The organism is Gordonia sp. JH63 (assembly GCF_009856645.1).
Lineage (GTDB): Bacteria > Actinomycetota > Actinomycetes > Mycobacteriales > Mycobacteriaceae > Gordonia > Gordonia hongkongensis.
In genome coordinates, this window is record NZ_CP047235.1 from 2,239,544 (window position 1) to 2,296,352 (window position 56,809).

Annotated in this window: 56 protein-coding genes (2 of these 56 cut by a window edge); 44 read left to right on the plus strand and 12 right to left on the minus strand. The window is 69.2% G+C overall.

Features of this window, described 5'->3' with window-relative positions; genetic code table 11:
* Positions 1-655, plus strand: the 3' portion of a protein-coding gene (locus tag GR168_RS10115) for a cobyrinate a,c-diamide synthase (protein ID WP_159370649.1). 827 nt of this gene lie to the left of the window's left edge; only the last 655 of its 1,482 coding nucleotides appear in the window; its start codon lies beyond the left edge, outside the window; the stop codon is at positions 653-655.
* Positions 655-2,313: a GAF domain-containing sensor histidine kinase gene (locus tag GR168_RS10120; RefSeq protein WP_065628960.1), complete on the plus strand. Its 1,659-nt coding sequence runs from the start codon at positions 655-657 to the stop codon at positions 2,311-2,313. The genes GR168_RS10115 and GR168_RS10120 overlap by 1 nt, the downstream gene beginning before the upstream one ends.
* Before the next feature lies 1 nt (position 2,314).
* On the opposite strand, the gene GR168_RS10125 is transcribed toward GR168_RS10120, so the two are convergent.
* The gene (locus GR168_RS10125; protein WP_065628959.1) at positions 2,315-3,010 is read right to left on the minus strand and encodes a response regulator transcription factor; all 696 of its coding nucleotides are present in this window, start codon (positions 3,008-3,010) and stop codon (positions 2,315-2,317) included.
* A gap of 139 nt (positions 3,011-3,149) precedes the next feature.
* On the opposite strand from GR168_RS10125, the gene GR168_RS10130 reads away from it, so the two are divergent.
* The 5 genes from GR168_RS10130 (at position 3,150) to GR168_RS10150 (ending at position 7,984) form a co-directional block, all read left to right on the plus strand.
* Positions 3,150-4,157: an acyl-ACP desaturase gene (locus tag GR168_RS10130; protein ID WP_159370650.1), complete on the plus strand. Its 1,008-nt coding sequence runs from the start codon at positions 3,150-3,152 to the stop codon at positions 4,155-4,157.
* An 11-nt stretch (positions 4,158-4,168) separates the two neighbouring features.
* On the plus strand, positions 4,169-4,435 hold the full coding sequence (locus tag GR168_RS10135) for a hypothetical protein (protein WP_139104503.1): 267 nt from the start codon (positions 4,169-4,171) through the stop codon (positions 4,433-4,435).
* A gap of 28 nt (positions 4,436-4,463) precedes the next feature.
* Complete coding sequence (cobA, locus tag GR168_RS10140; RefSeq protein ID WP_238995064.1) at positions 4,464-5,768, plus strand: uroporphyrinogen-III C-methyltransferase; 1,305 nt, start codon at positions 4,464-4,466, stop codon at positions 5,766-5,768.
* Between the two features lie 189 nt (positions 5,769-5,957).
* A complete protein-coding gene (locus GR168_RS10145; protein ID WP_065629077.1) occupies positions 5,958-7,415 on the plus strand; it encodes a DHA2 family efflux MFS transporter permease subunit in 1,458 nt (485 codons plus the stop codon).
* Between the two features lie 98 nt (positions 7,416-7,513).
* Positions 7,514-7,984, plus strand: a complete 471-nt coding sequence (locus tag GR168_RS10150) for a pyridoxamine 5'-phosphate oxidase family protein (protein ID WP_238995065.1) — start codon at positions 7,514-7,516, stop codon at positions 7,982-7,984.
* 22 nt (positions 7,985-8,006) lie between these two features.
* On the opposite strand, the gene yaaA is transcribed toward GR168_RS10150, so the two are convergent.
* Positions 8,007-8,789 (minus strand): peroxide stress protein YaaA, encoded by a 783-nt coding sequence (yaaA, locus tag GR168_RS10155; RefSeq protein WP_203235918.1) that lies wholly within the window; start codon positions 8,787-8,789, stop codon positions 8,007-8,009.
* Between yaaA and GR168_RS10160 the strand changes: the two genes are divergently transcribed.
* A complete protein-coding gene (locus GR168_RS10160) occupies positions 8,788-10,518 on the plus strand; it encodes a proline--tRNA ligase (RefSeq protein WP_159371891.1) in 1,731 nt (576 codons plus the stop codon). The two genes, yaaA and GR168_RS10160, sit on opposite strands and share 2 nt — an antisense overlap.
* Positions 10,519-10,524: 6 nt before the next feature.
* Here the strand turns inward: GR168_RS10160 and GR168_RS10165 are convergent, their stop codons facing one another.
* The gene (locus GR168_RS10165; protein WP_159370651.1) at positions 10,525-11,010 is read right to left on the minus strand and encodes a ferritin-like domain-containing protein; all 486 of its coding nucleotides are present in this window, start codon (positions 11,008-11,010) and stop codon (positions 10,525-10,527) included.
* Complete coding sequence (locus GR168_RS10170) at positions 11,007-11,570, minus strand: hypothetical protein (protein WP_058250128.1); 564 nt, start codon at positions 11,568-11,570, stop codon at positions 11,007-11,009. The genes GR168_RS10165 and GR168_RS10170 overlap by 4 nt, the downstream gene beginning before the upstream one ends.
* 96 nt (positions 11,571-11,666) lie before the next feature.
* Between GR168_RS10170 and rimP the strand changes: the two genes are divergently transcribed.
* From rimP to truB, 10 genes are all read left to right on the plus strand, one after another.
* Positions 11,667-12,263: a ribosome maturation factor RimP gene (gene rimP / locus GR168_RS10175; RefSeq protein WP_159370652.1), complete on the plus strand. Its 597-nt coding sequence runs from the start codon at positions 11,667-11,669 to the stop codon at positions 12,261-12,263.
* A gap of 13 nt (positions 12,264-12,276) precedes the next feature.
* The gene (gene nusA / locus GR168_RS10180; protein WP_159370653.1) at positions 12,277-13,287 is read left to right on the plus strand and encodes a transcription termination factor NusA; all 1,011 of its coding nucleotides are present in this window, start codon (positions 12,277-12,279) and stop codon (positions 13,285-13,287) included.
* Between the two features lie 101 nt (positions 13,288-13,388).
* The gene (locus tag GR168_RS10185) at positions 13,389-13,673 is read left to right on the plus strand and encodes a YlxR family protein (protein WP_058250131.1); all 285 of its coding nucleotides are present in this window, start codon (positions 13,389-13,391) and stop codon (positions 13,671-13,673) included.
* 99 nt (positions 13,674-13,772) lie between these two features.
* On the plus strand, positions 13,773-16,628 hold the full coding sequence (infB, locus tag GR168_RS24155; RefSeq protein WP_159370654.1) for a translation initiation factor IF-2: 2,856 nt from the start codon (positions 13,773-13,775) through the stop codon (positions 16,626-16,628).
* Between the two features lie 100 nt (positions 16,629-16,728).
* Positions 16,729-17,184, plus strand: a complete 456-nt coding sequence (rbfA, locus tag GR168_RS10195; RefSeq protein WP_065628950.1) for a 30S ribosome-binding factor RbfA — start codon at positions 16,729-16,731, stop codon at positions 17,182-17,184.
* Positions 17,181-18,137 carry a bifunctional oligoribonuclease/PAP phosphatase NrnA gene (locus GR168_RS10200; protein WP_058250134.1) on the plus strand — a complete coding sequence of 319 codons (957 nt, stop codon included), beginning with the start codon at positions 17,181-17,183 and terminating at the stop codon, positions 18,135-18,137. The genes rbfA and GR168_RS10200 overlap by 4 nt, the downstream gene beginning before the upstream one ends.
* A gap of 38 nt (positions 18,138-18,175) precedes the next feature.
* Complete coding sequence (locus GR168_RS10205) at positions 18,176-19,528, plus strand: MATE family efflux transporter (RefSeq protein ID WP_238995066.1); 1,353 nt, start codon at positions 18,176-18,178, stop codon at positions 19,526-19,528.
* A 28-nt stretch (positions 19,529-19,556) separates the two neighbouring features.
* Positions 19,557-20,558: a metallophosphoesterase gene (locus GR168_RS10210; RefSeq protein WP_175404254.1), complete on the plus strand. Its 1,002-nt coding sequence runs from the start codon at positions 19,557-19,559 to the stop codon at positions 20,556-20,558.
* A complete protein-coding gene (locus tag GR168_RS10215) occupies positions 20,555-21,211 on the plus strand; it encodes a 4'-phosphopantetheinyl transferase (protein ID WP_058250136.1) in 657 nt (218 codons plus the stop codon). Before GR168_RS10210 ends, GR168_RS10215 begins: the two co-directional genes overlap by 4 nt.
* Before the next feature lies 1 nt (position 21,212).
* Positions 21,213-22,112: a tRNA pseudouridine(55) synthase TruB gene (gene truB, locus GR168_RS10220; protein WP_159370655.1), complete on the plus strand. Its 900-nt coding sequence runs from the start codon at positions 21,213-21,215 to the stop codon at positions 22,110-22,112.
* A gap of 22 nt (positions 22,113-22,134) precedes the next feature.
* Here the strand turns inward: truB and GR168_RS10225 are convergent, their stop codons facing one another.
* The gene (locus GR168_RS10225) at positions 22,135-22,803 is read right to left on the minus strand and encodes a metal-dependent transcriptional regulator (protein WP_082652845.1); all 669 of its coding nucleotides are present in this window, start codon (positions 22,801-22,803) and stop codon (positions 22,135-22,137) included.
* A 100-nt stretch (positions 22,804-22,903) separates the two neighbouring features.
* Here GR168_RS10225 and GR168_RS10230 point away from each other — a divergent pair, with 100 nt between their 5' ends.
* The 3 genes from GR168_RS10230 (at position 22,904) to GR168_RS10240 (ending at position 27,035) form a co-directional block, all read left to right on the plus strand.
* A complete protein-coding gene (locus GR168_RS10230; RefSeq protein ID WP_159370656.1) occupies positions 22,904-23,872 on the plus strand; it encodes a bifunctional riboflavin kinase/FAD synthetase in 969 nt (322 codons plus the stop codon).
* Between the two features lie 118 nt (positions 23,873-23,990).
* The gene (gene rpsO, locus GR168_RS10235; protein WP_004021887.1) at positions 23,991-24,260 is read left to right on the plus strand and encodes a 30S ribosomal protein S15; all 270 of its coding nucleotides are present in this window, start codon (positions 23,991-23,993) and stop codon (positions 24,258-24,260) included.
* A 471-nt stretch (positions 24,261-24,731) separates the two neighbouring features.
* Complete coding sequence (locus GR168_RS10240) at positions 24,732-27,035, plus strand: polyribonucleotide nucleotidyltransferase (protein ID WP_058250140.1); 2,304 nt, start codon at positions 24,732-24,734, stop codon at positions 27,033-27,035.
* Positions 27,036-27,106: 71 nt separating this feature from the next.
* Here GR168_RS10240 and GR168_RS10245 read toward each other — a convergent pair whose 3' ends face one another.
* Positions 27,107-27,847 carry a hypothetical protein gene (locus tag GR168_RS10245; RefSeq protein WP_058250141.1) on the minus strand — a complete coding sequence of 247 codons (741 nt, stop codon included), beginning with the start codon at positions 27,845-27,847 and terminating at the stop codon, positions 27,107-27,109.
* Positions 27,848-27,983: 136 nt separating this feature from the next.
* Between GR168_RS10245 and GR168_RS10250 the strand changes: the two genes are divergently transcribed.
* Both GR168_RS10250 and GR168_RS10255 read left to right on the plus strand, forming a co-directional pair.
* Positions 27,984-29,465 (plus strand): putative nucleotidyltransferase substrate binding domain-containing protein, encoded by a 1,482-nt coding sequence (locus GR168_RS10250; RefSeq protein WP_159370657.1) that lies wholly within the window; start codon positions 27,984-27,986, stop codon positions 29,463-29,465.
* Between the two features lie 6 nt (positions 29,466-29,471).
* On the plus strand, positions 29,472-30,248 hold the full coding sequence (locus GR168_RS10255; protein WP_159370658.1) for an NRDE family protein: 777 nt from the start codon (positions 29,472-29,474) through the stop codon (positions 30,246-30,248).
* Here GR168_RS10255 and ald read toward each other — a convergent pair whose 3' ends face one another.
* Positions 30,249-31,364: an alanine dehydrogenase gene (ald, locus tag GR168_RS10260; protein WP_065628942.1), complete on the minus strand. Its 1,116-nt coding sequence runs from the start codon at positions 31,362-31,364 to the stop codon at positions 30,249-30,251.
* Between the two features lie 146 nt (positions 31,365-31,510).
* Between ald and GR168_RS10265 the strand changes: the two genes are divergently transcribed.
* From GR168_RS10265 to nhaA, 6 genes are all read left to right on the plus strand, one after another.
* Positions 31,511-31,993 carry an Lrp/AsnC family transcriptional regulator gene (locus tag GR168_RS10265; protein ID WP_058250145.1) on the plus strand — a complete coding sequence of 161 codons (483 nt, stop codon included), beginning with the start codon at positions 31,511-31,513 and terminating at the stop codon, positions 31,991-31,993.
* A gap of 66 nt (positions 31,994-32,059) precedes the next feature.
* Positions 32,060-32,809 carry a 4-hydroxy-tetrahydrodipicolinate reductase gene (gene dapB, locus GR168_RS10270; protein ID WP_068969802.1) on the plus strand — a complete coding sequence of 250 codons (750 nt, stop codon included), beginning with the start codon at positions 32,060-32,062 and terminating at the stop codon, positions 32,807-32,809.
* A gap of 2 nt (positions 32,810-32,811) precedes the next feature.
* Positions 32,812-33,351, plus strand: a complete 540-nt coding sequence (locus GR168_RS10275; protein WP_065628941.1) for a hypothetical protein — start codon at positions 32,812-32,814, stop codon at positions 33,349-33,351.
* A gap of 4 nt (positions 33,352-33,355) precedes the next feature.
* Positions 33,356-33,811 carry a flavodoxin family protein gene (locus GR168_RS10280; protein ID WP_159370659.1) on the plus strand — a complete coding sequence of 152 codons (456 nt, stop codon included), beginning with the start codon at positions 33,356-33,358 and terminating at the stop codon, positions 33,809-33,811.
* A 148-nt stretch (positions 33,812-33,959) separates the two neighbouring features.
* Positions 33,960-35,354 (plus strand): HNH endonuclease signature motif containing protein, encoded by a 1,395-nt coding sequence (locus GR168_RS10285; RefSeq protein WP_159370660.1) that lies wholly within the window; start codon positions 33,960-33,962, stop codon positions 35,352-35,354.
* Between the two features lie 130 nt (positions 35,355-35,484).
* Positions 35,485-36,807, plus strand: coding sequence for a Na+/H+ antiporter NhaA (gene nhaA / locus GR168_RS10290; protein ID WP_159370661.1), 1,323 nt, complete (start codon positions 35,485-35,487; stop codon positions 36,805-36,807).
* On the opposite strand, the gene GR168_RS10295 is transcribed toward nhaA, so the two are convergent.
* Positions 36,792-37,715, minus strand: coding sequence for an NAD(P)H-binding protein (locus GR168_RS10295; protein ID WP_159370662.1), 924 nt, complete (start codon positions 37,713-37,715; stop codon positions 36,792-36,794). The genes nhaA and GR168_RS10295 overlap by 16 nt on opposite strands.
* 121 nt (positions 37,716-37,836) lie before the next feature.
* On the opposite strand from GR168_RS10295, the gene GR168_RS10300 reads away from it, so the two are divergent.
* Positions 37,837-38,841 carry an AraC family transcriptional regulator gene (locus GR168_RS10300; protein WP_159370663.1) on the plus strand — a complete coding sequence of 335 codons (1,005 nt, stop codon included), beginning with the start codon at positions 37,837-37,839 and terminating at the stop codon, positions 38,839-38,841.
* Here the strand turns inward: GR168_RS10300 and GR168_RS10305 are convergent, their stop codons facing one another.
* Entirely contained in the window at positions 38,842-39,216 is a 375-nt protein-coding gene (locus GR168_RS10305) for an HNH endonuclease signature motif containing protein (protein ID WP_058250166.1), read from the minus strand.
* A 108-nt stretch (positions 39,217-39,324) separates the two neighbouring features.
* Here GR168_RS10305 and GR168_RS10310 point away from each other — a divergent pair, with 108 nt between their 5' ends.
* The 4 genes from GR168_RS10310 to GR168_RS10325 all read left to right on the plus strand — a co-directional run bounded on the left by GR168_RS10310 (position 39,325) and on the right by GR168_RS10325 (position 42,753).
* Positions 39,325-40,158 carry a thymidylate synthase gene (locus tag GR168_RS10310; RefSeq protein ID WP_078112288.1) on the plus strand — a complete coding sequence of 278 codons (834 nt, stop codon included), beginning with the start codon at positions 39,325-39,327 and terminating at the stop codon, positions 40,156-40,158.
* Positions 40,155-40,682, plus strand: a complete 528-nt coding sequence (locus GR168_RS10315) for a dihydrofolate reductase (RefSeq protein WP_159370664.1) — start codon at positions 40,155-40,157, stop codon at positions 40,680-40,682. Before GR168_RS10310 ends, GR168_RS10315 begins: the two co-directional genes overlap by 4 nt.
* Entirely contained in the window at positions 40,682-41,911 is a 1,230-nt protein-coding gene (locus GR168_RS10320) for a crosslink repair DNA glycosylase YcaQ family protein (RefSeq protein ID WP_159370665.1), read from the plus strand. The genes GR168_RS10315 and GR168_RS10320 overlap by 1 nt, the downstream gene beginning before the upstream one ends.
* Before the next feature lie 62 nt (positions 41,912-41,973).
* Positions 41,974-42,753, plus strand: a complete 780-nt coding sequence (locus GR168_RS10325; protein ID WP_058250306.1) for an HAD-IIB family hydrolase — start codon at positions 41,974-41,976, stop codon at positions 42,751-42,753.
* Here the strand turns inward: GR168_RS10325 and GR168_RS10330 are convergent.
* A complete protein-coding gene (locus tag GR168_RS10330) occupies positions 42,750-44,408 on the minus strand; it encodes an alkaline phosphatase D family protein (protein ID WP_159370666.1) in 1,659 nt (552 codons plus the stop codon). The two genes, GR168_RS10325 and GR168_RS10330, sit on opposite strands and share 4 nt — an antisense overlap.
* 144 nt (positions 44,409-44,552) lie before the next feature.
* Between GR168_RS10330 and thyX the strand changes: the two genes are divergently transcribed.
* The 6 genes from thyX to GR168_RS10360 all read left to right on the plus strand — a co-directional run bounded on the left by thyX (position 44,553) and on the right by GR168_RS10360 (position 53,282).
* Positions 44,553-45,305: an FAD-dependent thymidylate synthase gene (gene thyX / locus GR168_RS10335; protein WP_065628932.1), complete on the plus strand. Its 753-nt coding sequence runs from the start codon at positions 44,553-44,555 to the stop codon at positions 45,303-45,305.
* A 38-nt stretch (positions 45,306-45,343) separates the two neighbouring features.
* Positions 45,344-46,249 (plus strand): 4-hydroxy-tetrahydrodipicolinate synthase, encoded by a 906-nt coding sequence (gene dapA, locus GR168_RS10340; RefSeq protein WP_159370667.1) that lies wholly within the window; start codon positions 45,344-45,346, stop codon positions 46,247-46,249.
* Positions 46,249-48,282, plus strand: coding sequence for a ribonuclease J (locus tag GR168_RS10345; RefSeq protein WP_065628930.1), 2,034 nt, complete (start codon positions 46,249-46,251; stop codon positions 48,280-48,282). The genes dapA and GR168_RS10345 overlap by 1 nt, the downstream gene beginning before the upstream one ends.
* Positions 48,283-48,328: 46 nt before the next feature.
* Positions 48,329-48,961, plus strand: a complete 633-nt coding sequence (locus tag GR168_RS10350) for a TIGR03085 family metal-binding protein (protein ID WP_058250173.1) — start codon at positions 48,329-48,331, stop codon at positions 48,959-48,961.
* Positions 48,962-49,040: 79 nt separating this feature from the next.
* Entirely contained in the window at positions 49,041-52,022 is a 2,982-nt protein-coding gene (locus GR168_RS10355) for a DNA translocase FtsK (protein WP_238995067.1), read from the plus strand.
* A 219-nt stretch (positions 52,023-52,241) separates the two neighbouring features.
* A complete protein-coding gene (locus GR168_RS10360) occupies positions 52,242-53,282 on the plus strand; it encodes a TerC family protein (RefSeq protein WP_159370669.1) in 1,041 nt (346 codons plus the stop codon).
* 40 nt (positions 53,283-53,322) lie between these two features.
* Here GR168_RS10360 and GR168_RS10365 read toward each other — a convergent pair whose 3' ends face one another.
* Both GR168_RS10365 and GR168_RS10370 read right to left on the minus strand, forming a co-directional pair.
* Positions 53,323-53,607, minus strand: a complete 285-nt coding sequence (locus GR168_RS10365) for a YciI family protein (protein WP_068969879.1) — start codon at positions 53,605-53,607, stop codon at positions 53,323-53,325.
* 2 nt (positions 53,608-53,609) lie between these two features.
* A complete protein-coding gene (locus GR168_RS10370) occupies positions 53,610-54,125 on the minus strand; it encodes an amino-acid N-acetyltransferase (RefSeq protein ID WP_159370670.1) in 516 nt (171 codons plus the stop codon).
* Between the two features lie 131 nt (positions 54,126-54,256).
* On the opposite strand from GR168_RS10370, the gene pgsA reads away from it, so the two are divergent.
* The 4 genes from pgsA to GR168_RS10390 all read left to right on the plus strand — a co-directional run.
* Positions 54,257-54,958: a CDP-diacylglycerol--glycerol-3-phosphate 3-phosphatidyltransferase gene (gene pgsA, locus GR168_RS10375; protein ID WP_065628926.1), complete on the plus strand. Its 702-nt coding sequence runs from the start codon at positions 54,257-54,259 to the stop codon at positions 54,956-54,958.
* Positions 54,959-55,132: 174 nt separating this feature from the next.
* Entirely contained in the window at positions 55,133-55,504 is a 372-nt protein-coding gene (locus tag GR168_RS10380; RefSeq protein ID WP_058250179.1) for a helix-turn-helix transcriptional regulator, read from the plus strand.
* Between the two features lie 95 nt (positions 55,505-55,599).
* The gene (gene pspA / locus GR168_RS10385) at positions 55,600-56,415 is read left to right on the plus strand and encodes a phage shock protein PspA (RefSeq protein WP_058250180.1); all 816 of its coding nucleotides are present in this window, start codon (positions 55,600-55,602) and stop codon (positions 56,413-56,415) included.
* Positions 56,416-56,444: 29 nt separating this feature from the next.
* Positions 56,445-56,809 carry the beginning of a glycosyl transferase gene (locus tag GR168_RS10390; protein WP_159371894.1) on the plus strand. The gene runs 838 nt beyond the window's last position, so the window shows 365 of its 1,203 coding nt (coding positions 1-365); its start codon is at positions 56,445-56,447; its stop codon lies beyond the right edge, outside the window.

Below are 56,809 nucleotides of genomic sequence, written 5' to 3' on the forward strand. Positions count from 1 at the left end.
CGGTTCGCCGGTGATCGCGGTCGCCGGGGGCGCGGCGTTCACCTTCGGTTACGCCGAGCACGCCGAGGTGCTGACCGCCGCCGGCGCGCGCGTCGTCGTCTTCGACCCGCTCGTGGACCGGTTGCCCGCGGACGCGGCCGGCGTGGTGATCGGTGGCGGATTCCCGGAAGAACACGCCGAGGCGCTGGCCGCCAACGATCTCCTGCGCGCCGACCTCCGGGCGCACGCCGCGGCGGGTCGGCCGATCCACGCCGAGTGCGCGGGCCTGCTGTACCTGTGCACCGAACTCGACGGGCACCCGATGAGCGGCGTCCTCGACATCCCCGGCCACTTCGGCCCGACCCTGACGCTGGGATACCGCGATGCCGTGGCCGTGGGCGACTCGGCCCTGTTCCGGACCGGCGAACGCGTCACCGGTCACGAGTTCCACCGCAGCGGGGTCGGCGACGGCGCGCTCGCCCCGGCCTGGGCCTGGCGGGATTCGGCGGGCCGCGCGTCGATGCACGGGGTCGCGACGGCCGCAGTGCACGCCTCGTACCTGCATCTGCATCCGGCCGCGATCCCGGAAGCGTTGTGCCGCTTCGTGTCCCGATCCGCCGAGAGTGGGCGGGTGCCGACGCCCCAGTCCGTCGGCGACGCCCCCGGGGCGTCCTGATGCTGGCGCACCGGCTCCGCGAGACGCTCGACGCGCTCGCCGATCACGGTGCCGACGATCCCGCCCTGCTCCGGGAACTGCTGGAGGCGGTGCTGGTGGTCGGGCAGGGGGTCGAACTCGACCGCGCGCTGCAGCGCATCGTCGAGGTCGCGGCGGGACTCGTGGACGCCCAGTACGGTGCCCTCGGCGTGCGCGGGCCGGACGGCGGGCTGAGTGAATTCGTGCACATCGGCATCACCGATGCGCAACGCGCCACCATGGGACATCTGCCGGTCGGCCGCGGGGTCCTCGGCCTGCTCATCGACGATCCCCGCCTGCACCGCATCCACGACCTCGGCGCCCATCCGACGTCGGTCGGGTTCCCGCCCAACCACCCCCCGATGCACACCTTCCTCGGTGCTCCGATCATGGTGCGCGGCGAGGTGTTCGGCAGTCTGTACCTGACCGAGAAGCGGTCCGCGGAGGACTTCTCCGAGGTCGACGAGACCGTCGTCGCGGTGCTGGCGGTGGCCGCCGGGATCGCCGTCGACAACGCGGGTCTCTTCGAACGGGCCCGCACCCGCCACCGCTGGATGCAGGTCCTGGCCCGGCGTGGGTCGGAGCCGCTGGCCGGAATCGCGCTGTCGGACACCATGTCCCGGATGTGCGCCGATGTCGCCGGTCTCGTCGGCGCGGTCGATGTCTACCTGCTCACCGAGATGGCGGGGGAGGTGGAACTACGCGGGCACACCGGCGATCCGGTGGAGATCGAGAACTTCATCCCGCCGGACGCCACGGCGCTGCGGGTGCAGCGTTCCGGCCAGATCGCCGAGTCGCTGATACGGGGCGGCGCCCGCTGGACCTCGGTGCAACCCCTCCAGCGCGCATCGGGGGCGTTCGGCTGGATGCTCATCACCCACCGTAACCGCCCCTACTGGGACGACGAGGAGATCGCCGGGCTCGCCGGTGTCGCCGAGGTCGCCTCGCTGGCGGTCGTCTACGCCGAGCAGCAACAGATCGCCCGCGATCTCGAGGTCCTCGAAGACCGGCACCGCATCGCCCGCGACCTGCACGATCATGTGATCCAGCGACTCTTCGCGGTCGGGATGTCGGTACAGACGTTGCTGGCCGGGACCACCGATCCGGCCGCCGCGGCCGCGCGCCTGGAGCAGATCATGACCGACCTCGACCGCACGATCGCGCAGATCCGCACCTCGATCTTCGACCTGCAGACGCCCTACGGAACCGACATCGGCCCGACGCTGCGGCGGCGGGTGCTCGACATTGTCTCCGAACTGTCCGGGCACGCGTCGATCTCGCCGAGCGTGGAGTTCGACGGCCCCGTCGACACGGTGGTCCCGGACTCCCTCGGACCACACATCGACGCCGTCCTGCGAGAGGGCTTGAGCAACGCGCTCCGGCACGCGCGGGCCGACCACATCGCGGTGTCGGTGACCGCCGACGACGTCCTGACCGTCGAGATCAGCGACGACGGGGTCGGCATCGGCGCCGACGTCACCTATCGGGGTCTCGAGAACCTGACGCGCCGCGCCGAGGACTGCGACGGGACGTTCAGCATCGTCACCCGCCCGCGGGGGACGAGTGGGGGCGGGACGAGCGAGGGCCGGACCAGCGGCGGCGGGACGACGCTCACCTGGTCGGTGCCGCTGGTGGGTTGACTCACTCCTTGCCGTCGCGGAGTCTGGTCGCCATCACGGCGACCTGGGTGCGTCGCTGCATGTCCAATTTGCCCAGGATGCGGGACACGTAGTTCTTGATCGTCTTCTCCGCCAGGAACATCCGGCCGGCGATCTGCCGATTGGTCAGGCCCTCGCCGATGAGGGCGAACACCTCGCGCTCCTGATGGGTGAGCTCGGCGAGCGGATCCTTCTCGGTCTGCTTCTCGTTGCGCAGCTTGGCGAGCAGGGCCGCCGTGGACCGATCGTCGAGCAGTGAACCGCCCCGACCGACGGTCCGGACCGCGGCGACCAGGTTGTGCCCCAGGATCTGTTTGAGCACGAAACCCGAGGCGCCGGCGAGGACCGCGGCGAGCAGTGCATCGTCGTCGGCGTAGCTCGTGAGCATCAGGCACTTGATCCCCGGTTCGGCCGCGCGGACGTCCCGGCACAGCTCGACCCCGTTGCCGTCGGGCAACCGGACGTCGAGCACGGCGACATCGGGCTTGGTCGCCAGGATGCCGACGAGGGCTTCGCCGACCGAGGCCGCCTCGCCCACCACCTCGATGTCGCCGGCGGTCCCGAGTAGGTCGCGCAGACCGCGCCGGACGAGTTCGTGGTCGTCGACGAGGTAGGCGCGGACCGGATTCGGGGACGGGGTCGGATCGGCGGTGGCCGAATCGGTCGTGGCAGGGGACATGGGTCTGAAAGTACCGGATGTGCGGCGCCGGGAAGTCGCGACGTCGGACCCCATACAGGCGGGACCTTCGCCTCACGAGCACCACCCGTCCCGCCGCGCAGAGTGGATGGTACGACCCCCGCTGTGATCAGGAGAGCACGTGACCACCCTCATCGGACCCCCCGACGCCGAACCCGCCGACCGCGGCATGACCGGTTCGGATCTACTGCGTGAACTGCTGCCCGTGTGCGAGACCGAGGTCGAGCGGCACATGAAGATGACGCGCGACTGGCACCCGCACGACTACGTGCCCTGGGACGACGGACGCAACTTCGCGGCTCTCGGCGGACTCGACTGGGATCCGGCACAGTCCCGGCTCTCCGACGTCGCCAAGGCCGCGATGATCACCAACCTGCTCACCGAGGACAACCTGCCGTCGTACCACCGGGTGATCGCCGACAACTTCACCCTCGACGATGCCTGGGGCTGGTGGGTGGGGCGCTGGACGGCCGAGGAGAACCGCCACTCGATCGTGATGCGCGACTACCTGGTGGTGACCCGCGGTGTCGACCCGGTCGAACTCGAAGAGATCCGCATGGCGCACATGACGTCGGGGTTCAACCCCCTGCCCGACGACGACGGGCAGCGCGACCACAGCTTCGACATGCTGTTCGCGGTCGCGTACGTCAGTTTCCAGGAACTGGCCACCCGGGTCTCGCACCGCAACACCGGGAAGGCATGCGGGGACCCGATCGCCGACCGCATGCTGCAGCGTGTCGCGGCCGACGAGAACCTGCACATGCTCTTCTACCGCAACATCGTCGCCGGCGCGCTCGACCTCGTTCCCGACGAGACCATGGCCGCCATCCACGCGATCGTGACCAACTTCCAGATGCCCGGCGCGACCATGCCGAACTTCCGGCGCAACGCCGTGTTGATCGCCAAGGGCGGCATCTACGATCTGCCGCAACACATGTCGGACGTCGTCATGCCCGTGCTGCGGAAGTGGCGCATCTTCGAGCGCGACGACTTCGGGCCGGTCGGCGAGCACTACCGCGAACGCCTCGCGGCGTTCCTGGAGGAGATGGACGTCAAGGTGCGCAAGTTCGAGGAGTCGCGGGAGCGGGCGCTGCAGCGCCAGCACGCACGAGAACTGCGGGCCCGGTGACCGACGTGACCGTGACCGAAGTGAGGGGGACCGGCGCTGGGAAGTCCGCCTCCGCCCCTGCCGGCTTCGCCACCGCGATCGCCATGGCCGAGGCCGCCGTGGATCGGAACCCGCTGTGGTGGAACCAGATCCGGATCAACGCCGACGACTCGCTGGATGCCGCGTTCTGCACGTCGAGCCTGCTCGGGGCGCTCCTGCAGTCCGCGGCCCACCGGCTCGGTGTCCCGGCTGCCGATGTGTGGGCCCACGTCCGCCGGACGGGTGAGTTGCCGCTCTAGATCAGCTGTCCCGGTAAGGTCAGCTCCCATGTCCGAGCCTGCCTCCGCCGTGTCTAATGTCCCGGGGTCGAATGTATCGGGGTCGAATGTCCCAGGACCCCCGCACGTCCCCGGGCCCGATGCTTTCCCCTCCGGCGAGGGGCACTACCTGGTCGGCCTCGACCTCCGCGGACGCAAGGTCGTCGTGGTGGGCGGCGGGTCGGTGGCGCAGCGGCGGCTGCCCAATCTGGTCGCTGCGGGTGCCCACGTGCACGTCATCGCGCTCGATCCCACCCCGGCCGTCGAATCCTTCACCGGCATCACCGTCACCCAGCGCCGCTACGCCGACGGTGATCTGGAGGGCGCCTGGTACGCGATGGCCTGCACCGACGATCCCGCCGTCAACGAGGCGGTGGTGGCCGAGGCCGAGCGCAGGCACACGTTCTGTGTCCGGGCCGACGACGCCCGCCACGGCACCGCCGTCACCCCGGCATCCGGCCGTCACCGCGACGTCCAGTTCGGCGTCCTCGCCGGCGGCGACCACAAACTGTCGGCCGCACTCCGCGCCGCGATGAGCCGTGCCCTCGCCGAGGGGTCGCTGAGTGTCGACGACGCCGCCCCGCACGCCGCCGGCGTGGCCCTCGTCGGTGGCGGTCCCGGCGACCCCGACCTGATCACCGTCCGCGGCCAACGGCTCCTCGCCGAGGCCGACGTGGTGGTGGCCGATCGGCTCGCGCCCCCCGAACTGCTCGCCGAACTCGGCCCGCAGGTCGAGGTGATCGACGCCGCCAAAGTGCCCTACGGCCGCGCGATGAAGCAGGAAGCCATCAACGACGTCCTCGTGGAGAAGGCCAAGGAGGGCAAGTTCGTGGTCCGCCTCAAGGGCGGCGACCCCTATGTCTACGGGCGGGGTTTCGAGGAACTGCAGGCTTGTGTGGCCGCCGGGGTCCCGGTCACCGTGGTGCCGGGGATCAGCAGCTCGATCGCCGCACCGGCATCGGCGGGCATCCCGGTGACGCACCGCGGCGTCACCCACGAGGTCGTGATCGCCTCGGGCCACGTGCCGCCCGGCCACCCCGACTCGCTGATCGACTGGTCGGCCATGGGCAAGCTGCGCGGCACCCTGGTCCTGATGATGGCGGTCGAACGCGTCGAGGTCTTCGCCGACGCCTTGCTCGAGGGCGGCCGGCGGCCCGACACCCCGGTCGCGATGATCGAGAACGGATCCCTGCCGACCCAGCGTCTGCTGCGTACCGATCTCGCCCACGCCGGCGAGGTCGCGGAGGCCGAGGGGCTGCGTCCGCCCGCGATCGTCGTCATCGGCGACGTGGCCGCGTTCACCGAGGGCGCCTGACCGGATCAACCCAAACCGGATCAACGCAGATTGGCATGTCCCGGCGGTCGGCCGGTACGGTCGTTCTCTATGTCGACTCCCGGAGCTGCGAACACCGGAACCGTGAACACTGGAACGGTGAACACAGGAGCGGGGAACAGCGAGCAGTTCCGTCCGGTCTTCGGACTGCCGATCCTGGTGCTGTCCGGGATGCAGTTGCTCGTCGTGCTCGACGGCACCGTGGCCGCGCTGGCGCTCCCGAGCATCCGCGACGCGCTCACGCTCTCGGAGTCCAGCGCCAATTGGGTCATCAGCAGCTACGTGCTGGCGTTCGGCGGTCTCATGCTCCTCGGCGGCCGACTCGGTGACACGTTCGGGCGCAAACGGATGTTCATCGTCGGCGTGGTCGCCTTCACCCTCACCTCGCTGCTGTGCGGACTGGCCTGGAACGAGGCGAGCCTCCTCGCCGGCCGGGCCCTGCAGGGCGCGTCGGCGGCGATCGCGGCGCCCACCGCCATGGCGCTGGTCGCCACCACCTTCGCGCCCGGCAAACCGCGCAGTCAGGCCTTCGCGGTCTACGCGGCCATGACCGGCGTGGGATCGGTGGCCGGGCTCATCCTCGGCGGGGTGCTGACCGAGCTGTCGTGGCGCCTGGTCTTCCTCATCAACGTGCCGATCGGTCTGATCGTCGTCGTCGGGGCGATCGTTGCGCTGCGGGAATCCCAGGGTGAGCGGCTGCCCCTCGACGTGCCCGGCGCGGTCCTCGGCACCCTCGGTTGCACCCTGCTGGTGCTCGCGGTGAACGAGGGGCCCAACGGTTGGACGGCGCCGGTCGTGGTCGGCTCGTTCATCCTCGGCGCCCTCGCCCTGGCCGCGTTCATCGTGGTCGAACGGCGCGCCCGGAACCCACTGCTGCCGTTCTCCCTCTTCGACAACAGCTCACGCGTCGCAGCCCTGCTCGCCATCCTGCTCGCCAGCATGATCATGATGTGCATGGCGGTGTTCATCTCGCTGTACCTGCAGGGCATCCTGCAGTACTCGCCGATCCAGAGCGGGCTCGCGGTCGTGCCGTTCGCGTTCGGGCTGGGCATCGCCGCGGCGATCGCGTCGAAGCTGGCGCTGATGATCCAGCCGCGCTGGCTCGTCCTGGTCGGCGGCGCGGTGATCCTCGTCGGCTGCCTCTACGCATCGTCGATCGCGACCGACTCACCGGACTACTTCCCGAGCATCTTCGTCCCCGTCGTCGTGATCGGCTTCGGCGTCGGTCTGGCAGTCATCCCGCTGACCTTGTCCGTGGTGGCCGGGGTGGGCACCACCGAGATCGGCCCCCTGACCGCGCTCGCGCAGGTCGCGCAGAACCTCGGCGGGGCCGTCGGCCTGGTTGCCGTCGGTGCGATGGTCACCTCGCGCGCGCTGTCGAAGGGCGGCACCACCGCGCCGGTCGAGACGATGAATCCCACCCAGCTCGCCGCGCAGGCCGAGGGTTACGGGCTGGCCTTCGCCGCCTGCGCGGGCATCGCCGTCCTCGCCGCGATCGTCGTGCTGTTCATGCGGTTCACGCCCGAGCAGGTCGCCGAGGGACAGGCCGCCCAGGAAGCCGCCGACGCCGGGCTCGACGCCGGGCTCGACGCCGAGCCGAACACCCCGGGGTCCGACACCCGGCGATGAATTCCGGGCGGACGCACGGTCGGTCCCGGTATGGACGCCAAGAATCTCGCTGAGCTCTACGACATCGGCACACTCGACTGGCAGCCCGTCGCGGCCCGATGACCGCCGGGGTGTCCCAGGCGCCGGGGACCGGTGGTCCCGACCGGCACACGTGGTGGATCGCCACGATCAACGCCGACGGCAGCCCGCACGTCACCGGAATCGGGGCGCTGTGGCATCGGGACGCGATCTGGCTGGAGACCGGTCCGTCGACCCGGAAGGCGCGCAACCTCGCCCGCGACCCGCGCTGCACCCTGTCGGTGGCACTCGACGAGGCCGACCTGGTGGTCGAGGGCGACGCGAACCTGGTCACCGAGCCCGCCGTCGTCGCCGAGATGGCGGAGCTGTGGGCGGGCGACGGGTGGCCGTGCCGCGTCGACGAGTCGGGTGCCGCGCTGACCGCCGACTTCAGTGCGCCGTCGGCCGGCCCGCCGCCCTGGTATGTCTACCGGGTGACGCCGCGACGGGCGACCGTCCTGCAGACCGTGGAGCCCGGTGGCGCAACCCTCTTCGACTTCGACGCGCAGTAGCGTCGCGGACCTCGGTGCCGGGTCAGTCGGTCAGTACGACGATGCGGTCCGGCGCTTCGATCTCGACCCGCTGCCCGGCGTCGGCGAGGACCGCGGCCACACCGTTCACGTCGCGTACGGAACGCCGCGTGCGGACCAGCTCGCGGGCCATCAGACCTTTGTAGTGCTTGTTGAAATGGCTGACCACCTTGCGTGAGCCGTCCGGTTGTTCGGTCATCACGGTCGCCGTCATCGCGCCGCGCACAGGACCGAGCTGGTGGTAGACGCCCGAGCGCAGGTCCACGACGAAGTCGTCGACCGCGTCCAGCGCGGGGGACAGGTCCGGTTTCCACAGCGCCGCCAGGGTCGGCATCCCGGGCAGTTTGGACCCGCCCGAGAGTCGATACGCGGGAATCGGATCCGGTGCCCGCACGACACCGAACAGCGCCGACCCGATCGCCAGCCGGTCGGCGGCCTTGGTCTTGCCTGCCCGAGTCAGCGACCGGTGATCGAGGGCGTCGTAGAGGACGCCGGTGTAGCGCTCGAGAGCCGGCCGGGTGGGGGACAGCCACAGGTCGGCGTTGCGGTCGACCTCGTCGAGCTGGGTGGCGCCGAGCCCGAGCGCGGTACGACTGGCCTCGAGGTCGGCGGCCAGGGCGACGAGCGCGTCGGCGACCTGCTTGCGGACCGGGTTCAGCTCGGGGAAGGACAGCGTGTCGAGATCCAGGGGAGCGCCGCGCCCGCCGTCGGATTTTGTTTCGGAGGGAGGCAGGATGACGAGCACCGCAACACCATAACTAAGCTGGTTGGTCGTGATCACACGCATGTCGACCCTGTTCCTGCGGACCCTGCGCGACGACCCCGCCGACGCGGAGGTCCCCAGCCACAAGCTGCTGGTCAGAGCCGGCTACATCCGCCGAGTCGCGCCCGGTGTGTACTCGTGGCTGCCGCTCGGTCTACGCGTGCTGAAGGCGATCGAGAACGTCGTCCGCGAGGAGATGAACGCCATCGGCGGCCAGGAGATCCTGCTGCCCGCCCTGCTGCCCCGCGAGCCCTACGACACCACCAACCGCTGGACCGAATACGGCGACTCGCTCTTCCGCCTCAAGGACCGCAAGGGTGCCGACATGCTCCTCGGCCCGACCCATGAGGAACTGTTCGCGACGCTGGTCAAGGGCGAGTACTCGTCGTACAAGGACATGCCGGTCATCCTCTACCAGATCCAGACCAAATACCGCGACGAGGAACGGCCGCGCGCGGGCATCCTCCGCGGACGTGAGTTCGTGATGAAGGACGCCTACTCCTTCGACCTCGACGACGACGGACTCAAGACCGCCTACAACGCGCACCGTGAGGCGTATCAGAAGATCTTCGAGCGGTTGCGGATCGAGTACGTCATCGTCGCCGCGACCTCCGGCGCGATGGGTGGCAGCGCCTCCGAGGAGTTCCTGGCCGAGTCGGCGGTCGGCGAGGACACGTTCGTGCGCTGCGTCGAATCCGGCTACGCCGCCAACGTCGAAGCGGTCATCACCCGTGCGCCCGACCCGCTGCCCTACGACGACCTGCCCGCGGCGGTCGTCCACGACACGCCCGGTACCCCGACGATCGACAGCCTGGTCGACTGGGCGAACGCGACGCTCGACGGGCAGTACACCGGCGCCGACACCCTCAAGAACGTGCTCGTGAAACTCCGTGTGCCGGGCGGTGACTGGGAGATCACCGGCATCGGTGTTCCGGGCGATCGCGAGGTCGACGTCAAGCGTCTCGAGGCGTCCGTCGAACCCGCCGAGGTCGAATTGCTCACCGACGCCGACTTCGCCGCCAACCCGTTCCTGGTCAAGGGATACATCGGACCGAAGGCGCTGGCCGAGAACGGCATCCGCTACCTCGTCGATCCGCGGGTGGTCGAGGGGACGTCCTGGATCACCGGCGCCGATGAGCCGGGCCGGCACTACGTCGGTCTGGTCGCCGGCCGCGATTTCACGCCCGACGGGACGGTCGAGGCCGCCGAGATCCGCGACGGCGATCCGTCGCCGGACGGCGCCGGACCGCTGGTGAGTGCCAAGGGCATCGAGATCGGGCACATCTTCCAGCTCGGCCAGAAGTACACCGACGCCTTCGAGGTGGACGTTCTCGGCGAGAACGGCAAGCCGGTCCGCCTGACCCAGGGTTCTTACGGTGTCGGGGTGTCGCGTCTCGTCGCGGTCATCGCCGAGCAGTCCCACGACGACAAGGGTCTGCGCTGGCCGAAGTCGGTGGCGCCGTTCGCGGTTCACCTCGTCATCGCCAACAAGGACGAGGCCGCCGTCGCCGGCGCCGAGCAGCTCGCCGCCGACCTCGACGCGGCCGGTCTCGAGGTGCTCCTGGACGACCGGAAGGCGTCGCCCGGAGTGAAGTTCAAGGACGCCGAACTCCTGGGGATGCCGACCGTGGTGGTCGTCGGGCGCGGATATGCCAACGGCACCATCGAGATCCGCGACCGCTTCACCGGTGAGGCCACCGAGGTCGCGGTCGACACCGCGGTCGACGCGGTGGTGGCGGCCGCCCGCGGCTGAGGCGGCTCAGCCGTCCGCGGGGGAGCCGGGGAACGCCACCGTGACCGGGCTCTCCTGCAGAGCCACCCGCCAGCGCGCGGCGCGCACCGCGCTGTCCGACAGCCCGTCGGCGCCGATCCGGCGTCCGGTCTCGTCGTCGGCCTGCTCCAGCAACGCACGATAGGCGCTCGCACAGTCGTTCTCGGCGCCGAGCGCGGCGCGGGCCGCCGTGGTCGGGTCGGTGACCTCGATCGGCAGCGTGTAGCCGGCGGCCGCCAGCGGCGGCGTGTTCCCCGCCGCCTCGATCGTCCGGTCGATCTCGTCGCGTCGGGCGCGATGGGCGTCGGCGTACTCGGCGACGGTGCGTCGACGGGAGGCGGCGACGAAGGCGGTGATGACGCCGTAGGTGAAGATCGCGGCGTTCTCGGTCTCGGCGGCGACGACCAGCGGGTCGTCGGGATCTGCTTGCGCGGCCGGTGAGTTCGACGCCGGTGTGTTCACGGGGGACGTCATGCCAGTTGCACCTCTCGCATCGAAGTGACGGCCGCGGCGACCGACCCGGTCAGCCCGGCTGCGTACCCGGCGGCGCCGAGCGCGACCCGGCGGGCCTGCCCGGCCGCGGCGTCGAGATCGACGCGCAGTCGAGCGAGGGACGGCGCCGCCGGTGGGGCACCCGCCGGGGATGTCGAGGCGGTCGCCGAGGTGGCGGGACGGTCGAGTGTCGCCGCCACCTCCTGGTCGAGCCGGATGATCTCCTCGCGCAGTGCGCGAGCGTGCTGGGCGCGCTGATCGGCCACGACACCGAGTGCGGTGGCGTAGGCGGGCTCGACGGCGACCAGGGCGCGCGCGGTGCTCTCGTCCGCGGACGCCGAGCGCACCAGGGGCACCAGGCTCTCGGCCAGCAGGGTCTCCGCGGAGGGCGACGAATCGCAACCGGTCAGTCCGACGCCGGCCGCCCCGGCACCGACGACGACGGCGCCCGCGAGGAGTCCGCCGCGCAAGGCGGTGCGCCGGTCGATCGGGTGCCGCAGGGTCCGTCGCTCGATCGGGGGCATGCTCACCCGGGACATCATGCCAGCAGTTCTCCGCGCGATCGATCCACTAGGATGTTCGGAGCAACGTCGTGCGAGACCCGGCACGGCCCGACAACTGAAGACGAGGGGAGTGGCATGCCGATCAGCCCGACGCAGGTGCGCGAACTCGTCGAAAAGCTCGTCGCCGAGCGGGGATTCGACCTCGAGGACATCACGGTGCGCAGCCGGGACGGCCAGGACGAACTGTCGATCGTGGTCGACCGCGACGGTGGCAGCGACCTCGACGTCCTCGCCGGACTGAGCACCGAGATCTCCGACCTCCTCGACGCCACACCAGACTTCGCCGACCTCGCCTATGTGCTCGAGGTCACCTCGCGCGGCGTCGACAGCCCGCTGACCCTGCCCCGGCACTGGCGTCGCAACACCGGTCGGCGCGTCGTCGTGGAGGTCGACGGCGGACCCGGATCGCAGCCGCGCACCGTCGCCGGACGCATCGGCAGGCTGCTCGACGACCCGGCGCCGGCGGTCGAGGTGGTCGCGAACCACAAGGGGCGGATCGCGATGGAGACCGTCGACCTCGCCTCGGTGACCCAAGCCGTGGTGCAGGTGGATTTCTCTCAGCCGAGCGTCCGCGAGCTCGAACTGTGCGGCCTCGAACCCGACGAGATCGAAGCGCGCCGCGCCCCCGCCGCCGCGCGACAACTGAACACGACAAATGAACACGACAAGTGAATAGGAGACCGACATGAACATCGACATCGCCGCCCTGCGCATGATCGAGGCCGACAAGGGCATCTCGATCGAGACCGTCATCACCGCCATCGAGACCGCTCTGCTGACGGCCTACCGCCACACCGACGGTTTTGCACCGCACGCCCGTGTCGACGTCAACCGCAAGTCCGGCGCCGTCCGCGTGATGGCGCAGGAGGTCGACCAGGACGGCAACGTCGTCCACGAATGGGACGACACCCCCGAGGGTTTCGGCCGCATCGCGGCGACGACCGCACGGCAGGTCATCCTCCAGCGCCTGCGCGACGCCGAGAACGAGAAGAACTTCGGCGACCTCGTCGCCCACGAGGGTGAGATCGTCGGCGGCGTCGTGCAGCAGGACTCGCGCGCCAATGCGCGCGGGATGGTCGTCGTCCAGATCGGCAGCGACGCCAACTCGACCGAGGGCATCATCCCGCTTGCCGAGCAGGTGCCCGGCGAGGTCTACACCCACGGCGACCGGATCAAGTGCTATGTCGTCGGCGTGAGCCGCGGACCGCGCGGTCCGCAGATCACCCTGTCCCGGACCCACCCGAACCTGGTGCGCAAACTGTTTTCCCTCGAAGTGCCCGAGATCGAGGACGGCAGCGTCGAGATCGTCGCCGTGGCGCGCGAGGCCGGCCACCGGTCGAAGATCGCGGTGCACACCGGCGTGGCCGGCCTCAACGCGAAGGGCGCGTGCATCGGTCCGATGGGCCAGCGCGTACGGAACGTGATGAGCGAACTCGCCGGCGAGAAGATCGACATCATCGACTTCGACACCGACCCGGCGGTCTTCGTCGGGAATGCGTTGTCGCCCGCGAAGGTTGTCTCGGTGACGGTCGTCGACGCCGCCGCCAAGGCCGCGCGGGTCATCGTGCCGGACTATCAGCTGTCGCTGGCCATCGGCAAAGAGGGCCAGAACGCCCGGCTCGCGGCCCGGCTCACGGGGTGGCGGATCGACATCCGGTCCGACGCCGCGCCGGCGGCCGAGGGCGGGCCGGAGTGACGCGCAGCGGCCGATTGTCCCCGCCGGGCCCGCTCGCGCTAGACTGATCGATGGTTCAGCGATCCGCCCCCCGTTCGCGAGCCGGCGGCACACCCATCCGGATGTGCATCGGTTGCCGGCAGCGGGCAGAGGCCGGCGAGTTGGTCCGTGTCGTCGCACAGCTGTGCGGTGACACCCCGACAGTCGTGGTCGATCCCGCGAAGACCATGCCGGGACGAGGCGCGTGGCTGCACGCGCGGTCGGAGTGCATCTCCACCGCGACGCGACGCCGGGCCTTCGCCGCGGCACTCCGGACCCCCGGTCTGACCGTGGACCCGGACGATCTCACCGAACAGCTCGGCGCGATCACCCACCAGAGGATGGCTCCCCGGAGCCGGAACAGGTAGCAGAAGACATGAGCACACCGTGAAGTCACGATGAGCATGTACCGGACTTAAATCGAGGCCGTAGCGGGTGAGCCGCTTGGCCTCCAAGTGAGGAGAGCAGTGGCAGGCAAAGCCCGCGTGCACGAACTGGCCAAAGAGCTCGGCGTCACGAGCAAGCAGGTGCTCGAGCGTCTGAAGGAGCAAGGCGAGTTCGTCAAATCGGCGTCGTCGACGGTAGAGGCCCCCGTGGCCCGTCGACTGCGTGAATCGTTCCCCGGCAAGGACGGGGGAGCCAAGGACTCCAAGTCGTCCCCGGCCCCCGGCCCGCGCCAGAGCGCCAAGCCCGGACCCAAGCCGTCCGGCAACACGAACGCACCGAAGCCCGGTGCACCCGCAACCCCGTCGGCGCCGGTCGCCGACCGTCCGAGCCCCGGCCCGCGCACCAACGCGCCGAAGCCGGGCGCACCCAAGCCCGCACCCGCACCTGCGGAGACCCCGGCCCCGGCGCCCGCCCCCGCGGCGGAGCGTCCCAGCCCGCGTCCCGCTCCCGCGGCACCGGCGCCGCAGGCCCCGGCCGCGTCGGCAGCACCGTCTGCCCCCACGTCGAGCCCGGGTCCGCGTCCCGGCCCGAAGCCGGGTCCGCGTACGCCGCGGGTGGGCAACAACCCGTATTCGTCGGCACCGGCGCCCGCGCCGCGTCCGGCTGCCCGTCCCGGACCGGGTCAGGGCGGTCCGCGTCCCGGCGGTGGCCGTCCCGGCGCCGCCGGCCAGGGTGGTCCGCGTCCCGGTGGCGGTCGTCCCGCTCCCGGCCAGGGCGGTCCCCGTCCCAATCCCGGCAACATGCCCCCGCGTCCGAGTCCCGGCGCCATGCCGTCGCGTGCGGCCCGTCCTGACGCCCGTCCGGGTGGTCGCGGCGGTGCCGGAGGAGGCCGTGGTGGCCCCGGCGGCGGCGGTGGTTACCGCGGCGGCGGCGGAGCCGGTGCACCGGGAGGACCTCCCGGTGGCGGTTTCCGCGGACGTCCCGGCGGCGGTGGCGGTGGCGGCCGTGGACGCGGCGGTGCAGCAGGCGCCTTCGGTCGTCCCGGTGGTGCACCGCGCCGTGGTCGCAAGTCGAAGCGGGCGAAACGCGCCGAGTACGAGAACATGCAGGCACCGGCCGTCGGTGGCGTCCGGCTGCCGCGCGGCAACGGCGAGATCATCCGTCTCGCCCGCGGTGCGTCGCTGTCCGACTTCGCCGACAAGATCGACGCCAACCCGGCTTCGCTGGTCCAGGCGCTGTTCAACCTCGGCGAGATGGTGACGGCGACCGAGTCGGTCAACGACGAGACGCTCGAGCTGCTCGGCTCGGAGATGAACTACCGCGTCCAGGTGGTCAGCCCCGAGGACGAGGACCGCGAGCTGCTCGACAGCTTCGACCTCACCTACGGCGAGGACGAGGGCGGCGAGGAAGACCTCGAACAGCGTCCGCCGGTGGTCACCGTCATGGGCCACGTCGATCACGGTAAGACCCGACTGCTCGACACGATCCGTAAGGCCAACGTCCGGGAGGGCGAGGCCGGCGGCATCACGCAGCACATCGGTGCCTACCAGGTGAACACCCACCTCAACGGCGAGGATCGCCTGATCACCTTCATCGACACCCCGGGTCACGAGGCGTTCACCGCCATGCGTGCCCGCGGCGCCAAGGCGACCGACATCGCGATCCTCGTGGTCGCGGCCGACGACGGCGTCATGCCGCAGACGGTCGAGGCGGTCAACCACGCCCAGGCGGCCGACGTGCCGATCGTGGTCGCGGTGAACAAGATCGACAAGGAAGGCGCCGACCCGCAGAAGATCCGCGGGCAGCTGACCGAATACGGTCTGGTCCCCGAGGAGTACGGCGGCGACGCCATGTTCGTCGACATCTCGGCCAAGCAGGGCGAGAACATCGACGCACTGCTCGAGGCCGTCCTGCTCACCGCGGACGCGTCGCTGGACCTGCGTGCCAACCCGGACATGGACGCCCAGGGTGTCGCCATCGAGGCGCACCTCGACCGCGGCCGCGGCCCGGTGGCGACCGTGCTGGTCCAGCGCGGCACGCTGAAGGTCGGCGACTCGATCGTCGCCGGCGACGCCTACGGACGTGTCCGACGCATGGTCGACGAACACGGCGACGACGTCCCCGAGGCGCTGCCGTCGCGTCCGGTCCAGGTCATCGGCTTCACCTCGGTCCCCGGCGCAGGCGACAACCTGCTCGTCGTCGAGGAGGACCGCATCGCCCGGCAGATCGCCGACCGGCGCAATGCGCGCAAGCGCAACGCGCTGGCCGCACGCAGCCGCAAGCGGATCAGCCTGGAAGACCTGGATTCGGCTCTCAAGGAGACCAGCCAGCTCAACCTCATCCTCAAGGGTGACAACTCGGGTACGGTCGAGGCCCTCGAAGAGGCCCTGCTGAACATCGAGATGGGCGACGAGGTCTCGCTGCGGATCATCGACCGCGGTGTCGGTGGCGTCACCGAGACCAACGTCAACCTGGCCGCGGCCTCGGATGCGATCATCATCGGCTTCAACGTCCGGGCGGAGGGCAAGGCCACCGAGCTGGCCAACCGCGAGGGCGTCGACATCCGGTACTACTCGGTGATCTACCAGGCCATCGACGAGATCGAGAGCGCGCTCAAGGGCATGCTCAAGCCGATCTACGAAGAGGTGGAGCTCGGCCGCGCCGAGATCCGCGCGATCTTCAAGTCGTCGAAGGTCGGCAACATCGCCGGTTGCCTCGTGCAGTCGGGCATCATGCGGCGTAACGCCAAGGCCCGCCTGCTGCGCGACAACGTGGTGGTCGCCGAGAACCTCACCGTGTCGTCGCTCAAGCGTGAGAAGGACGATGCCACCGAGGTTCGCGAAGGCTACGAATGTGGTCTCACGCTGACCTACTCGGACATCAAGGTGGACGACGTGATCGAGACCTACGAGCTGCGGGAGAAGCCGCGCGACTGATCGCGGCGACGACCACCCTCGTACGACATCTCGACAGCTGTGGTGCGCGCCGACCGGTCTCCGGTCGGCGCGCACGCAGCGCTATGGAAGGAGTCCTGGAATGGCAGATCCGGCACGGGCTCAGCGCCTGGCCAAGCGGATCTCGTCGATCGTCGCGTCGGCGATCGCGCACGAGATCAAGGATCCGCGACTGGCGTATGTGACGGTCACCGATGCCCGGGTGACCAACGATCTCCACGATGCGACGATCTACTACACCGTGATGGGTGAATCCATCGACGCCGAACCCGACTTCGAGGCCGCGGCCGCGGGTCTGGCGAAGGCGACCGGCGTGCTGCGGTCGAAGGTCGGTGCGGGTACCGGGGTGCGCTTCACCCCGACCCTGCGCTTCGTACTCGACACGGTTCCCGATGCCGCGCGTCAGATGGAGGAGCTCGTCGCCCGCGCCCGCGCGAACGACGAACTCGTCGCCCGACGCGCTGCCGAGGCGAAGCCGGCGGGGGAGTCCGACCCGTACCGCTCGGCGGACGACGACACCACCGGTACCCGCGAGTGAGCAGTTCGTCGAGTGCGGCGATCGCCGCGACGCTGGCCTCCGCGACCGCGGTGACCATCTGCTGTCATGTCCGCCCCGATGCGGACACGATCGGCAGCGGTCTGGCGCTGGGGCTGGCACTCGACCGCCGGGGCGTCGACGTCGAGGTCTCCTACCCGGGGACCGAACAGCTCCCGGCGTCGCTCGCCGGGCTGCCCGGTGGCAAGTTGCTGTGCGCTCCCGCGCAGGTCGTCGGACACCCACTGGTGGTCGCGGTCGACGCCGCCAACCTCGAGCGGCTGGACTCGCTCGGTGAGACGTTCACCGCGGCGCAGACCTCGATCGTCATCGACCACCACGCGTCGAACCCCGGTTTCGGCGATCTCGACCTGGTGGACCCGGCCGCCGACTGCACCGCCGTGCTGGTGCTCGACGTCCTCGACGACCTGGGCGTCGAACTCGACGCCGACATCGCCACCTGCGTCTACGCCGGCCTCAGCACCGACACCGGCTCGTTCCGGTGGGCCCGTCCGGCGTCGTTCCGGGTCGCGGCCCGGCTTCTGGAGACCGGCGTCGACACGCGGAAGTGGAGCCGGATCCTGTTCGACTCCCATCCGTTCGCCTGGTTCTCGATGATGTCGGGTGTCCTGGCGTCGGCGCAGCTCGTACCGACCGCCTGCGACGGTGAGGGTCTGGTGTACGCCGTGGTCGACCAGCAGGCGCTGGCCGGGATGAGCTGGGAGGAGTCCGAGAGCGTCGTGGACACCATCCGGACCGCCCGTGAGGCCGAGGTGGCAGCGGTGTTCAAGGAGGGCGAGCCGGGTGTCTGGACGGTCTCGCTGCGGTCCAAGGACATCGTCGATCTCGTACCGATCGCCCGGGCGCACGGCGGCGGCGGGCATCGTCAGGCCTCCGGGTACAGCGACACCGGTACCGCCGACGAGGTGGTCGCCAGGTTGCTGGAGTCGCTCTGAGCCTCGCGTCGGAGCCGGACGCCGGGGACGCCCCGGGCGTGGCACGCATCGCCACCCTCACCGTCTCGGCTCTCGCCGTCCTCATCGCGCCGCCGCTGTACCTCCTGCTGGACCTGGCGGTCGTCGGACGCCTCGGCGGCGAACAACTGGCCGCTCTCGGCGTCGGCACCCTGGTGCTCTCGATCGTCAGCACGCAGCTGACCTTCCTGTCCTACGGCACCACCGCCCGCTCCGCGCGTCGCTTCGGCTCCGGTGACCGGCCCGGCGCCGTCGTCGAAGGCGTACAGGCGAGCTGGATCGCGGTGGCGGTCGGCGTCCTGATCGTCGCCGTCGCCTACCCGTGCGCCCCGGTCGTGATGCGTCTGCTGGTCGGGACGTCCTCGCCGGAGTCCGCCGCGGTGGCCGAGGACGCGGCGGGCTGGCTGCGGATCGCGATGTTCGGCGTCCCGCTGATCCTGCTGTCGATGGCCGGGAACGGGTGGATGCGCGGCGTCCAGGACACTCGTCGTCCCGTCGTCTACGTCGTGGTCGGGTTGTCCCTCGCCGCGGTCCTCGTCGTCGGACTGGTCCACGGCGTCGGCCCGTTCCCGCGTCTCGGTCTCGACGGCAGCGCGGTGGCCAACGTGATCGGACAGGGTGTGACGGGCGTGCTGTTCGCCGTGCGGGTGGTCCGCGAGGCACGGCGGGTCGCCGTGGGTGCCGGCCACGGGCCCGGCTCGCGCGCCTTCGCACCCGACTGGTCGATCATCCGCGCGCAACTGGTCATGGCGCGGGATCTCATCGTGCGCAGTCTGTCGTTCCAGATCTGCTTCGTCTCGGCGGCCGCGGTCGCGGCGCGATTCGGGGTCGCCCCGGTGGCGGCGCACCAGCTCGTGCTGCAGCTGTGGGAGTTCATGGCTCTGTTCCTCGACTCGGTGGCCATCGCCGCCCAGGCGCTGGTGGGCGCGGCGCTGGGAGCGGGACGACTCGGCGCAGCCGACTCCGTCGCCCGGCGCGTCACCGCGGTGTCCGTGGTCGCCGCCACCGCGATGGCTGCCCTCTTCGCGGCCGGTGCGACGCTGATCCCGCGTATCTTCACCTCCGACGCCGCCGTCCTCGACGCCGTCGGGGTGCCCTGGTGGTTCTTCGTCGGCATGTTGCCGATCGCCGGCGTGGTCTTCGCGCTCGACGGCGTGCTCCTCGGCAGCGGCGACGCCGCCTTCCTGCGCACCGCGACCCTCGCCGGCGCCCTCATCGGGTTCCTGCCGCTGATCTGGCTGTCGCTCGTGTTCGACTGGGGACTCGCGGGTGTGTGGTCCGGCCTGGTGGTGTTCATGCTCGTGCGTCTGGCCACCGTGGTGTGGCGGATCCGCTCGGGGCGATGGCGCCGGGCAGGTGCGGTCCGCGCCTGATCGCGATCCTCTGGCACGATGGATCCTCGTGGCTACTCTGTGGGCGATCAGCGATCTGCACATCGCGCATCGGGGCAACGAGCACATCATCGACAGCATCCGGCCGACCTCGCCGGACGACTGGCTCATCGTCGCCGGTGACGTCGCCGAACGCACCGACGACATCGTCGACACCCTGCGTCGTCTGCGGGCTCGGTTCGCCACCGTCGTGTGGGTCCCGGGCAACCACGAGCTGTATACGACGGCGAAGGATCCGCTGCAGGTGTTCGGGGTCGCGCGGTACGACTACCTCGTCCAGGCCTGCCGCGACATCGGCGTGGTGACCCCGGAGGACATTTACCCGCTGTTCGATCCGGGCGATGGCTCCGATCCCGTCCGCGTGGTCCCGATGTTCCTGCTGTACGACTACACCTTCCGCCCGGAGGGCACGGCCAACAAACTGACCGCGCTCGCGCTCGCCCGGGAACGCAATGTGGTGGCCACCGACGAGTTCCTGCTGTCGTCCGAGCCGTTCCCGACCCGGGACGCCTGGGGTCGGGCGCGGATCGAGATCACCCGGCGTCGGCTGCAGGCCATCGACCCCGCCGAGAAGACGGTCCTCATCAACCACTGGCCGCTGCGCCGCGAACCGTGTGACGCGCTCATCTATCCGGAGTTCGCGCTGTGGTGCGGCAGCGAGCTGACCGCGGACTGGCACACCGAGTTCAACGCGGCGTGCTGCGTGTACGGGCACCTGCACATCCCCCGGACCACCTGGTACGACGGCATCCGGTTCGAGGAGGTGTCGGTCGGCTACCCGCGGGAGTGGAAGCGCCGCGGACTCCCGAACCCATTGATGCGCAACATCGTTCCCGGAGACGGGCTCGGTGCGTCCGATCTGCCCGAGCACGGAGTCCGGTTCGACCTGCCGCCCGACTACGCCGAACGGGCCGCCGAGTTCCGGCAGCGGGTCGAGCAGCGGCAGGCGGAACGACGAACACGACAGGCCGAGAGGCAAGCGGAACGGCAAGCGCGAGAGGACAACCGATGATCGAACAGCTCCTGCCGGCCGGCGTCGCCTCGGCGGAGGCGTTCGCCGATCCGCCGGATCTCGTCCTGCTGCCGGCCGAGCAGAGCCTGATCTCGCGCGCGGTGGAGAAGCGTCGTCGCGAGTTCACCACCGTTCGGCATTGCGCCCGGCAGGCGCTGGGGGAGCTGGGTTACGAGCCCGTCCCGATCCTCAAGGGGGACAAGGGGGCACCCGTGTGGCCGGCCGGGATCGTGGGCAGCCTCACCCACTGCGACGGTTATCGCGCCGCGACGGTCGCCTACGCGATGTCGGTGCGTTCCCTCGGTATCGACGCCGAGCCGCACGACAGCCTGCCCGACGGTGTGCTCGAGCACACCAGCCTGCCCGCCGAGCGCGAGGTGCTCGCGACCCGGTCGGGTGACCTGCACTGGGACCGTCTGCTGTTCTGTGCGAAGGAGGCCACCTACAAGGCCTGGTTCCCGGTCGCCAAGCGCTGGTTGGGTTTCGAGGACGCGCACATCACCTTCGAACAGTCCACCCCGACGTCGGGGACGTTCACCTCGCGCATCCTCATCGACCCGGCCGCCGCCGACGGGGGACCGCCGCTGCTGGAGTTCTCCGGACGTTGGCTGGTCGAGCGCGGCATCATCACCACCACGATCGCGCTGACCTGACGTGGCCGACGCAACCATCGAGAACGCCGGACTGCTCGTCGTCGACAAGCCGGCCGGGATGACCAGCCACGATGTCGTGTCACGATGCCGGAAGATCTTCAACACCCGCCGCGTGGGGCACGCCGGTACCCTCGACCCGATGGCCACCGGTGTCCTGGTCGTCGGGATCGAGCGGGCCACAAAGCTTCTCGGACTCCTCTCGCTGACGACGAAGTCGTACACGGCGACGATCCGACTCGGCGCGTCCACCACGACCGACGACCGCGAAGGCGAGATCCTCGACACGGCAGACGCATCCGGGGTCCTCGACGCCGACATCGCCGCGGCCATGGCCGATCTCACCGGTGACATCCAGCAGGTCCCGGCGAAGGTCAGCGCCATCAAGGTCGACGGGCGGCGAGCGCACGCACTGGTGCGGACCGGAGCCGACTTCGACCTCGCGGCGCGCCCGGTCACCGTGTCCCGCTTCGAGCTGCTCGACGCCCGGCGCGACGCGGCGTTCGTCGATCTCGACGTGGCCGTTGACTGTTCGTCGGGCACGTACATCCGGTCACTGGCGCGCGATCTCGGCGCCGCGCTCGGGGTCGGGGGGCACCTGACCGAACTCCGGCGGACGGCGGTCGGCCCGTTCACCCTCGACCATGCGCGGACACTCGACGACGTCCGCGACGTGCCGCGCGTCAGCCTCGACATCGACGAGGCGGTCAAGATCTCGTTCCCGCGCCGCGACATCGACGAGGACGAGGCCGAGTCGATCAGTCAGGGTCGATGGCTGGAGCCGATCGGCCGCAAGGAGATCTATGTCGTCGTCGATCCGCGGGAACAGGCGATCGCGCTGATCCAGGAGAAGGGTCGCCGGGCGAGCTCGGTGATGGTGGTGCGGCCGGCGACTCTGCGCTGACGCGCCCTGCCGCCGAAACGGGTCAGCCGCGCGGGACCACGAAGATGGCGCGCGCGGCGATGTCGCCGAGGTCGATGGGATCGCCGTCGTCGAGCGACACCGAGATCGTGCCCGCGAACGGGCGCTTCTCGGCGACGGTCACCACACAGTCGAGGGCGACGCCCACCTGGTCGAAGTAGCGCAGCATCTCGGGATCGGTGTCGGAGATCCGGGCGATGGCGCCCGACGCCCCGACCTCCAGGTCGGCCAGGAGCGCCGCGTCCGGTGCGGGGATCGAGCCGTCGAGTGCGGGAATCGGGTCGCCGTGCGGATCCCGGTCGGGGAAGCCGAGTTTCGCATCGAGCCGGGCCATCAACCGGTCGGACACCGCGTGTTCGAGGATCTCCGCCTCGTCGTGGACCTCGTCCCAGCGGTAGCCCAACTCGCGCACCAGGAAGGTCTCGATCAGCCGGTGGCGGCGCACCATCAGGATGGCCGCGGACCGGCCCGCGGCGGTGAGGGTGACCGCGCCGTACGGTTCGTGCGAGACGAAGCCCTGGTCGGCGAGTTTGCGGATCGCCTCCGACGCGGTCGATGCGGACACGCCGAGCGATTGAGCCAGCAGCTTGGTGGTGACCTTGACGTCTTCCCACTCCTGGCTGGTCCAGATCACTTTCAGATAGTCCTGGGTCACCTGTGACAGTTCTGTCACCGGACGATCCGTTCCCCGAGGCATGACCAAGAGCTTAACCCCACCGCAAACGCGAGTGGCGGTGGTGGTTTGGAACACCGGGTGGCCGTACTCTGGTCGCGTGTTGCGTTGGCGAGGTCTGGACGACATCCCCGCGGGCTGGGGACGGTGCGTGGTCACCATAGGTGTCTTCGACGGTGTTCACCGGGGACATGCCGAGCTCATCAACGCCGCCACGAAGGCGGCGAAGGAGCACGGCGTCCCGGCGGTGCTGATGACGTTCGACCCGCACCCGTCCGAGGTGGTCCGCCCGGGATCCCATCCGCCGCAACTGACGACGCTGACACGGCGCGCCGAGCTGGCCGAGGAGCTCGGCATCGACGTCTTCTGCGTCATGCCGTTCACGCCCGAACTCGCCTCCCGGTCGCCCAAGGACTTCGCCCACGACATCCTCGTGGAGACGTTGCACGCGGCCGTCGTGGTCGTCGGCGACAACTTCACGTTCGGACGCAAGGCGGCCGGCGACGTGGCCAAGCTCGCCGAACTCGGTGGGAAGTTCGGCTTCTCGGTGGAATCGGTCTCGCTGTTCGGTGAACATGCGGTGACCTTCTCGTCGACCTACATCCGCTCGTGTGTCGCGGCCGGTGACGTCGACCGCGCGACCGAGGCGCTCGGACGCCCGCATCGGGTCGAGGGTGTGGTGGTGCGCGGCGACGGCCGTGGCCGCGACCTCGGATACCCGACGGCCAACGTGGCCCCGCCGATGTACGCCGCGATCCCCGCCGACGGGGTCTACGCCGCCTGGTTCACGATCCTGGGCGCGGGTCCGGTCGTCGGCGAGGTCGAACCGGGGGAGCGCTACCAGGCCGCGGTGTCGGTCGGCACCAACCCCACCTTCTCCGGCCGCACCCGAACGGTCGAGGCATTCGTTCTGGACAAGAGCGCCGACCTCTACGGGCAGCACGTCGCCGTCGACTTCGTGCACCGCATCCGCGGGATGGAACAGTTCGACGGCGTCGACGACCTGATCACCGCCATGGGTGACGACGTGACGAAGACGCGCGAGATCCTGGCGGCGGCCGAGAGCTGAGCCCTGGATTTGGGCCGGGTCCCACCCGGGCGGTAGCCTGATCAGTCGGTGTTGCTGCAGTCCGCGGTGGCGCACCGTGGTTGTTTCGGACGCGGTACTGAGAAACAGGAGTAACTCCATGGCTTTGACTGTCGAGCAGAAGAAGGAAATCCTCGCCGAGTACGGTCTGCACGAGACCGACACCGGCTCGCCCGAGGCCCAGGTCGCGATGCTGACCAAGCGCATCACCGACCTCACCGAGCACCTGAAGCAGCACAAGCACGATCACCACAGCCGCCGCGGTCTGCTGCTGCTGGTCGGCCGTCGCCGTCGTCTGCTGAAGTACGTCGCCAAGGTCGACATCAACCGCTACCGTTCGCTCATCGAGCGTCTCGGCCTGCGTCGCTGATCTCCCGACTTCCACCGGCCGCCCCCGAAACGGGGGCGGCCGGTTTTGTCGTATCGGGGGTCGTCGTATTGAGGTATCGACAGTCGGCGGTGATACGCTGACAGACGGATCGTGCCGGAACTCGAGGCAGTGCGGAACGACCAGCCAGATCGGTCCTCGGTAGTGGCCGCCGGAACCCTCGCCCGGGCAACCCTCGGGCGCGCAGGATTCCGGCCGCTTCGATCGAAGGCCGTCTGAGCACTCATCCGGCGCAGACACGCTGCGCCATTCACCGTGCTGCCGCACATTCTCGGCGCGTTCTGGGTAGGTCCGATCCGCGCGTGCGCTCCTGTGCGAGCCCGCTCGACGTGACACGTGAGTTCGTGCTGCGCACCTCCGCGAAGGCCACCCCCAACCGCACAAGCGGCCACCTTCTCGTGGCCGCGTCAGACGGCCGCCACCGGCAGCCGCTACGAAGGGATTCCACCCCACATGACAGATGTGAACACCACCGAAGACTTCGCCGACGACTACGACGACGCGATCACCGAGGCGACCGCCGTCATCGACAACGGGAGCTTCGGCACCCGCACGATCCGGTTCGAGACCGGACGCCTCGCGCTGCAGGCCGCCGGTTCGGTGACCGCCTACCTCGACGACGAGAACATGCTGCTCTCGACCACCGCGGCGTCGAAGCACCCGAAGGAGCACTTCGACTTCTTCCCGCTGACCGTGGACGTCGAGGAACGGATGTACGCCGCCGGCCGCATCCCCGGATCGTTCTTCCGTCGCGAGGGTCGTCCGTCGACCGACGCGATCCTGACCTGCCGCCTCATCGACCGTCCGCTGCGCCCGTCGTTCGTCGACGGTCTCCGCAACGAGATCCAGGTCGTCGTGACCGTCCTCTCGCTGAACCCGAACGACCTCTACGACGTCGTCGCGATCAACGCCGCGTCCGCCTCCACCCAGCTCGCGGGTCTCCCGTTCTCCGGTCCGGTCGGTGGCGTGCGTGTCGCGCTCATCCCGACCGAGGAGAACAAGGCCGGCCAGTGGGTGGCGTTCCCGACCGTCGAGCAGCTCGAGGGCGCCGTGTTCGACATGGTCGTCGCGGGCCGGATCGTCGCCGGCTCCGGTGACAGCGCCGACGTCGCGATCATGATGGTCGAGGCCGAGGCCACCGACAACGTCATCGACCTCATCGCCGGCGGCGCGCAGGCACCGACCGAGGCGATCGTCGCCGAGGGCCTCGAAGCCGCCAAGCCGTTCATCGCCCGCCTCTGCGAGGCGCAGAAGTCCCTGGCCGCCGCCGCGGCCAAGGAGACCGCCGAGTTCCCGCTGTACCCGGCGTACCAGTCGGATGCCTACGACGCCGTGGCGGCCGCCGCCACCGATCGCCTGTCGGAGATCCTGACGATCGCCGGCAAGCAGGAGCGCGACGACAAGACCGACGAGCTCAAGGCCGACGTCCTCGAGCAGCTCGGCGAGCAGTTCGCGGGCCGCGAGAAGGAGATCGGCGGGGCCTACCGGTCGCTGACCAAGAAGCTCGTCCGGCAGCGCATCCTCACCGACCACTTCCGCATCGACGGCCGCGGCATCACCGACATCCGTGCCCTCTCGGCCGAGGTCGCGATCATCCCGCGCGCCCACGGCAGTGCGCTGTTCGAGCGCGGCGAGACCCAGATCATGGGTGTCACCACACTCGACATGGTCAAGATGGCGCAGCAGATCGACTCGCTCGGACCCGAGACGTCCAAGCGGTACATGCACCACTACAACTTCCCGCCGTACTCGACCGGTGAGACCGGTCGCGTCGGATCGCCCAAGCGTCGCGAGATCGGCCACGGTGCGCTCGCCGAGCGTGCCCTGATGCCGGTGCTGCCGAGCGTCGAGGACTTCCCGTACGCGATCCGCCAGGTGTCCGAGGCACTGAGCTCCAACGGTTCGACCTCGATGGGCTCGGTCTGTGCGTCGACCATGTCGCTGCTGAATGCCGGTGTGCCGCTGCGCGCCCCGGTCGCCGGCATCGCCATGGGCCTCGTCTCCGACACCGTCGACGGCGAAACCCGTTATGTCGCACTGACCGACATCCTCGGCGCCGAGGATGCCTTCGGCGACATGGACTTCAAGGTCGCGGGCACCAAGGACTTCGTCACCGCCCTGCAGCTCGACACCAAGCTCGACGGCATCCCGTCGCAGGTGCTCGCGGGTGCGCTCAGCCAGGCCAAGGACGCCCGACTGACCATCCTCGACGTCATGGCCGAGGCCATCGACGAGCCCGACGAGATGAGCCCGTTCGCGCCGCGGATCACCACCATCAAGATCCCGATGGACAAGATCGGCGAGCTGATCGGCCCGAAGGGCAAGACGATCAACGGCATCACCGAGGAGACCGGCGCCAACGTCTCCATCGAGGACGACGGCACCGTGTTCGTCGGCGCGGCCGACGGTCCGTCCGCGCAGGCGGCGATCGACCGCATCAACGCGATCGCCAACCCGCAGCTGCCCAAGGTCGGGGAGCGCTTCCTGGGCACCGTCGTCAAGACCACCGCATTCGGCGCCTTCGTGTCGCTGCTCCCGGGTCGCGACGGCCTCGTGCACATCTCGAAGCTCGGCAAGGGCAAGCGCATCAACAAGGTCGAGGACGTGGTCAACGTGGGCTCCAAGCTCCGCGTCGAGATCGCCGACATCGACGAGCGCGGCAAGATCAGCCTCGTCCCGGTCGACGACGACGCCGACAAGGCCGACGCGCCCGCCCCCGACGCGGTCAAGGATGACGCGGTGAAGGCCGACGCCTGATCTGAGAACGACCCACCGGGGCCCGCCGTCCATTGCGGACGGCGGGCCCCGGTGTCGTCTGGAAGCCGGCGTCAGGATCGGTCGGCGGTGTCGAAGCTGATCTCGAAGCCGTCGGTCCAGGCCGACCCGGATCCGGCGATCTGCTCGTAGAGGCCTTCGATGGTCTGGGCCGTCGAGATCGCCTGGTCGGGGTTCTGCGTGCCGAAGTTGCCGCTCGAGGAGATCCCGACGAGGACATACCGTCCGCCACGGGTCTCCTGGTACCACGGTGAACCCGAATCCCCGCCGAGGACGACGAGTTCGGCGTTGACGAGACGATGCTCGGGCGCGGCGTCCTGATGCAGCAGGGCGGTCACGGTGCCGACGGTCGTCCCGGTGCGTTCGCCGGTCTTGGCGACCGGTTCGCCGACCTCGGGGTCGGCCGCCGTAGCGAACACGGGGTCCACCTCCCAGTCGTCCTCGATCGCGATGACGGTGTAACCGCGGGGATCGGCGAGCGTGATCGACCCGTCGGGGGTGCCGCCGTCGTCCTGCCAGTCCACGACCTCACCGATCGTCTCGCCGTCGGTGGTGGTGACCTCGTCGCCGACGCCCTCGGCGCAGTGCCCGGCCGTGACGGCGAGACGGTCACCGTCGGCGTTGGTCCCGAAGAACCCGATGGAACACAGGCCGTCGCCGATCAGGATGCCCTGGCCGGCGGTGAGTGTGTCGGCGTACTCGGGCGTGATGGCGGCTGCGGGGGCGGTCGTGCCCATTGCCACGGCCAGAGCGGCCAGCAGGGTGGTCGCGGCGGCGACGTGAGGCTTGATCATCGGGGGTCCTTTGCTCCGAGAGGGTGTCTGCTCCCTTCGAGCCGAACCCGGGCCCCGCGGTGTGCCGGCCGGACTCCGAATCATTCGACCGGCCGACGGTCTTCGCAGACCCCGGGCCCGCCTAGACTCTGCAGACATGGCCGGTGAGGAGAAGCCGCAGCTGACGGTGGCGCGGCGTCGGGACGCCGGCGGGATCTCGGCGGCGAGCGCCGTGGCCGAACTGCTCCGCACCGCACCGGTGATCGGCCGGGCCGACATGACCGTCCGCCAGGCGGCCGCGTTGATGACCGAGCGCGGACAGGACTACGTGGTGATCCCGCTGCCGGACCGGAGCTTCGGCGTGCTGACCGACGGCGACATCCGGGCCGAGGTGGTCGCGGCCGGCCGCAGCGTCGACACCTCGGTCGGGGAGATCGTCACGGAACCGGCGTTCGTCGTCGATGCCGGTGCGGCGTCGATGGACGTGCTGACCGAGCTCGTCGACCGCGATCTGGCGATCGTCCCCGTCCGTGGCGCCGACGGCGAGGTGATCGGTGTCGTCGGGGCGGGGGATTTCGTCGCCGACCCCGTCGGTGCGGGCATCCCGCTGCGCGAACAGATCCGACGTTCGATCGACGTCGAGGAGCTGCAGGGGCATGCGCGCAGGCTGCCGCAGTTCGTGGCCGACCAGGTTCGCCGGGACCGACCGCCGTACGAGATCTCGCGCGCGGCGTCCATGATCGTCGACGCGGTCGTCGGTCGCGCGCTCGATGTCGTCCTGACCGCACATCCCGAACTCGATCCCGCGGCGTTCACCTGGTTGTCGCTGGGCAGCAACGCCCGTCGGGAACCGGTGCTGAGCTCGGACGTGGATTCGGCTGTCTCCTTCGACGATTCGGCCGGCGGCGAAATCGAACGCTATCGGGCAGCCTTCGGTGAGGTCGACGAGGTGGTGCGGAACGCGGGACTGCGGGTCGACGACAACGGCGCCGTCGCGTCGAAGCCGCTGTTCGCGCGGACCCACACGCAGTGGCAGACGGCGGCGCGAGCGTGGATCGATGATCCGCTCGCCGGCAAGGGCATGATCTTCACATCGCTGATGCTCGACGGCCGGCCTGTCCGCGGGCGCGCCGCGGTGTCGGCGACGCCTGCGGTCGCGATGATCGCCGGGTTGCGGCGCGACCCGCGGACGATGAATCTGCTGCTGGCCGAAACCCTTTCGACGCGTGCCCGGTTGCGGTCCCGGCGGGATGTGTTGACCGGTCGGGGCAACATCGTCGACATCAAGGGGCATGCGGTGACACCGCTCGTCAACATCGCGCGGTGGGCCGCGGTCAGTGTGGGTTCGACCGACGTCGACACCCGCGGCCGTCTGCGCGCGGCGTCCGGCAGCGAGATGTTGCCGACCGATCAGGCGTCGACGCTCATCGAGGTCTTCGAGGTGCTGCAGCGTGTTCGGCTGCGATATCAGGTCGCACAGTTCGACAACGGTGATCCGCCCGGCGATCGGTTCGATGTCAGGCAGTTGTCCCCGCTGGACCGCAGCCTGCTCGGGCAAGCGGTCCGCGAGATCGCCGGAGTGCAGCGCCGCATGTCGACCATGAGCCGACTTCTTCCCGGACCCGAGCAGGTGACCTGAATCCCGATGTGCCTGATCCTTTTTGCGTGGAACGCGCACCCCACTCAGCGGTTGATCGTGGCCGCCAATCGGGACGAGCAGCACCGTCGCCGCACCTTCGCGCTGTCGCACTGGGACGACCTGCCGATCCTCGGCGGTCGCGATGCCGTCGCCGGCGGTACGTGGATGGCTGTCTCGGCCGAGGTCCCCGACCGGGTGGCCATGGTCACGAACGTCCGGGTCGGGCCGGCTCGACGGGCCGGAATCCGTTCGCGCGGACAGCTTCCCGTGGACTATCTGATCGGCGACGACGACCCGAAGGTGTACGCTCACCGGGTCCTCGACGATGCGGCGGCGTACGATCCGGTGAATCTGCTCGTCGCCGATCGGGACGAGCTGTGGTGGATGACCAACTGGCCGGAACCGCGCGCCGAGCGGGTGGCCGACGGCGTGCACGGTCTGTCCAACGGCGCCCTGGACAACGACTGGCCTAAGGTCGTCGACGGCGCGGCGGCGTTGAGTGGTCTGGTCGAGGCAGACGGCGGCGGGTCGGCTGGGTCTCCGGACGAGTCCTACTTCGCCATGCTGGCCGACCAGGATCGGCCGGACCCGACGCGTCTGCCCGACACCGGCGTCGGACCCGAGGCCGAGGCGGCGCTGTCGCCGATGTTCATCAACATCTCCGGGTACGGCACCCGGGCATCGACCCTGCTGCTCGTCGGGTACGACGGCCACGGATCGATGACCGAGCGCCGCTACGGCTGGCGGGGCCGACGCCGCGGAACCACCACGCTGACGTTCTGATCAGTTGTGCGCGAAGGGGTTCGGCGACACGTCCAGGTCGAGTGCGGCGCCGACCTCGGCGGTGAACAGTTGACCTTGCCGCGTGCTCAGTCCCGAGGCGAGTGCCGGGTCGGCTGCGCACGCCTGCTCCGTTCCCGAGTCGGCCAGCCGGAGGACGTAGGGGAGGGTCGCACCGGTGAGCGCCTGTGTCGACGTACGCGCGACGTTGCCGGGCATGTTCGCGACGCAGTAGAAGACGGTGTCGTGGACGGCGAAGGTCGGGTCGTCGTGGGTGGTGGGTCGAGAGTCCTCGAAGCAGCCGCCCTGGTCGATCGCGACGTCGACGAGCACCGCGCCCGGCTTCATCTGGGCGACCGTGCCGTTCGAGACGAGGACCGGTGCCTTGGCGCCCGGCACGAGGACGGCTCCGATGACGAGGTCGGCACCGACGACCGCCTCCTCGACTGCCAGGGCCGTGCTGTACCGGGTGTGGACGCGGCCGCCGAAGCGGGCGTCGATCGAGCGGAGTTTGGCGATGTCGATGTCGAAGACGGTGACCTGGGCGCCCATGCCGAGCGCGATCTGCGCCGCGTTCACGCCGCTGACGCCACCGCCGAGAACGACCACGTCGGCGGGCTCGGTTCCCGGCACGCCGCCCATGAGTACGCCCCGACCGCCCGCCGAACGCATCAGGTGATAGGCACCCACCTGCGGTGCGAGGCGTCCGGCGACCTCGCTCATCGGGGCCAGCAACGGGAGCGCGCCGTCGGCGGTCCGGACCATCTCGTAGGCGATGGAGGTGATGCCCGACGCCAGCAACGCGTCGGTGCAGGCCCTGCCGGCGGCCAGGTGTAGGTAGGTGAACAGCGTCTGATCCCGACGCATCAGCGCGAACTCCGAGGCGATCGGTTCCTTGACCTTCAGCAGTAGTTCGGCCTGCTCCCAGACCGCGGCGGCGGTTCCCAGGATCTGTGCACCGGCGGCCTTGAAGTCGTTGTCGGCAATGGCGGATCCCTCGCCCGCGCCGGCCTGGACGATCACGTCGTGGCCGCGCTGGTGGAGTTCGGCGACGCCGGCGGGGGTGATGGCCACGCGGTATTCGTGATTCTTGATCTCGGTGGGAATGCCGATGCGCATGATGACTCCGTCGGGTTGTGGTCTCCTGAACGTTCCTCGATGAACTGGTTTTCAGCGTGAAGGAACATCGGCCATGACACAATCGTGCGGAAGAATATTCTCGTGCAGCTCGGTCTGCCGACGATCGTGTGAGGAGGGAGGGCGCGATGGCCACCACACCGAAGGATGTTCGGGCCGGTGAACTCGACGCGACGGACCGGGAGCTGCTCCGCCTGCTGCAGTCCGATGCGCGGATGCCGAACAGCGAACTGGCGCAGCGCGTCGGCATCGCCGCGTCGACCTGCCACGGCCGCCTGCGTCGGCTCGTCGACCTCGGCATCATCCGCGGCTTCTTCGCCGACGTCGACCCGGCGGCGCTGGGGCGCCCGCTGCGTGCCATGGTCGCCGTCAGTCTGCAGTCCGACGCGCGCGGTCAGATCCGGCGCTTCGTCGGCGAGATCGCCACCCACGACGAGGTGATCGACGTGTTCTTCCTCGCCGGCACCGACGACTACCTGCTGCATGTCGCCGCCGCCGACACCGAGGCGCTGCGCCAGTTCGTCGAACGACTCAACGGCCGGCCGGAGGTCGCCGGAACCACCACGTCGCTGGTGTTCGAACACCGCCGCGGCGGTGCCCCGATCTTCTGAGGCGAGACGCCACTAGACTGGCCCGGCAGCGACTCGGCCGGCAGGACACGACACGAAGAGGTGGACATGAGCGGTATCAAGGTGGGCGTCCTGGGCAGCCAGGGCAAGGTCGGGCAGGCGATCGTCGCGGCGGTCGAGAATGCCGACGACCTCACCTACACCGTGGGCGTCGACAAAGGTGACTCACTCGAGTTCTTCACCGACACCGAGACCCAGGTCGTCGTCGACTTCACCCATCCCGATGTGGTCATGGACAACCTGAAGTTCCTCATCGCCAACGGAATTCACGCCGTCGTCGGGACCACCGGATTCACCGAGGAACGCCTCGACACCGTCCGCGGCTGGTTGTCGGAGAACCCCGGCGTCGGCGTCCTCATCGCACCCAACTTCGCGATCGGCGCAGTGCTGTCCATGCGTTTCGCCGCCCAGGCCGCCAAGTACTACGACTCGGTCGAGGTCATCGAGTTGCATCACCCGCACAAGGCCGACGCGCCGTCGGGAACCGCCTATCGGACGGCAGAGCTGATCGGGCGCGCGCGGGCCGAGGCCGGTGTCGGACGCAGTCCCGATGCCACGACCGAGGAACTCGACGGCGCCCGCGGCGCGGTCGTCGACGACGTGCGTGTCCACTCAGTGCGGCTCGCAGGGCTTGTTGCGCACCAAGAAGTGCTGCTCGGCACCGCCGGCGAGACGCTGACCATCCGGCACGATTCCCTCGACCGGGCGTCGTTCGCACCCGGCGTGCTCCTGGGCGTGCGGAGTATGGCCTCCCGTCCGGGGCTCACCATCGGGCTCGAAGAACTGATGGACCTCTGACGATGACCTCCTCCGGCCCGCCGAACGAACCAGCCCACGACGACGACACCGAGGGCGGCGCACCCCGACTCGGCCCGCGCAAGAAGGACTCCCGTCCGATCGTCTGGATGATCGCATTCCTCGTCGTGGCGCTCATCGTGTACTTCGTCCTGCTCGGATGGCGTGGCTTCCAGCTGATCGCCTCCGGGTCGGCCGCCGGGATCGGTCTCGGCCTGGGCGTGATCGCGCTGCCGCTGATCGGGGCGTGGCTGGTCTACGCGACGCTGCGGGCGGGCCTCGAGCACCAGAAACTCGCCGCCATCATGGCCGACGAGGGACGTGAACTCGACATCTCGAACCTGCCGCACCGCGCATCGGGCCGGATGGAGCGCGACGCGGCCGACGAACTCTTCGCCCAGGTGAAGGCCGAGTGGGAGGCCGACCCGAGCGACTGGCGCAACACCTACCGCATCGCCCGCGCCTACGACTACGCCGGCGACCGCACCCGTGCCCGCTCGATGATGAAACGGGCTGTCGCCCAGTACCACGGCCGGGAGCAGTAGTCCGATGAGCCGGCTGCTCATCGTCCACCACACCCCGTCACCGGCATGCCAGGAGATGTTCGAGGCAGTCGTGTCCGGTGCGACCGACCCCGAGATCGAAGGCGTCGAGGTGATCCGACGCGCGGCGCTCGCCGTCACCGCCTCCGACTTCCTCGACGCCGACGGTTACCTCCTCGGCACGCCCGCCAACCTCGGATACATCAGCGGCGCACTGAAACACGCGTTCGACGTGAGCTACTACCAGATCCTCGACTCGACTCAGGGTCGGCCGTTCGGGCTGTACATGCACGGCAACCAGGGCACCGAAGGAGCTGTGCGAGCGGTCGATTCGATCACCTCCGGCCTCGGCTGGACCAAGGCCGCCGAGTACGTCATCGTCTCCGGTTCGCCGAGCAAGGACGACCGCGAAGCGTGCTGGGAGCTGGGTGCGACGGTGGCCGCGGGGTTGATGGAGGAATGAACGAGTGTTCCGCGGAACACTCGTGACCTCGGGTTGAGGCGCGCGCGTTTGTCGGTGCCGGGCGATACCTTGTTGCTGTACTTCTCGTCCGGTTCAGGGGGTTGCGGTGGGGGTCAGTGCTTTTCGTTCCGGTGGAGATGTGTCGTCGATGTTCGATGGTACGGATCCGGCGTCGTTGTCTGATGACGTGCTCGAGGGTCGGGTGCTGGGGTATGCGGCTCAGATCACGGCGCTGACAGCGGACTTCCTTGACCTGGTGGCAGAACTGGATGAGCGGGAGTCGTGGCGGGGGCCGGGGATTCACTCGCTGGCGCACTGGTTGTCGTGGAAGGCCGGCATTGCACCGCGAACGGCGCATGAGCAGTTGAGGGTCGCCAAAGCGATACGAGCATTGCCGGCGATCCGCACGGCGTTTCGCGAAGGTCGGCTGTCGTATTCGAAGGTCCGCGCGTTGACGCGAGTGGCCACGCCTGAACGTGAGCAGGAGTTGCTGAATCTGGCGTTGTCGTGCACGGCGAGTCAATTGGATCGGGCGGTGCGGGCGATGGGCCGGATCGACCGCAACCGTGGCGTCGAAGACGAGGGCCGGCCGCCGGTGGAGTCGACGGGCCGGTGGAAGTGGAACGATGACGGGTCGTTGTCGGTGTCGTTGACGTTGAGTCCGTTGGATGGTGCGCGGTTCCTTGCTGGGACGGTGCGGGCGGAATATGAACGCACCCGGACGTGTGATGACCCGGATCTGCCGTCGGTCGAGCGTGTTCCGCGGAACACTGAATCCGGTTCAGAATCAGAGGATTCGGAGGTGGTTCCGTCTCGGCGTCGGGATCTGTGGCGGCAGGTGCCGTCGAATGTGGCGCCGGCGGTGGTGGCGATGGCCGACATGGTGCATGACGGGATTTCGATGCCTGATCTTGCTCCGGGTGCGGAGATCCTGATCCATGCGGGTGAGGGGGTGGAGTCGGCTCATCTCGATGATGGACCCGGGTTGTCGGAGGCTGAGGTGGACGAGGCCCGGTGTGGGGCGTCGACGCGGGAGGTGGTGAGCCGCCGGGTTCCCGGTCAGCCGGGGAAGTTGGCGTTGTTGGGGGTGGGTCGTCGGAAGCGGGCGCCGAACAAGGCGTTGGTGCGGGCGTTGTTCGTGCGGGATCGGTGTTGTCAGGTGCCGGGGTGTGGTCGGACGCGTCATCTGCATGCCCATCATGTGGTGTTCTGGTCGGCGGGTGGGCGGACGGATCCGGACAATCTGATCTTGTTGTGTGGGTCGTGTCATCGGTCGTTGCATCGGGGCGAGTTTGCGATCACCGCGCATGGGTTGCAGCGGTTCACGTTTCATCGCCCGGACGGCACTGAGATCGAGGCGGCGCCACCTACGTCGAAACCGGGCGGGTGGCGACCCGATCAACGGATCGGCGTAGATGCGACGGTGCCGGTCGGCGGTGGTCGAATGGACCTGGGATACACCACCGAGGTGCTCTTCGCGGTGTGGGAATGGAAGCAGCGCAACACAACTCACCTAGAGCCCGCCGTGCACAGGGCCGCGTAGGCGCCTAGCTGTTAGACTGACACGCGGTGTGCCGGGAAGTCTGGTCGGCTGCGCGTTGACGGTGAGCCCCGCACGATGGGGCGGCCACGACGCGTACGTAGCCCACCCGACGAAGGACTCCGTACGCACCATGACTGACACCGACTCACGTCGGGCCACCCCGACGCTCTTCTCGCGCGGCTCTTGGCCCGAAGCTTCCCGCATCGCCGACATCTTCCGGCGCGAAACCATCGGCGGCATGCTGCTGCTCGTCGCCGCGGTCGTAGCCCTTGTATGGGCCAACTCGCCGTGGTCGGCCGCCTACTTCGGCCTCGGCGACATCCATGTGGGGTCCGACGCGCTCGGTCTGCACCTCGACCTGTCCCTCGCGACCTGGGCTGCCGACGGTCTCCTTGCCATCTTCTTCTTCGTCGTCGGTCTGGAGCTGAAGCGCGAGTTCGTCGCCGGCGACCTCCGCGACCCCGCGCGGGCCGCGCTGCCCATTGCCGCGGCGGTCGGTGGAATGGCTGTTCCCGCACTCATCTTCGTTGCGGTCACCATGCGGGCGGGGGATCGAGCCGTGCAGGGCTGGGCCATTCCCACCGCCACCGACATCGCGTTCGCGGTCGCGGTGCTGGCCGTGATCTCGACGCATCTGCCCGCCGCACTGCGTACCTTCCTGCTCACCCTGGCCGTCGTGGACGACCTGCTGGCCATCACCGTGATCGCGGTCTTCTACACCGACTCCATCAACGGCGCAGCGCTGGCCCTGGCCCTGATCCCACTCGCGGCGTTCGCCTTTCTCGTGCAGCGGCGGGTCACCTCGTGGTGGCTCCTGCTCCCATTGGCGGCCCTCACGTGGACATTCGTCCACGAGTCCGGGGTCCACGCCACCGTCGCCGGCGTCGTCCTCGGCTTCACGGTCCCAGTGCTCCGTCGGGCCGGGGGCGACGAGACGGACACCCGGCATTGCCTGGCAGAACACTTCGAACACCGAATCCGGCCCATCTCGGCCGGCTTCGCCATCCCGGTGTTCGCCTTCTTTGCCGCCGGCGTCACCATCGGTGGTCTCAGCGGCCTCCGCGAGGCGCTCACGAATCCCGTTGCGCTGGGCATCATCTTCGGTCTGGTGGTCGGCAAGACGGTGGGCATCGTCGGCACCACCGCACTTCTCGCCCGGTTCACGCGCGCCACCCTCGACGCCAGCATCCGATGGATCGACGTGACCGGTGTGGCCATGCTCGCCGGCATCGGCTTCACGGTCTCGCTGCTCATCGGCGACCTCGCGTACGACCCGGAATCCGACCGCGCGGAGTACGTCAAGATCGGTGTCCTGGTCGGTTCGCTGACGGCCGCCTCGGCCGCGGCGGTCATCTTGCGGATGCGCAACCGCCACTATCGCCGGGTCGCCGAAGACGAGTCCCGGGACGACGATCACGACGGCATCCCGGATGTCTATCAGCGGGACAGCTGATCGGTGGGACTCGAGGTCGTCGCCATCGCGGCTGCCGCCAGGCCGGTGACGTAGTCGGCGATGGTCGTCGGCCCGGTGAGCACCGTGGTCCCCGGACGTCGGCCGACGACCCGGCCGTCGTTGATGGCCCGTGTCATGCCCACATGATGGCCTGCGACATCGGGACTGAATCCGGCCTCGTCGACGAGCGTCGCGACCATGTCGTCGTCGGACAAGCGCTCATACCGCAGCTTCGGAAGGCCGAAGGCACGTCCCAACGCGGCCGTCACGGTGGCCTGGTCGACGTTCACCGGACCCAGGATCTCCCGGCTCAGATGTCCACCGCCCCAGCCTGTTCCGGTCAGCGCATCCACCGCTGCCGCGGCGATGTCCCGCGTGGCGACCATCGGAACGGCGACATGCGGATCCAGCGAGTCCGCGACGATGCCCGCATTCTGCATGAGCGGGAGGTAGGAGCGGGCGTTGTCGTAGAACCAGCCGGCACGCAGAGCGAGCACCTCGACGCCGGACAACTCCGCCAGCCGCTGCTCCAGGATGTGCAGACCGGCCAGAAATCCGGTGCCGGAGCTGATCTCGGCGCCGACGCTGCTGAGCGCGACCACACGCGGCACACCGGACTCGCGGAGGGCGCGGACGATCGCGTCGGTCATCGTCCGCTGCGAGGTGAGGTGGTCGGCGGCGGTGTGATCCACGGGTTGCATCACGAACACCGCGTCCGAGTCGCGCATGGCGGTGGCGAGCGCGGACGAATCGGTGGTGTCGGCTACCGCGGTGTCGGCACCGAGCCGAGCGAGGGCGTCGAGCCGCTCAGAAGAACGCCCGACCGCCCGAACCCGGTGTCCGGCGTCGAGCAGGCCGGTGGTGACCTGTGCGCCGACGGTGCCTGTTGCCCCGAGAACTGTGTACATGAGGACCTCCTGAATCGTTCGATGTCGTATGTCCAGAGTGGAGCGAGGTTGCCGGACGAAACAGCGCTCACAGTCCGCAATGCATGCTCAATCGTCCGAAACGGCAGACGATCGGATCACGATGACCGATCATGGACGGGTGCGCAGACCCGACGGCAGTCACCCGGACCCGTTCCACAGCCCCGACCCCCTCGGGGAGGCCCTGCACTTCTTCCGGTTGAACGGTGCCTTCTACTGCCGGTCGGAGCTCACCGAGCCCTGGGCGCTGACCATGCCGGTCTGGGAGGACTGTCTGTGCGTGCACCTCGTCGTGTCGGGGTCGCTGCGGTTGTCCGCGCCGGACGGTGAGTCGCTGCGATTCGCGCCGGGAGATCTCGTCGTCGTGCCGCACGGCCGATCGCACGTCGTCCGCGGCGACGGCGAGGCGATGTTCGCCCCGGTCGTCACGGATCTGCCGCACGACTACCTGAGCGATCGGTATGCCATCCTGCGACATGGCGGCGACGGGCCCGAACGCTCGGTCCTGATCTGTGCCGTCGTCCGTTTCGACCATCCCTCGGCACGGTCGCTGACGTCGATGCTGCCGCCGATCCTCGCCATCCGCGCCGCTGATCCCCGTGCGGGTGCAAGCAGCTCGTGGCTGCGCGACCTCATGCGCATCGTGATCGACGAGGCCGGCGAACTCCGACCCGGTGGGGAGGCGGTCATCACCCGGTTGTCCGACATCATCGTCATCCACGCGATCCGATCGTGGTTGCAGGACGCGGAGGGCACCCGCACCGGCTGGCTCGGGGCTCTCGCCGATCCGCAACTCGGGCGTGCGGTCGCCGCGGTCCATCGCGATCCAGCGGCGGAGTGGAGCGTCGAACGACTGGCCCGTGAATGCGCGATGTCGCGGTCGACGTTCGCAGCCCGGTTCACCGCCGTCGTCGGCGAGCCGGCAATGCAGTACGTCACCCGGTGGCGGATGTGTGTGGCGGCGGATCGTCTTCGTGACCCGAACGCGTCTGTCGCGTCGGTGGCGGGCGGACTCGGCTACTCGTCCGAGGCGGCGTTCAGCCGGGCGTTCAAGCGGGTCAACGGGTCCTCGCCCGGGCGAGTACGACGCGCGGCGCGGGCCGGCTGATCACTCGTCCTGGCCGGCGGCCGGGTCGACGGCGGCGGCGAGCGCGCGGCTCACCTCGAATTGCCGGACCAGGAACGCCTTCTCGTCCAGCTTCTTCCGCCGCATCCACGTCGTGACCTCGGAGTTGCACTTGCTCGCATTGCACGAACCGCAGCACGGCACGACGTTGGCGACGGTGTACCGGCCGCCGCGGGAGATGGCCAGCATGCAGTCGCGCTGGAGGGCGACGCCCACCGCGCCGCAATACGCGCACCCACCCCAGGCCTCCTGCAGCGCGAGCCACTGGGCGTCGGTGAGGTCGTTGTCGCGGGCGGCGACACGCTTGCGACGACGCTTCGCGTACCGATTGGCGCGGGTGGTGCTGCGGGTGGCCACGGGAGGAGCCTACCGCTCGGATCACACGTGTCACAGCCGTCACAGGCCGAGTCAGGGCCGTGTCGTGCGCCCGGCGGTGCGACTACTGCTTTGCCTAGACTGGCACCCGTGAGCACGGCCATCCGCGACATGTCATCGACCGGGACCATCCCGACTCCGTACGAGGACCTGCTGAGCCTCGTCATGGAGACAGGGACGCCGAAGGCCGACCGCACCGGGACCGGGACGCGCAGCCTCTTCGGCAGGCAATTGCGCTACGACCTCGCCGAGGGTTTCCCACTGATCACCACCAAGAAGGTGCATCTGAAGTCGATCGTCTACGAGTTGCTGTGGTTCCTGCGCGGCGACTCAAATGTGCGGTGGCTGCAGGAGCGCGGGGTGAGCATCTGGGACGAGTGGGCCGACGAGAACGGTGAACTCGGACCCGTCTACGGCGTGCAATGGCGGAGCTGGCCGACGCCGTCCGGCGAGCACATCGACCAGATCGCGGCCGCCCTCGACCTGCTCAAGACCAACCCCGATTCGCGCCGGAACATCGTGTCCGCATGGAACGTGGGGGAGATCCCGCAGATGGCACTGCCGCCCTGCCACGCGTTCTTTCAGTTCTATGTCGCCGACGGCAAACTGTCGTGCCAGCTGTACCAGCGCAGCGCCGACCTGTTCCTGGGAGTACCGTTCAACATCGCGTCGTATGCGCTGCTGACGCACATGATGGCCCAGCAGGCGGGCCTCGAGGTCGGCGAGTTCGTGTGGACCGGCGGCGACTGCCACATCTACGACAACCACGTCGAGCAGGTGACGTTGCAACTGTCTCGCGACCCGTACCCGTACCCGAAACTCGAACTGCGCAAGCGGGATTCGATCTTCGACTACGAGTACGACGACATCGCCATCGTCGACTACCGGTCCCATCCCGGGATCAAAGCCCCGGTGGCGGTGTGACGTCCGACCTCGCGGGGGAGGGCTCGCGTGAGGTGCGCCTGGTCTGGGCGCAGGGACGCGGCGGGGCGATCGGCCGGGACAACACGATCCCGTGGCGGGTCCCCGAAGATGTGGCGCGGTTCAAGGAACTGACGGTCGGGCACCCGGTTGTCATGGGCCGCAAGACATGGGCTTCGCTGCCGCCGCGATTTCGGCCGCTGCCCGGTCGCGCCAATGTGGTCGTCACCCGCGACGCGAGCTGGTCGGCCGACGGCGCGTCGGTCGCGGGATCGGTCGCCGAGGCGCTCGAGCTGGCCGGTGGCGAACGGGTCGGAATCATCGGCGGCGGCGAGATCTACCGCTTGGCAATGGAATTCGCCACCGAACTGTGTGTCACGGAGATCGACGTCGAGGTCGACGGCGCCGACGCGTTCGCTCCGGAGATCACCGACGAGTGGGCGGTGGCACATCGCGGTGAGTGGCAGACCTCGACGAGCGGCATCGGGTATCGCTTCGTCGACTATCGGCGCGCTCGGCAGGACTGATGGCGCCGGATCGTCTCTCGATCGCGCAGGCGCGTCGAATCGCGCTCGCCGCACAGGGTTTCACCGACCGCCGGCCCGCCGCCGCGCCCACCATGGCACACCTGAAGCGCGTCGTCGGCCGAACGCGGCTGCTGCAGATGGACTCGGTGAACATCGCCGCGCGTGCGCACTTCATGCCGCTGTTCTCTCGCCTGGGTGCCTACGATCCCGACCTGTTGCACCGCGCCGCGTGGCAGCCCGGGCGTGGTCGGCGGCTGCTCGTCGAGTACTGGGCCCACGAAGCCGCGCTGATCCCGGTGCCCGACTGGCCCCTCTTCCGATGGCGGATGGACGACTTCGCCGACGGTCGGTATCGGCACACGCGAGACGTGCTCCGTCGCAACCGTTCTCTGGTCGGCGACGTCCGGGCAGTGATCGAGGCGGTCGGCGCGACCACGCCCCGTGCCATCGAAGCGGAACTGGGCATCGAACGTGAACCCGGTGCAGCCGGGAGCTGGTGGCAGCGCGGTGAGGTGAAGCACCTGTGCGAGGCCATGTTCGCGGCTGGTGACCTGTCGGCGGTCCGCAACGGGAACTTCGTGCGGCACTACGACCTCACCGAACGGATCGTCGGCGCGGACATCGTCGCGCTGCGACCCGACCGTGGGCAGGCGCACCGTGAACTCGTCAGCCGTGCCGCCCAGGCGCTCGGTGTCGCCACCGTGGCCGATCTGGCCGACTACTACCGGCTCCGGCCGGCCGACGCGCGGCCTGCGGTCGCCGAACTCGTCGAGGACGGTGTGCTGCAGGAGATCTTCGTGGACGGCTGGCGCGACCCGGCCTACCTGGCCGCCGGCGCGGTGATCCCGCGGCGCGTCGACGCCTCGGCGATCCTGTCGCCGTTCGACCCGCTCGTGTTCTTCCGCCCCCGCGCCGAACGACTCTTCGACTTCCACTACCGCATCGAGATCTATGTGCCCGAACACAAACGCGTGCACGGCTATTACGTGCTGCCGTATCTGCTGGGCACCGACATCGCCGCGCGCGTGGACCTGAAGGCCGACCGCAAGAACCGCACCCTGCAGGTGCTCGGGGCCTACTGCGAGCCGGGTCGTTCCCGAGGCCTCGTCGCCGAACGGCTGTCCGCGGATCTGCGGAGCTTCGCCGGCTGGCAAGACCTCGACGATGTCGTCGTGTCCGGACGCGGCGACCTGGCGCCCGACCTGCAACGGGTGCTGCACGGCGCGTGACCCACACCGGGTGATGCAATGCTGAGGATCGAAAGTTCACGACAGCGATGGGAGACGAAGCGATGACCGTGTCGTATGAGGGTAACGACTACCGATTGGTGATGTTCGATCTCGACGACACCCTGGCCCCGTCGAAGAGCCCGCTCGACGACCAGATGGTCGATCTGCTGCGTCGGATGCTCGACGTGAGCCTGGGCTGCATCATCTCCGGCGGCAACTTCACCCAGTTCGAGAAGCAGGTTCTCGCGCGGCTCGGCAACTTCGACAGCGTCGCCAACCTCCACCTCATGCCGACGTGCGGAACGCAGTACGTGCGGTGGTCCGGGAACGACTGGGAGACGGTCTACGCGGAGTTCCTCACCGACGACGAGAAGCAGCGCACGCTCGACGTGCTGGAGGCCGGCGCGAAAGAGCTCGGCCTGTGGGAGAGCGAGACGTGGGGTGACATCCTCGAGGACCGCGGCAGCCAGATCACCTTCAGCGCGCTGGGGCAGAAGGCGCCCGTCGACGCGAAGGCGGCCTGGGACCCCGACGGAGCGAAGAAGGAGTCCCTGCGGGCCTACGCCGCCGAGCGACTTCCCGACCTCGAGGTGCGCAGCGGCGGTTCGACGTCGGTGGACGTCACCAAGAAGGGCATCGACAAGGCTTACGGCGCACTGAAGTTGATGGACATCCTCGGCCTCAGCACCAGCGACATCCTGTTCTTCGGCGACCGGCTCGACGAGGGCGGCAACGACTATCCGGTCAAGGCCCTCGGGATCACCTCGATCGCCGTCCACGGCTGGCCCGACACCCACGCGAAGTTGTCGGCGCTGCTGGATCAGGTTGAGACGGGCAGCTAGTCGACCGGCCCACCCGCCGGGACGACCCGCTGGGTGCCGTTCGCGACCCGGTAGGACTTCGCGTAATACTGGCCGGAGCGCGGATTCGTCTTGTCGTGCACGAAGTACCAGTCCATCTGCGTCGCCGCCGGCGTCACGGTCAGGACCGAATACCCGTGCGCGTCGAACTCGCTCCAGCGCACGTGGTGGTTCGTGGCCGCGAAGGCCGAGGACACCGCGACCCCGGCGGTGTTGGCGGGCACGTTCAGCATGTCGTCGATGTTGGTCGACGTGATCGAGGTGCCGACCAATTCCGTTGCGACACTCCCGCCGCCGGGATAGTTCGCCGGGTCGGCCGGGATGTCGCACGCCCACGACGAGTGGATGTCACCGGTGATGAAGACGACGTTGTCGACGCGATTGCGGCGCAGCGATTCGAGGAGACGTCGACGATCGGCGGCGTAACCGTCCCACTGGTCGGCGTTGTACGGGATGCCCTCGCGCGGGATGCCGAGCAGTGCGGTGACCGCGCCGGTTGTCTGCGGATCCAGCGGGGGGATCAGCACCGGGGCGATCATCACCGGGTTGCCGACGATCTTCCAGCGGGTCTCCGACGACGTGAGTCCATTGGTCAGCCACGACATCTGTGCCCGGCCGAGGATCGAGCGGGCGGGATCGTCGATGGCCGCCGACCGGGCGCTGACCTGCAGGTCGCGGTAGGAGCGCAGATCCAGCATGGACAACTCGAGCAGACGGCCGAAGCGGAGCCTGCGGAACAGGTGCCGGCCCGCGGTGTCGACGGCGGGGCGGATCGGCATCCACTCGGCGTACGCGCGCAGCGCGGCGGTGCGCCGTGCGGCCCAGGAGCCCTCGCCCGCCTGATGGTTCTCCGCCCCGCCCGACCACGAGTCGTTCGACGACTCGTGGTCGTCCCAGATGCAGATAAACGGCAGGTTCCGGTGCAGCCGGGCGAGGTCGGGGTCGGTCTTGTACTGCGCGTGGCGTGTCCGGTAGTCGCGCAGGGTGACGATCTCGTGGCGGGGGTCGTGCGGCCGGACGGTTCCGGTCTTGCCGGTGTATCGCCCGGTCTCGTACTCGTAGAAATAGTCGCCCAGGTGGACCACCGCGTCGAGTGCCGGCTGCGCGGCCAGATGCCGGTAGGCGGCGAAGTATCCGGCCTCCCAGTTGGCACACGACACGACGCCGAAACGGATCTTCGCGACGTCGGCACCCGTTGCGGGGGCGGTGCACGTGCGACCGACGGGCGACACCGCGCCGGTGGCGGGTCCGGACAGCACCGTGAAGCGGTAGTGGTACCAGGTGCGCGGCGCCAGACCCGACGCGTCGATCTTCACCGTATGGTCGGAGTCGGCGGACGTCCGCACCTCGCCCGCGGCCACGACGGCGCCGAAGCCGGGGTCCCGGGCGATCTCCCAGCGGACGAGGCTCTGCGGCCCCAGGCCGGAACCGGGTGTCGCAGCCGGGGTCGGGGTGATGCGGGTCCAGAGGACGACGGCGTCGGGGAGCGGGTCGCCGGACGCGACGCCGTGGCGGAACACTGCCGCCGACGGGGGCCCGGGCGACCGCGGCGCGCCCTGGGCGACGACGGCGGGGGAGGCGAGCGCCGCACCGGTCACGACCGCACCCGTGCGCAGGAAGTCGCGTCGCGTCGTCATCGCATCCACCCCCGGGTACTCGCCCACGCCTGCAGGGACTCTACCGCGGGCGGAGCCCGACGGTGCGGTACTCACGTGGTGGGGGAGAATCGGATACCGCGCGGCACGCGGACGTGTGGCCGCGACGGACGACAGGAGACATGCGTGTCCGAATTGGTGCCGCTGAAGGTGCAGATGGTGGCGATGACCCAGTTCACCCCGCCGGGAGACGTGCCGTGGAGCACCGACGCCGAGGGCGGTGAGGCGTTGGTCGAGTTCGCCGGCCGGGCGTGCTACCAGAGCTGGGACAAGCCGAACCCGCGTACCGCCACCAATGCCGGCTACCTGCGGCACATCCTCGAGGTCGGGCACCTGTCGCTGCTCGAACACGCATCGGTGACGTTCTACATCAGCGGCATCTCCCGCTCGTGCACCCACGAACTGATCCGGCACCGCCACTTCTCGTACTCGCAACTGTCCCAGCGGTTCGTGCCCGAGCACGACTCCAACGTCGTGGCGCCGCCGGCGATCGTGGGCGACCCGGAGCTCGAGGACCTCTTCACCGCGGCGACCGACGCGAGCCGGGCGGCCTACACCGAGCTCCTCGCGGCGCTGGAGGCGAAGTTCGCCGACGTCCCCAACGCCATCCTGCGTCGGAAACAGGCACGTCAGGCCGCTCGCTCCGTACTGCCGAACGCCACCGAGACAAAGATCGTCGTCACCGGCAACCATCGCGCCTGGCGGCACTTCGTCGGCATGCGCGCCACCGAGCACGCCGACGTCGAGATCCGCCAGCTCGCGGTGGAGTGTCTACGCCAGTTGATGCGGGTGGCGCCCACCGTGTTCGGCGATTTCGAGATCGGCACCCTGGCCGACGGGACCGAGGTCGCCACCTCACCATTCGTGCTGGAAGGGTGAGGATCGTCACCAACAGGGAGGCGGTAGCCTTGAGCACCATGAACGCAGTCCAGGAACCGCTGCACGAGCATCCCTTCGGGACGAACGTGGTTGCGATGGTCACCCCCTTCCGCCCGGACGGAAGCCTCGATCTGGACAAGGCCGCCGTCCTCGCCGACCATCTGGTCGCCAAGGGATGTGACGGGCTGGTCGTGTCCGGCACCACCGGTGAATCGCCGACCACCACCGTGCCGGAGAAGCTCGAGTTGCTGCGGGTGGTCCTCGACGCGGTGGGCGACCGGGCCCGGATCACCCAGGGCGCAGGCAGTTACGACACCGCCGAGAGCGTCCGGTTCGCGATCGAGTCCGAGAAGATCGGTGCGCACGCGCTCCTCGTGGTGACCCCGTACTACTCGAAGCCGCCGCAGGCCGGGCTCCTCGCGCACTTTCGGACCGTCGCCGACGCCACCGCGCTGCCGGTGCTGCTCTACGACATCCCGCCGCGATCGGTGGTCCCGATCATGAACGAGACGATGCTCGCCCTGGCCGAACACCCCAACATCCGCGGGGTGAAGGACGCCAAGGGCGACCTGCACTCGGCGGCCGGCCTGATCGCCAGCACCAGCCTGGAGTACCTGTCCGGCGAGGACGCACTCAACCTGCCGTGGCTGTCGATCGGCGCGACCGGTTATGTCAGCGTTATCGGCCACCTCGTCCCGGATCGCCTGCGCGACATGCAGATCGCTGTCGAGAAGGGCGATCTGCCGACCGCCCGCGCGATCAACACCTCGATGCTGCCGCTGGTCAACGCCATGGGGCGCCTCGGCGGGGTCACGATGGTGAAGGCGGCACTGCGCATCCTCGGGCTGGAGGTCGGCGACCCGCGCCTGCCGCAGGTGCCCGCGAACCCGGCGCAGATCGAGGAACTGATCGTGGATCTGCGCGCGGCGGGTGTGCTGATCTGATGACCGACAACGACACCACCGGCAACGACACCGCCGGCACCGTCCGCCCCCGGACCCGACGCCGGGCTGCCGCCCGCAAGGCCGGCCCGCCGAGTCCGCCCCCCGCCGAGCCGACCCCGCCCGCCGAGCCCACCCCGTCCGCCGAGCCCGTCGAGGTGACCTCGAAGGCACGGCAACCCCGGCGCGCGCGAGCCGAGCGGACCGGATCATCGGAACCGAAGTCCGACGCGAACTCGCCGAAGCACGCGGCCAAGCGTCCGGCGAGTCCCGCGTCGAACACCCGTCGCCCCCGCCACGAGCGCGGCGACGCCCGCGGCGGCCGCCGGCCCGAACCGGCAACCCCGGCCCCTGTCGACCGACTGGGCACACCCCGCCGACTGCCCAAGGGTGGTCTGCGCGTGGTGGCGCTCGGCGGGATCGGCGAGATCGGCCGCAACATGACCGTCTTCGAATACAACGGCCGTCTGCTGATCGTCGACTGCGGTGTGCTCTTCCCCGAGGACGCCCAGCCGGGCGTCGACCTGATCCTGCCGGACTTCCGCTACATCGAAGACCGCATGGACGACGTCGACGCGGTGATCCTGACCCACGGCCACGAGGACCACATCGGCGCTCTGCCGTTCCTGCTCCGGCTACGCAGCGACATCCCGGTGATCGGCGCGAAGTTCACGCTCGCCCTGGTCGAGGCCAAGTGTCGCGAGCATCGCCTGCGACCCAAGCTCGTCGAGGTCGTCGAAGGTCAGAAGACCTCGCACGGCCCGTTCGAGTGCGAGTACTTCGCCGTCAACCACTCGATCCCGGACGCCCTGGCCGTCGCGATCCGGACCCCCGCCGGCGTCGTGCTGCACACCGGCGACATCAAGCTCGACCAGCTGCCCCTCGACGGCCGGCTCACCGACCTCGCCGGGTTCAGCCGCCTCGGCGATGAGGGCGTCGACCTGTTCCTGGTGGACTCGACCAACGCCGAGGTGCCCGGTTTCGTGACCCCGGAACGTCAGATCGGCGGGGTGCTCGACCAGGTCATCGGCAAGGCCACACAGAGGGTCATCGTGGCGTCGTTCGCGAGCCACGTCCATCGCATCCAGCAGATCATCGACGTGGCGCACACCCACAATCGGCGGGTCACCTTCGTCGGCCGTTCGATGGTGCGCAACATGCAGATCGCGCAGGATCTCGGCTACCTCTCGGTACCCGACGGCGTCGTCGTCGATCTCGACACCGCGGCAACCCTGCCCGACCACCGCGTCGTGCTGATCTCCACCGGCTCGCAGGGCGAGCCGCTGTCCGCGCTCTCCCGGATGGCGCGCGGAGAGCACCGGCAGATCAACATCCGGGCCGACGACCTCGTCGTGCTGGCGTCCTCGCTCATCCCCGGCAACGAGAACTCGGTGTTCGCCGTCGTCAACGGGCTGGCCAAGCGCGGCGCGACCGTCATCACCCAGCAGAGTGCGAAGGTCCATGTCTCGGGCCACGCCTCGGCCGGTGAGCTGCTCTACCTCTACAACGCGGTGCGCCCCTCGAATGCGATGCCCGTGCACGGCGAATGGCGGCACCTGCGCGCCAACGCCGCGCTCGCGGTAGCGACCGGTGTGCCCGAGGACCGGGTCGTCCTCGCCGAGGACGGCGTGGTGGTCGACCTCGTCGACGGTCGCGCCGACATCGTCGGACGGGTTCCGGTCGGGCACGTCTACGTCGACGGCCTCTCGGTCGGCGACGTGGGGGAGTCGACGCTCTCCGAACGGCTCGTGCTGGGGGAGGGTGGCTTCATCGCCATCACCGTCGCCGTGGACGTGACGACGGGCCGTGCGGTGAGCACACCCGAGGTCTCCGGACGCGGTTTCTCCGACGACCCGGACGCGCTCAAGGAGGCGGCGGACATCGTCAACCAGACGCTGGATTCGCTGGCGGCCGAGGGTGTCTCCGACACGCACCGGATCGCCCAGGGGATTCGCCGTGCGGTCGGGCGCTGGGTGTCGACCGCCTATCGTCGCCGTCCGATGATCGTGCCGACGGTCATCGCGGTCGGGGACTGACCGGCGTCGAGGAACGAGACCACGGCGTTGTCGCTACCGTGGTCGTGTGACCGGAGCGCAGAAGGAAAGAGCAGCCCTCGTCGAGACCCTTCGAAAGGTGGGCCCCGACGCGCCCACCTTGTGTGAGGGCTGGACCACCCGCGATCTGTTGGCGCATCTCGTGGTCCGGGAACGACGCCCGGACACCGGGCCGGGCATCCTCATCCCGGCTTTCGCCGGCCACACCGAGAAGGTGCGGGCCCAGGCGACGTCGAAGGACTGGGATGCCCAACTGGCGTTGCTCGCCTCGGGGCCGCCGGTCTACTCGCCGTTCAAGCTGGTCGACCGATTCGCCAACCTGGCCGAGATGTTCGTCCACCACGAAGACGTCCTGCGTGGCGGCGCCGACCCCGACGGGCCGTGGACGCCCCGGTCGCTGGCCCCCGAACTCGAGGCGGAGTTGCGCACGCCGGCCAAGTCGATGGGCCGGATGACGCTCAAGAAGGTCCCGGCCCGCGTGACCCTGCGCACCCCGGACGGCGAGGATCTGGTGACGGCGGGATCGGGTGACGACGTCATCGTGACCGGTCGTGTCGGTGAGCTGGTGCTGTTCGCGTTCGGCCGTACACCGGTCGACGTCACATTCGCCGGTGACGCCGCCGCGATCACGGGCGTCCGCGAGAGTTCGCGCGGCCTCTGAGCGATCACAACTTCGACACGCATTCGTTGTCTGTGTTGCCCGTGTGACTGATGTGACCGCTGCCCACTAGTCTGTCGGTATGGCTTCGAAAGCAAGCACGGGTACACGCGCGTCCTCCGCGCGCGGCGCTGCTGGTTCCACGCGCGGTGGATCCGCTCGCGGTGGTTCGGGGCGGGCGAGTTCGGCTCGAGGGAGTTCGACCGCCGCTCGCCGCTCGACGGGTGACGGTTCGAAGAGCGGCGGTTCGAAGAGCGGTGGTTCGCGTCGTCAGACGGGCGCCGGTGCCTCGACGAGGTCGAAGGCCGGGGCATCGCGGAAGAGTTCCCGGTCCGCTGCACCAGCGGAGTCGGTGGACCTGCATCGTCGTTCCGTCGCCGCGGCAGGGGCGTCCGCGGTGGGCAAGGGCATCGGTGCCGGATGGTCGTTGTTCGCGCGGGGCGTCGGCAGCGCCGCCCGGGCGGGCTCGGGCGTCGGCCGCGGACCGCGCACCGAAGTCGTCGGAGAGTTCGACGACATCGACGACACCGACCCGGACTTCGAGGAGTTCGACGACGGGTCCGACGGCAACGGTCGACCCCGGCCCGGCGGTCACAGCCATCGGCGGGACGGGACAGCACTCGGTCTCCTCGCCTTCGGTCTGCTCGTCGGCGCCAGTGTGTGGTTCGGTGCGGCGGGTCCGGTGGGCGCCTTCATCGAGGCCCTCATCCGCGCGGTCATCGGGTCGGCGGCCGTGCTCGTGCCGGTCGGTCTCCTCGCGCTGGCAGTGGTCCTGATGCGACGGCCGGCCGCCCCGGAGCGACGCGGCCGCTACCTGTCGGGTGGGTTCCTGGTGATCCTTCCGCTGCTCGGTCTGATGCACCTCGTCGCCGGCGCGCCGGTCGACCTGCCCGGACGGTCCGGCGCGGCCGGGTTCGTCGGCTTCGCGGTGGGCACACCGTTGACCGCGGGTGTCACCGCGTGGGTCTCGGTGCCGATCCTGTTGTTGTGCATGGCATTCGGCGTACTCATCCTCAGCGGCCGAACCGTCCGCGAGGTCGTGGACGCCGCCGCCGGTTACCTCGGGCTGGGCGTCGGACGAGGCGACGACGCGCCCTGGGACGACGACGAGTGGGATGCCGACGCCGAGAACTACGACGATCCGGATTTCGACGACCCCGATACCGAGACCGACAGCGCCGAGTCGGATCCCTGGGACTCCGGTGCGCTCGAGTCGCGGTCCCGGCGTCGGCCGTACTCGTCGAACCCGTACGACAACTACCCGCCGGATTCGGCGCCGGCGCGGACCTCGGGACGGACGTCGCGGCGCAAGCCCGCCGACATCGCCGACGTCGCCCCGCTCGAGGAGGCCGTCACCGAGAACTTCGCGGATGCCGACCAGCAGGTCACCGAGGTGATCGCGCCGAGCCCCCGTACCCGCGCCACCCCGGCCCGGCGGGCCACCGCGCGATCCGAGCCGCGTCCCGCACCCGAACCGGAGCCCCGGCACGAACCCGATCTCGACGACGAGATGACGGACGAGGGGATGTCGGACGACGAGGCGTTCATCCCGTCCGATCCCACCGCGGACGGGGACTATCGCCTGCCGCCCGCCGACCTTCTCCTCGAGGGCGATCCGCCGAAGATGGGCAGCAGCGCCAACGACGACATGATCGACCGGATGACCGGCGTGCTGGAGCAGTTCAAGATCGACGCCGCGGTCACCGGATACACCCGCGGGCCGACCGTCACGCGATACGAGATCGAACTCGGCCCGGGTGTGAAGGTCGAGAAGATCACCGCGCTGCAACGCAACATCGCCTACGCCGCGGCAACGGACAACGTGCGCCTGCTCGCGCCGATCCCCGGCAAGTCCGCGGTCGGTATCGAGGTCCCCAACTCCGACCGTGAGATGGTTCGCCTGGCCGACGTGCTGAACTCGCCGTCGACCCGGAAGGACAAGCATCCGTTGGTGATCGGGCTCGGCAAGGACATCGAGGGTGATTTCGTCAGCGCCAACCTGGCGAAGATGCCGCACCTGCTGGTCGCCGGGTCGACCGGCTCGGGCAAGTCGAGCTTCGTCAATTCCATGCTCGTGTCGCTGCTCAGCCGTGCGACGCCGGAGCAGGTGCGGATGATCCTGATCGACCCGAAGATGGTCGAGCTCACCCCGTACGAGGGAATCCCGCACCTCATCACGCCGATCATCACGCAACCGAAGAAGGCCGCTGCCGCACTCGCCTGGCTCGTCGAGGAGATGGAGCAGCGCTATCAGGACATGAAGGCCTCGCGGGTGCGCCACATCGACGACTTCAACTCGAAGGTCCGGTCGGGAGACATCACCGCCCCGCTGGGCAGCGAACGCGTCTACAAGCCGTATCCGTACATCTTGGCCATCGTCGACGAGCTCGCCGACCTGATGATGACCGCGCCCCGCGACGTCGAGGACGCGATCGTGCGGATCACCCAGAAGGCGCGCGCCGCCGGCATCCATCTGGTGCTCGCGACGCAGCGTCCGTCGGTCGATGTCGTCACCGGTCTGATCAAGACCAACGTGCCGTCGCGGCTGGCGTTCGCGACGTCGTCGCTGACCGACTCACGCGTCATCCTGGATCAGCCGGGTGCCGAGAAGCTGATCGGCATGGGCGACGGCCTGTTCCTCCCGATGGGCGCCAACAAGCCGATCCGCATGCAGGGTGCCTACATCACCGACGAGGAGATCGCCGCGGTCGTCGATTTCTCCAAGGAGCAGGCCGAGCCGGAGTACACCGAGGGTGTCACCGCGGCGAAGGCGGGCGACAAAAAGGACATCGACAGCGACATCGGCAACGACCTCGACGATCTCCTGCAGGCGATCGAACTGGTCGTGTCGAGCCAGTTCGGGTCGACGTCGATGCTGCAGCGCAAGCTGCGGGTCGGGTTCGCCAAGGCCGGCCGTCTCATGGACCTGATGGAGACGCGGGGAGTGGTCGGCCCCAGCGAGGGATCGAAGGCGCGTGAGGTGCTCGTGAAGCCCCACGATCTGGCGGGGGTGATCGCCTCGATCACCGGCGGCGGCGACGAAACGGACAGTTCCGGCACCTGACTCGGGTCGCTGACCTGCGGTTTCTGCAGGTTTCCTGCAGTTTGTATAAGGTAGCCGGAGATCCATGAGGGGAGTATCCCCAAAGCGGCGTCTCCGTCAATACGGTCACGATTCGCAACGATGCCGATCATCGTCGCGGCCCTGACCCGGAGCGTCGGCCCCCGTTCGGTGGGAGAGACCTCTGGCTCGTCAGCTCTTGCTGCCTGCTGGAGGTTACAAGTGGATGTTTCGCTGTCCGTATGGCTGATCACCTGTGCGGTGATCCTCGCCCTGTTCGCGTTCGACTTCTTCACCCACGTGCGCGTGCCCCACGCGCCGTCGCTCAAGGAGTCGGGCATCTGGTCGGCGATCTACATCGCTTTCGCCGTCATCTTCGGTCTGTTCGTCTGGTGGAACTGGGGTTCGACCTTCGGCGGTGAGTACTTCGCCGGTTACGTCACCGAGAAGGCGCTGTCTGTGGACAACCTGTTCGTCTTCGTCATCATCATGGCGAAGTTCGCGGTGCCCAAGGAGTACCAGCAGAAGGTCCTGCTGCTCGGCATCTTGATGGCCCTCATCATGCGCGGCATCTTCATCGCCGTCGGTGCGGCCGCGATCAACGCCTACAGCTGGGTCTTCTACCTGTTCGGCGCGTTCCTGATCTTCACCGCCGTCAAGCTGCTCCGCGAGAGCGACGACCCGGTCGAGCACGAGGAGGAGCGCGAGACGCGCCTCGAGCGCTTCGTCAAGCGCTACCTGCGCACGCATGACTCGTACGACCGCGACAAGCTGTTCACCCGCGTCAACGGCAAGCGCCTCGCGACCCCGATGCTGATGGTTCTCATCGTCATCGGCTTCACCGACGTGCTGTTCGCGCTCGACTCGATCCCGGCCATCTACGGCCTCACGTCCGAGCCCTACCTGGTCTTCACCGCCAACGCGTTCGCCCTGATGGGTCTGCGTCAGCTGTTCTTCCTCATCGGCGGACTGCTCGACCGCCTGGTGTACCTGTCCATCGGCCTGTCGATCATCTTGGCCTTCATCGGCGTCAAGCTGGTCCTCCACGCCCTGCACGAGAACACCCTGTCCTTCATCAACGGTGGCGAGCACGTGGCGGTCCCCGAGATCTCCACCGGGCTGTCGCTGTCGGTGATCCTCGGTGTCCTGGTGATCACCACGGTGGCCAGCCTGATCAAGAGTCGCGGGATGGCGAAGTCGCCGGAGGTCGAATCCGCCGGCGACACGACCGACTCGCCGGCACCGAAGTCCAAGGACTCCTGACCCGTCCACGTCCACCCGTCGCCGACGGGTGGACGTGGCATCAGCCCGGGAACGGCCCGAACACCTGCGTCCACTCGTCGATGCGGATGGCATCGACGGCCTGATGCGCCTGGAACGGGTCGTTGGCCAGGAATGCCTCGGCCGCCTCGAGGTCGGCTGCGCGGATGACGATGAGCGCGCCCGACCCGTCGGGATAGGGGCCGGCGATCAGCACGTTGCCCGCCGAGTGTTCTTCCGCGAGCCACTCCCGGTGCAAAGGCCGGTGCTGATCCCGCAGGGCGGCCTTGGCGGGGCGATAGGTGTACTGCACGGCGAAGAACGGCATGGTCACCCCTGCTCGATGGTTGCCAGCATCCGGGTGTTGCCCAGGGTGTTGGGTTTGACATAACTGAGGTCGAGAAACTCTGCGACGCCGGTGTCATAGGACCGGCACATCTCCTCGAACACCTCGCGCGTGACCGGGGTGCCCTGGATCTCGGCGAAACCGTGCCGCGCGAAGAAGGCCGTCTCGAACGTGAGCACGAAGACGCGCGAGAGCTGCAGTTCGCGGGCGACCGCCATGAGCCGGTCGACGAGGAGGTGGCCGATGCCGCGCCCGGCGTGGGCGTTGTCGACGGCGACCGTGCGGACCTCGCCGAGATCGGCCCAGAGCACATGCAGCGCACCACAACCGACGACCAGGCCGTCGACGTCGGCGACCCAGAACTCCTGGACGGACTCGTAGAGCGTGACGAGGTTCTTCTCGAGGAGGATTTTCCCGGCGTACTGGTCGATCAGTTCTTTGATCCGCGGGACGTCGGAGGTGCGCGCACGACGGATGACGACGTGATCGGCGGGGGACATGGGAATTCAGCTTAGTCTCTGCGATGGGGCGACCTGTGCACGTCGTTCCTCGGGACTGCCGATACCCTGATGGGCGTGTACTTGAGGACTGCCCTGAACTGCGGCACGACGCCGCGGTCAGGAGCGAGCTCATGACCGACCGGATCCGGCGGGCCGTCGAAGAGAACGGCATCGCCAATGTGGGCCGCGGGCCCGACCACATCACCGACCCGGTGGACCCGGTGCCGGTGGTCAACATCGCCAACGCACTCACGGTGTTCCGGATCGTCCTGGTGCCGGTGTTCCTGGTGGCGCTGTTCATGGAGTCGGGCGAGTCGACGCTGTGGCGCACGATCGCCACGATCGTCTTCGGGGTCGCGGCGCTGACCGACCGGTACGACGGGATGATCGCGCGGCAGCGCGGCCTGATCACCGACTTCGGGAAGCTGGCCGACCCCATCGCGGACAAGGCCCTGATCGGCGGTGCCCTCGTCGGGCTGTCGATCCTCGGCATCCTGCCGTGGTGGGTCACCGTGGTGATCGTCGCCCGCGAGGTGTGGGTGACGGCGCTGCGTTTCTGGGTGTTGCGGCACAAGGTCATACCGGCCAGCCGCGGCGGCAAGCTCAAGACGCTGCTGCAGGCGCTCGCCATCGGTCTGTACCTCCTCCCGCTCGGCGGACCGTGGCAGCTCGCCGCCGACATCCTGATGGGACTGGCGGTGGTGGTGACGATCTACACGGGTCTGGACTACACCTGGCAGGCGGTCAAGGTCCGGTCCGATCGCGATGAGACCGCACCCCGGCCGGTGGCACCGCGCGGACGTGCTGTGGGAGGAACCGGCGGCGGTCACTGACTTCGACTATCGTCGATCAGACGGTGCTGCCCCGACCGTGGGTGCCGACGCCGCCGGTGCCGCGGGGAACCCGTCGGGACCGCGAAGCGTTGGGGAGGGCAGCAGGCGCGCCGCCGGTTCGGTGGGCGCCGAGCAGTTCAGTTGGGCCGAGACGTTCAGTAGGGAGGAGACTCGATGGCGATGCTCTTACGCGAGGCGCTCGGCGACAGCCTGCGTCGGGTCCGGACGCAGCAGGGCCGGACCCTGCGCGAGGTGTCCACCGGTGCGCGGGTGAGTCTGGGCTACCTCTCGGAAGTCGAACGCGGTCAGAAGGAGGCGTCGAGCGAACTGCTCGCCGCGATCTGCGACGCGCTCGACGTCGAGATCGCCGACCTGCTCCTCGAAGTCGGCAGCGCAATGCGTCCGGCCGGTGCCGAACCCGTCGTGGTCGGCGCCGAGCCGATGGGTGACGGCGTCGAAGCCACCGAGGCCGGACTGACCGCGACCAAGGTCGTGATCCCGGCTCCCGCCGGTCGCCGGGAGGCCACGGCTCTCGCGGCTGCCTGACCCGCACCGTCTGAACGACACCGACTCAACACCGGACTCGCAGACGCTAGATTGGTCACCAGAGTTCTCAGACCCCTGAATGGAGTACGACGAGCATGGCGAACCCGTTCGTGAAGTTGTGGCGCTACCTCACAGCACTCGGCAACGCGAAGATCGACGAGCACGCTGACCCGAAGGTCCAGATCCAGCAGGCGATCGAGGACGCCCAGCGTCAGCACCAGGCGCTCTCGCAGCAGGCGGCCTCGGTGATCGGCAACCAGCGGCAGCTCGAGATGAAGCTGAACCGGCAACTCGAGGACGTCGAGCGGCTGCAGGCGAACACCCGCCAGGCGCTGACGCTGGCCGATCAGGCCGCCGCGGCCGGCGACACCCAGAAGGCGACCGAGTACACCAACGCCGCCGAGGCGTTCGCGGCCCAGCTGGTGACCGCCGAGCAGAGCGTGGAGGACCTCAAGTCCTTGCACGACCAGTCGCTCCAGGCGGCCGATCAGGCCAAGAAGGCCGTCGAGCGCAACGCGATGATCCTGCAGCAGAAGCTGTCCGAGCGTTCGAAGCTGCTCAGTCAACTCGAGCAGGCGAAGATGCAGGAGCAGGTCTCGGCGTCGCTCAACCAGATGAGCGAGCTGTCGGTGCCCGGGAACACGCCGAGCCTCGACCAGGTCCGCGACAAGATCGAACGACGCTACGCGAACGCGCTCGGTTCGGCGGAGCTGGCCAAGAACTCCGTGCAGGGCCGCATGCAGGAGGTCGAGCAGGCCGGCGTGCAGATGGCCGGACATTCTCGTCTCGAACAGATCCGCGCGAGCATGCGCGGTGACGCGCTGCCCGCCGCCGGGACGACCGCACCGGGTCTGCAGAAGCCGGCGACCCAGTCCGCGCCGCCGACCACCGAGCCGCCCCAGCAGAACTGACAGATCGCGCACGCGTGCACGACGAACCCGTGCGCGTCGCGATCGTCGCGGGCTCCGACGCCGGGCATGCCTTCCCGGCTTTCGCGCTGGCCGAGCGGTTCCGCTCCGCCGGTGACACACCGGTCGTGTTCACCTCCCTCGCATGGTCGGAGGCCGCGCGCCGCCGGGGGATCGACATCGCTGATCTCCCGGGGCTGCGCGCCGAGGACTCCGACGACGACTCCGACGCCGGAGCCAAACTGAGTGCCCGCGCCGCGCGCATGGCCCAGCAGCTCGTCGGGCCGCTGCGTGCGGCCGGGTCGCAACTCGTCATCTCCGACGTCATCACCGTGGGCGGGGGCTGGGCCGCTCAACTGTGTGGACTGCCCTGGATCGAGCTGTCGCCGCATCCGCT

Excerpts from the sequence above, each read along its gene's own strand:
- GR168_RS10160 (WP_159371891.1), top strand. The coding sequence starts at position 8,788 with ATGTCGACCCTGTTCCTGCGGACCCTGCGCGACGACCCCGCCGACGCG.
- GR168_RS10240 (WP_058250140.1), top strand. The coding sequence starts at position 24,732 with ATGACAGATGTGAACACCACCGAAGACTTCGCCGACGACTACGACGAC.
- GR168_RS10300 (WP_159370663.1), top strand. The coding sequence starts at position 37,837 with ATGACCGATCATGGACGGGTGCGCAGACCCGACGGCAGTCACCCGGAC.
- GR168_RS10125 (WP_065628959.1), bottom strand. The coding sequence starts at position 3,010 with ATGTCCCCTGCCACGACCGATTCGGCCACCGCCGATCCGACCCCGTCC.
- GR168_RS10250 (WP_159370657.1), top strand. The coding sequence starts at position 27,984 with ATGGCCGGTGAGGAGAAGCCGCAGCTGACGGTGGCGCGGCGTCGGGAC.
- nusA (WP_159370653.1), top strand. The coding sequence starts at position 12,277 with ATGAACATCGACATCGCCGCCCTGCGCATGATCGAGGCCGACAAGGGC.
- GR168_RS10330 (WP_159370666.1), bottom strand. The coding sequence starts at position 44,408 with ATGACGACGCGACGCGACTTCCTGCGCACGGGTGCGGTCGTGACCGGT.
- pgsA (WP_065628926.1), top strand. The coding sequence starts at position 54,257 with ATGACCGACCGGATCCGGCGGGCCGTCGAAGAGAACGGCATCGCCAAT.
- GR168_RS10380 (WP_058250179.1), top strand. The coding sequence starts at position 55,133 with ATGGCGATGCTCTTACGCGAGGCGCTCGGCGACAGCCTGCGTCGGGTC.
- GR168_RS10120 (WP_065628960.1), top strand. The coding sequence starts at position 655 with ATGCTGGCGCACCGGCTCCGCGAGACGCTCGACGCGCTCGCCGATCAC.
- GR168_RS10150 (WP_238995065.1), top strand. The coding sequence starts at position 7,514 with ATGACCGCCGGGGTGTCCCAGGCGCCGGGGACCGGTGGTCCCGACCGG.
- GR168_RS10215 (WP_058250136.1), top strand. The coding sequence starts at position 20,555 with ATGATCGAACAGCTCCTGCCGGCCGGCGTCGCCTCGGCGGAGGCGTTC.
- yaaA (WP_203235918.1), bottom strand. The coding sequence starts at position 8,789 with ATGCGTGTGATCACGACCAACCAGCTTAGTTATGGTGTTGCGGTGCTC.
- GR168_RS10345 (WP_065628930.1), top strand. The coding sequence starts at position 46,249 with ATGACCGACAACGACACCACCGGCAACGACACCGCCGGCACCGTCCGC.
- GR168_RS10275 (WP_065628941.1), top strand. The coding sequence starts at position 32,812 with ATGACCTCCTCCGGCCCGCCGAACGAACCAGCCCACGACGACGACACC.
- ald (WP_065628942.1), bottom strand. The coding sequence starts at position 31,364 with ATGCGCATCGGCATTCCCACCGAGATCAAGAATCACGAATACCGCGTG.
- GR168_RS10185 (WP_058250131.1), top strand. The coding sequence starts at position 13,389 with ATGTGCATCGGTTGCCGGCAGCGGGCAGAGGCCGGCGAGTTGGTCCGT.
- GR168_RS10325 (WP_058250306.1), top strand. The coding sequence starts at position 41,974 with ATGACCGTGTCGTATGAGGGTAACGACTACCGATTGGTGATGTTCGAT.
- GR168_RS10245 (WP_058250141.1), bottom strand. The coding sequence starts at position 27,847 with ATGATCAAGCCTCACGTCGCCGCCGCGACCACCCTGCTGGCCGCTCTG.
- GR168_RS10165 (WP_159370651.1), bottom strand. The coding sequence starts at position 11,010 with ATGACGTCCCCCGTGAACACACCGGCGTCGAACTCACCGGCCGCGCAA.
- GR168_RS10170 (WP_058250128.1), bottom strand. The coding sequence starts at position 11,570 with ATGATGTCCCGGGTGAGCATGCCCCCGATCGAGCGACGGACCCTGCGG.
- rimP (WP_159370652.1), top strand. The coding sequence starts at position 11,667 with ATGCCGATCAGCCCGACGCAGGTGCGCGAACTCGTCGAAAAGCTCGTC.
- rpsO (WP_004021887.1), top strand. The coding sequence starts at position 23,991 with ATGGCTTTGACTGTCGAGCAGAAGAAGGAAATCCTCGCCGAGTACGGT.
- GR168_RS10355 (WP_238995067.1), top strand. The coding sequence starts at position 49,041 with ATGGCTTCGAAAGCAAGCACGGGTACACGCGCGTCCTCCGCGCGCGGC.
- nhaA (WP_159370661.1), top strand. The coding sequence starts at position 35,485 with ATGACTGACACCGACTCACGTCGGGCCACCCCGACGCTCTTCTCGCGC.
- GR168_RS10295 (WP_159370662.1), bottom strand. The coding sequence starts at position 37,715 with ATGTACACAGTTCTCGGGGCAACAGGCACCGTCGGCGCACAGGTCACC.
- pspA (WP_058250180.1), top strand. The coding sequence starts at position 55,600 with ATGGCGAACCCGTTCGTGAAGTTGTGGCGCTACCTCACAGCACTCGGC.
- GR168_RS10265 (WP_058250145.1), top strand. The coding sequence starts at position 31,511 with ATGGCCACCACACCGAAGGATGTTCGGGCCGGTGAACTCGACGCGACG.
- GR168_RS10280 (WP_159370659.1), top strand. The coding sequence starts at position 33,356 with ATGAGCCGGCTGCTCATCGTCCACCACACCCCGTCACCGGCATGCCAG.
- GR168_RS10320 (WP_159370665.1), top strand. The coding sequence starts at position 40,682 with ATGGCGCCGGATCGTCTCTCGATCGCGCAGGCGCGTCGAATCGCGCTC.
- GR168_RS10145 (WP_065629077.1), top strand. The coding sequence starts at position 5,958 with ATGCAGTTGCTCGTCGTGCTCGACGGCACCGTGGCCGCGCTGGCGCTC.
- GR168_RS10370 (WP_159370670.1), bottom strand. The coding sequence starts at position 54,125 with ATGTCCCCCGCCGATCACGTCGTCATCCGTCGTGCGCGCACCTCCGAC.
- GR168_RS10285 (WP_159370660.1), top strand. The coding sequence starts at position 33,960 with ATGTTCGATGGTACGGATCCGGCGTCGTTGTCTGATGACGTGCTCGAG.
- dapA (WP_159370667.1), top strand. The coding sequence starts at position 45,344 with ATGAACGCAGTCCAGGAACCGCTGCACGAGCATCCCTTCGGGACGAAC.
- rbfA (WP_065628950.1), top strand. The coding sequence starts at position 16,729 with ATGGCAGATCCGGCACGGGCTCAGCGCCTGGCCAAGCGGATCTCGTCG.
- dapB (WP_068969802.1), top strand. The coding sequence starts at position 32,060 with ATGAGCGGTATCAAGGTGGGCGTCCTGGGCAGCCAGGGCAAGGTCGGG.
- cobA (WP_238995064.1), top strand. The coding sequence starts at position 4,464 with ATGTCCGAGCCTGCCTCCGCCGTGTCTAATGTCCCGGGGTCGAATGTA.
- GR168_RS10255 (WP_159370658.1), top strand. The coding sequence starts at position 29,472 with ATGTGCCTGATCCTTTTTGCGTGGAACGCGCACCCCACTCAGCGGTTG.
- GR168_RS10365 (WP_068969879.1), bottom strand. The coding sequence starts at position 53,607 with ATGCCGTTCTTCGCCGTGCAGTACACCTATCGCCCCGCCAAGGCCGCC.